The sequence below is a fragment of the Kitasatospora sp. NPDC048662 genome, assembly GCF_055587065.1.
This window is the reverse complement of the sequence record NZ_JBVJHA010000007.1, coordinates 1-57,073: the sequence shown is the minus strand read 5'-3', so window position 1 is coordinate 57,073 and position 57,073 is coordinate 1. Positions and strand designations below refer to the sequence as shown.

Here is a 57,073-nt window from a genome sequence, read left to right as displayed (position 1 = left end):
CTTGGCGACCACCTCGTCCGGCGCCTTGGCCAGGAAGGCCTCGTTGCCGAGCTTGCCGTTGCTCTGCGCCTTCTCCTTCTCGGCCGCCGCCAAGTCCTTCTGCAGGCGCTTGCGTTCGGCCGGGACGTCGATGGTGCCGGACAGGTCGAGCGAGACGGTGGTGCCGGCCACCGGCAGCGAGGCGGTGGCGTGGAAGCCCTCCTCCGGCGCCGTCAGCCGCAGCAGCGAGCGGATCGCCGCCTCGTGCACCTCCAGCCGGTGCCCGGCCAACTCCAGCTGCGCCGGGACCTTCTGGGTGTCGCGCAGGCCCTGGTCGTTGCGGAACCGGCGGACCTCGGTGACCAGCTGCTGGAGCTGGGCGATCTCCGACTCGGCGTCGGTGTCCCGGTAGCCGGAGTCCTTCGGCCACTCGGCGACCACCACCGACTCGGCGCCGGTGAGCGCCGTCCACAGCGCGTCGGTGACGAAGGGGACGATCGGGTGCAGCAGACGCAGCGTCACGTCCAGCACCTCGCCGAGGACGCGGCGGGCGTGGTCGGCCTGCGCGCCGCCCTTGCCCAGGGTGGTCTTGGACAGCTCGACGTACCAGTCGAAGACCTCGTCCCAGGCGAAGTGGAACAGCGCGTCGGAGACCTTCGCGAACTCGAAGTCCTCGTACAGCGCGTCCACTTCGGCCACGGTGGCGTTCAGCCGGGACAGGATCCAGCGGTCGGCCGCGGTCAGCTCCTCCGGGGCCGGCAGCGGGCCCTGGACGGTGGCGCCGTTCATCAGCGCGAAGCGGGTGGCGTTCCAGATCTTGTTGCAGAAGTTCCGGGCGCCCTTGACCCAGTCCTCACCGATCGGCACGTCCGCACCGGGGTTGGCGCCGCGGGCCAGCGTGAAGCGGACGGCGTCGGCACCGTAGGCGTCCATCCAGTCCAGCGGGTCGACGGCGGTGCCGGAGGACTTCGACATCTTCTTGCCGAACTGGTCGCGGACCAGTCCGGTCAGCGCGATGGTCTTGAACGGGATCTCGCCGTCCATCGCGTACAGGCCGAACATCATCATCCGGGCGACCCAGAAGAAGATGATGTCGTGGCCGGTCAGCAGCACGTCGGTCGGGTAGAACTTCTCCAGGTCGGCCGTCTTCTCCGGCCAGCCCAGCGTGGAGAACGGCCACAGGCCGGAGGAGAACCAGGTGTCCAGGACGTCCGGGTCCTGCACCCAGCCCTCGCCGGTGGGCGGCTGCTCGTTCGGGCCGACGCAGACGACCTCGCCGTTGGGGCCGTACCAGACCGGGATCCGGTGGCCCCACCACAGCTGGCGCGAGATGCACCAGTCGTACATGTTGTCGACCCAGTCGAAGTAGCGGCGCTCCAGCTCCTTCGGGTGGATCTCGACCCGGCCGTCGCGGACGGCGTCGCCCGCGGCCTTGGCCAGCGGCTCGACCTTGACCCACCACTGCAGCGACAGCCGCGGCTCGACCACGGTGTGGCAGCGCGAGCAGTGGCCCACGGCGTGCTCGTAGGGGCGCTTCTCGGCGACGATGCGCCCCTGCTCGCGCAGCGCGCCGACCACGGCGGAGCGGGCCTCCAGCCGGTCCAGGCCGAGGAACGGGCCGTGCACGGTGATCACACCGCGCTCGTCCATCACGCTCAGGTTCGGCAGGTTGTGCCGCTGGCCGATGGCGAAGTCGTTCGGGTCGTGGGCCGGCGTCACCTTGACGGCGCCGGTGCCGAACTCCGGGTCGACGTGCTCGTCGGCGACCACCGGGATCTCACGGTCCGTCAGCGGCAGCTTGATGGTCCGGCCGACCAGGTGCGCGTAGCGCTCGTCGGACGGGTGGACGGCCACCGCGGTGTCGCCCAGCAGGGTTTCGGCGCGGGTGGTGGCGACCACGATCGAGTCGTCGCCGTCGCCGTAGCGGATCGAGACCAGCTCGCCCGGGACGTTCTCGTGCTCGACCTCGATGTCGGACAGCGCGGTCAGGCAGCGCGGGCACCAGTTGATGATGCGCTCGGCGCGGTAGATCAGGCCGTCGTCGAAGAGCTTCTTGAAGATGGTCTGGACGGCCTGCGACAGGCCCTCGTCCATGGTGAAGCGCTCCCGCGACCAGTCCACGCCGTCGCCGAGGCGGCGCATCTGGCCGAGGATCCGGCCGCCGTAGTTCTCCTTCCACTCCCAGACCTTCTCGACGAAGGCCTCGCGGCCCAGGTCGTGCCGGGACAGGCCGGACTCGGCGAGCTGCTGCTCCACCTTGTTCTGGGTGGCGATGCCCGCGTGGTCCATGCCCGGGAGCCACAGCGCCTCGAAGCCCAGCATCCGCTTGCGGCGGGTCAGCGCGTCCATCAGCGTGTGCTGGAACGCGTGGCCCAGGTGCAGCGCACCGGTGACGTTCGGCGGCGGGATGACGATGGTGTACGCGGGCTTGTCGCTCTTCGCGTCGGCGGTGAAGTAGCCACGCTCTACCCAGCGCTCGTACAGCTCGCCCTCTACCTCGGCCGGGGCGTAGGTCGTCGGGAGGGTGGCTGCTTCGTCCCCGGGCTTGCTCGCGGGGCGCTGGTTCGTCGTGTCGGTCACGACGCACAGTTTACGGAAGCCGCGGCGGCAGTTGTGACCCGACAGTGCGGCGACCGGTCGGGCGCGCTGGGGGGGCTGTACGGTAGCGTGCCCGCATAGTCGACCGGACGGGGCCGCGCAACAGAGGCGGCGGGGGAGAAAAGACATATGTACGGCCAGGGCCAGGGACCGCAGCAGTATCCGCAGGGGCAGCCGCAGCAGCCGTACGGTGCTCCCCCGCCGCAGCCCGGCTACGGCGCTCCGCAGCAGCCGCCGGCCTATGGCGCCCCCCAGCCGCCCGCGTACGGCGCTCCGCAGCCGCCGGCCTACGGCGCTCCGCAGCCCCCCGCCGGGCAGCCCGGCTACGGAGCCCCCCAGCCGCCCGCCGGGCAGCCGGGGTACGGCTACCCGCAGCAGGCGCCGCCGCCCCAGCAGCAGTGGGGCGGCATGCCCCAGCAGCCGGGTCAGCCCGGCCAGCCCGGCTACGGCGGCTTCCCGCCGCCGGCCGCCCCGTCCAAGGGCAAGGGCGGGATCATCGCCCTGGTGGTGGTCCTGGTGCTGGCCGCCGGCGGCGGCGCCGCCTGGTGGGCGCTGAGCGGCACCAAGGGCTCGGACACCGAGGGCAAGTACAAGCTGTCCGCGCCGGAGAGCGCCGCCGGCTACACCAAGAAGAACGCCGACGAGAAGGGCGGGCTGAAGGGCCTGGAAGGCGTCGGCACCTTCGAGGGCACGCTCTCCGCGACCTACCAGAAGACCACCACCGATGCGGCCAGCCTCAGCGGTTCCTGGGGCAAGATCCCGGACCCGGCCAAGGCGCTCGACACGGTCACCAAGAAGATCAACGAGGGCGACAGCAGCGACGCCTCCGCGGGCAAGCTGGTCTGGAAGCAGGAACTGACGGACGTCGACGCCAGTGACCCGACGGACCCGGGCGCCAAGCTCCGCTGCGGTGTGGGCACCTCGGACACCGGCACCGGCAAGGCCTCGATGGGCATCCCGATGTGCCTGTTCGCCAGCCACTCCACCATCGGCGTGGTCGCGTTCGTCTCCCTGGACCCCTCCGGCAAGAGCATCAGCACCACCGAGGCCGCCACCCGCGCCCGCCAGCTGCGCGACGCCGCGACCGTCACCAAGTAGCCACCACAGCACCGCACTTCACGCTCGAACGGAGTATCGCCCCGTGTCCGACAACCAGTTCGGCCCGCCGCAGCCCGGCTTCGGACCCCCGCCTGCCCAGGACGGTTCGATACCCCCGCAGGACGCGCCCGCCGCGCCCCAGGGCGGCTACGGCCAGCCGACCGTGCCCGCAGCACCCCAGGGCGGCTACGGCCAGCCGGCCGCCCCGCAGCAGGCCTGGGGCGGTGGCGGCGTGCCGCCGCAGGCGTTCCCGCCCGGCACCCCCGGCGGTTACCCGCCCGGTTACCCGGTGGCGCCGAAGAAGTCCCGCAAGGGCCTGTGGATCGGTCTGTCCGTGGTGGCCGCGGTGGTTCTCGGCGGCGCGGGCGTGCTCGGCTACCTGATCTACGACACCGCGGCGGAGACCGGCAAGAACAAGGTCGTCCTGCCGCAGTCCTTCCACGACATGACCAACGACCCGAACGACGCGGACGCCAAGGACCTGGCCAGCGAGCTGCAGAGCGGCATGCAGGCGGAGAAGGACTCGTTCACCAACCCCGAGCCGGTCAGCGCCATCTACCGGTCCTCGGACGAGGAGAAGATGCTGCTGGTGTCCGGCCTGACCGGCCACGTGCTGCTGCCGTCCAAGCAGGTCGACGCGCTGTACAGCAGCCTGCCGGGCGGCGGCGCCACCAACCGCACCGACGTCGACGCGGGCCCGCTCGGCGGCCGGATGTCCTGCGGCAACCTGGAGTTGGGCGGCCAGAACGGCGGCATCTGCGTCTGGGCCGACAGCTCCTCCGTGGTGATGGTCCTGGAGCTCGACATGTCCGCCGAGGACGGCGTCACCAAGGAGAAGGTCATCGCGGACGCCCAGGAGCTGCGCAAGCTCGCTGAGGTCCCCAAGTAGCCTCCGCCGCACGGGACATGAAAGGGCCCCGCACCGTTCACCGGTGCGGGGCCCTTTCGCTGTCGCCGGGTTGACGCCGGGTCAGGCGCTCTTCTCGCGGCGCTCACGCTTGATCATGTCGCGCGGGACCAGGGTCGGGATGGCGTGCTTGGAGACCACGTCCCCGGTGACCACCACGCGGGCGACGTCCTGACGGGACGGCACCTCGTACATCACGGACATCAGCACCTCCTCCATGATGGCCCGCAGACCGCGCGCGCCGGTACCCCGCAGGATCGCCTGGTCGGCGATCGCCTCCAGCGCGTCCCGGGTGAACTCCAGCTCCACGCCGTCGAGTTCGAACAGCTTGCGGTACTGCTTCACCAGCGCGTTCTTCGGCTCGGTGAGGATCTGCAGCAGCGCCTCGCGGTCCAGGTTGTGCACGCTGGTGATGACGGGCAGGCGGCCGATGAACTCCGGGATCATCCCGAACTTCACCAAGTCCTCCGGCATCACCTGACGGAAGTGGTCCGAGGCGTCCAGCTCGCGCTTGGAGCGGATGGTGGCGCCGAAGCCGATGCCCTTGGCACCCGCCCGGCCCTCGATGATCCGCTCCAGGCCGGCGAACGCGCCACCCACGATGAACAGCACGTTGGTGGTGTCGATCTGGATGAACTCCTGGTGCGGGTGCTTGCGGCCCCCCTGCGGCGGCACCGAGGCGGTGGTGCCCTCCAGGATCTTCAGCAGCGCCTGCTGCACGCCCTCGCCGGAGACATCGCGGGTGATCGACGGGTTCTCGCTCTTGCGGGCGACCTTGTCGATCTCGTCGATGTAGATGATTCCGGTCTCGGCCTTCTTGACGTCGTAGTCGGCCGCCTGGATCAGCTTCAGCAGGATGTTCTCGACGTCCTCACCGACGTAGCCGGCCTCGGTCAGCGCGGTGGCGTCCGCGATCGCGAACGGCACGTTCAGCATCCGGGCCAGGGTCTGCGCCAGCAGCGTCTTGCCGGAGCCGGTCGGGCCCAGCAGCAGGATGTTCGACTTGGCCAGCTCGATCGCGTCGTCCCGGCCGGAGCCGGAACGGCCGGCCTCGCCCGCCTGGACGCGCTTGTAGTGGTTGTAGACCGCGACCGACAGCGCCTTCTTGGCGAGGTCCTGGCCGACCACGTACTGGTCCAGGAACTCGTAGATCTCGCGGGGCTTCGGCAGTTCCTCGAAGCGCACCTCGGAGCTCTCGGCGAGCTCCTCCTCGATGATCTCGTTGCACAGGTCGATGCACTCGTCGCAGATGTACACGCCTGGCCCGGCGATCAGCTTCTTCACCTGCTTCTGCGACTTGCCGCAGAACGAGCACTTGAGCAGGTCGCCACCGTCTCCGATGCGTGCCACGAGGTGCTTCCCCTTCGCCAGGGGCCCCGCGGGGGTCGGGGCCTGGTGCTGTGAGACCGGCTGCGCCGTCGGCGGTCGGTCTGGTATCCGACGGTACTCTGCCGAGCCGTTGTTTCCGCCGACTTCGGCCGCTCTGCCCTACGCCCTGGGCGAATTGATACCGAACAGATGCCGTCCCGGGTGCATGACCCGACAGCCATTGTGCCGGGGCGGCGGCCCCGACCGGAACGCCCCGGGGCGGGGCGTACATCACGTACGCGCCGCCCCGGGGCGAGGGTTCAGTCGGTGTACGAGTTCTTCCGGGTCGAGATGATCTGGTCGACCAGGCCGTACTCCAGCGCCTCTTCGGCGGTCAGGATCTTGTCGCGCTCGATGTCCTCGCGGACCTGCTCGACCTCCTTGTTGGAGTGCTTGGCCAGCATGCTCTCCAGCTGCTCGCGCATCCGGAAGATCTCCTTGGCCTGGATCTCCAGGTCCGACACCTGACCGCGGCCGGTCTCGGTGTACGGCTGGTGGATCAGCACCCGGGCGTTCGGCAGCGCCATCCGCTTGCCGGGGGTGCCGGCGGCCAGGATCACCGCGGCGGCCGAGGCGGCCTGGCCCATGCAGACCGTCTGGATGTCGGGCTTCACGAACTGCATGGTGTCGTAGATCGCGGTCAGCGCGGTGAACGAGCCGCCCGGGGAGTTGATGTAGACCGAGATGTCGCGGTCCGGGTCCATCGACTCCAGGCAGATCAGCTGCGCCATGATGTCGTTCGCGGAGACGTCGTCCACCTGCGAGCCGAGGAAGATGATGCGCTCCTCGAACAGCTTGGCGTACGGGTCGTACTCGCGAACGCCCTGCGAGGTGCGCTCGACGAACCGCGGGACGATGTAGCGGCCCTCGGCCCGCATGTCCTCCAGGCGGGCCTTGGCACCGGACAGGCTGGGGATGTTCATGTTCTAAGGTCCTCCGAAGCGTGCGGTCTGGTTTCCGAAACCGGTCAGCCGGCCTGGCCGGCGCCGGTGCCGCCGCCGCCCGGGACGTCCGCGGCGCTGTGCATGATGTCGTCGATCAGGCCGTACGCCTTGGCCTCCTCCGGGGTGAACCAGCGGTCGCGGTCGGAGTCTGCGGTGACCTGCTCGAAGGTCTGCCCACTGTGGTGGGCGATCATCTCCGACATCCGCTTCTTGGTGCGCAGCAGCTGCTCCGCCTGGATCCGGATGTCGGTGGCGGAGCCGCCGAGGCCCGCGGAGGGCTGGTGCATCAGGATGTTGGCGTTCGGCAGCGAGAAGCGCTTGCCCGGGGTGCCCGCGGTCAGCAGGAACTGGCCCATCGACGCGGCCATGCCCATGGCGATGGTCACGACGTCGTTCTTGATGTACTGCATGGTGTCGTAGATCGCCATGCCGGCCGAGATCGAGCCGCCCGGGGAGTTGATGTAGAGAAAGATGTCCTTCTCAGGGTCCGCCGCGAGCAGCAGGAGCTGGGCGGTGATCTTGTTGGCGATGTCGTCGTCGACCTGCTGGCCGAGGAAGATGATGCGCTCGTTGAGCAGCCGGTTGTAGACCTGGTCGCCCAGGCCGCCGCCCACGTCGCCGCCGGCGGCGTGCGGTGCCATCGGGCCAGGCATCTGCATCTGCGGGAACGTCACTTAGCCACCTGCTCAGTCGATCTGCGTGTGTGTCGCTGTCCACCGACCCTAACGCGCAGGCCCCGCCGCTGAATCCCCCACGCAGAACTGTTCGCTGTGAGCGCAGGGTGACTGGGCCCCACGCGAACGGGCCCGGGCACCATGCGGTGCCCGGGCCCGTCCCGGTGCTGCGATCCGCCGGATTCCCGGCGGTTACGAGGCTCAGGCCTCGGTGGTCTCCTCGGCGGCGGCCTCGGTGACAACCTCTTCCTCGTCGTCCTCGAACGAGACGACCTCACCGTTGGTGTCGGTGACCTTGGCGGCCTCGACCACCAGGGCCAGCGCCTTGCCGCGGGCGACCTCGCCGACCAGGAGCTGGACCTGGCCGCCCTGGACGACCTGCTGGGCAAACTGGTCCGGGGTCAGGCCGGAGCCGGCGGCGCGACGGATGAGGTGCTCGGTGAGCTCCTCCTGGTTGACGCCCAGCTCCTCGTTCTTGACGATCTGGTCCAGCACGAACTGGGTCTTGATGCCCTTCTTCGCCTGGTCCTCGGTCTCCTTGTCGAAGTCCTCGCGGGACTTGTCCTGGGAGGCCAGGTAGGTGTCGAGGGTCAGGCCCATCGGCTCCAGCTGGTGGTGCTCCAGGTTGTGCTTGCGGGTGCCGATCTCGTCCGCGAGCAGCTTCTCCGGGTAGTCCATCTCGACCCGGGTCAGCAGCTCGTCGAGGACCTTCTCCTGGGCCTGGGTGGCCTGGTCGAACTCCTTCATCCGCTCAAGGCGCTTGCGGGAGTCCCCACGCAGCTCCTCCAGGGTGTCGAACTCGCTCGCGAGCTGCGCGAACTCGTCGTCCAGCTCCGGGAGTTCCTTCTCCTGGACGGTGGTCACGGTGACGGTGACCTCGGAGTCCTTGCCGACCTGGGTGCCACCCTTGAGGGTGGTGGTGAAGGTCTTGGCCTCGCCGGCGGACAGGCCGATGACGGCCTCGTCGATGCCGTCCAGCAGGCGGCCGGAGCCGATCTCGTAGCTCACGCCGGTGGCGGTGCCGTCCTCCGGCACCTCACCGTCGACCTTGGCCTCCAGGTCGATGACCACGACGTCGCCCTCGGCGGCGGCGCGCTCGACATCCTTCACGGAGCTGAAGCGCTCGCGCAGCTGCTGCAGCGACTTCTCGATGTCCTCGTCGGTGACCTCGACCGGGTCCACCACGACGGCGATCTCGGCGAAGTCCGGCAGGGTGACCTCGGGACGGACGTCGACCTCGGCGGTGAACTTCAGGTCACCGCCGTCGACCAGGTTCTCGACACCGGCGATGTCGGTGATGTCCGGCTGGCCCAGCACGTCGATCTGGCCCTCGTCGACGGCCTGCGTGTAGAAGCGCGGAAGCGCGTCGTTGACGGCCTCCTCCAGCACCGCGCCACGGCCGAAGCGCTGGTCGATGACCCGGTTCGGGATCTTGCCCTTGCGGAAGCCCGGGACGGTGACCTGCTGGTTGATCTTCTTGTACGCCGCGTCGAGGCTGGGCTTGAGCTCCTCGAAGGGCACCTCGACGGTGAGTCGAACCCGGGTCGGGTTCAGAGTCTCGACGGCGCTCTTCACGGTTAGGTCTCCTAGGGGGCTTGCGGTCAGGGCGATAGGCGGTTGGGGCTGCAATGCTGTCCGTACTACCGCCAGCGGTCCATCCTACCGGTACCACGAAAGCGACTGTGCCCGGCACCGGGTGCACGCCGGAGCAGGCCCACCGGGCCCGCGCCCCACAACGACAACAGGGCCCCGCCCACGGACGAGACCCTGCCGCACGGTCGGGGTGACCGGATTCGAACCGACGGCCTTCCGCTCCCAAAGCGGACGCGCTACCAACCTGCGCCACACCCCGTGGTGCCGAGCAGAAGAGTACACGTCGGGCCGCCTCCGGCCGGGGCGATATTCGCGAGCCGACAACGCGGAAGGAGTGTGCAATCCACCGGCTCGACCAGGTACCCTGATCCAGTCCTCGCCACCACGACGCGGTGCGGGTACGCCTTTGCGGGTGTAGCTCAATGGTAGAGCCCCAGTCTTCCAAACTGGTCACGCGAGTTCGATTCTCGTCACCCGCTCCACGCGGCCAACGGCCCCGACTGCCAACGCAGTCGGGGCCGTTGCCGTTCCACGGCGCGGCCGCCGCTTCCTGGACAGCCCGAAGGCCCCGGGCAGCCTGGGTGGCTGCGCGGGGCCTTCGGGGGGTGAGGCGGGGATCAGACGTTGACGCCGTGGGCCGCCAGGTAGGCGACGGGGTCGATGTCGGAGCCGTAGTTCGGGGTGGTGCGGATCTCGAAGTGCAGGTGCGGGCCGGTCACGTTGCCGGTGGCGCCGGAGAGACCGATCTGCTGACCCGCCGTCACGGCCTGGCCGGCCGAGACGGAGATCGAGGACAGGTGGGCGTACTGGGCGTACTTGCCGTCGGCCAGCTTGATGATGACCTGGTTGCCGTAGGCGCCGCCGTTGCCTGCGGAGACCACGGTGCCCGCGGCGACGGCCTTGAGGCTGGTGCCGGTGGCGACCGGGAAGTCGATGCCGGTGTGGTAGCCGGAGGCCCAGTTGGAGCCGGCGACCTTGTAACCGGTGGTGACCTTGCCCGGCGCGGGGGCGACGTAGGTGGCGGACGCGCTGGTGCTCGCGGCGGCCGGGACGGCGGTGACCGCGGTGGCGGCCGGGGCCGGGGGCACGGGCTGGGCCTTGACGGTGCCGGTGGTGGCCGACTTGACGGTGCCGGTGGCGGCCGGCTTGGTGGTGTCGGCCGGCTTGACGGCGGCCTTCGGCGCGGCGGCGGTGTCCGTGGAGGTGGACTTGGCGGCCGGGGCCTTCGCGGGGGCGGCGGCCTGACCGTTGATCGCCAGCTTCTGGCCGGGGAAGATCAGGTCGGGGTTGCCGCCGACCACGGAACGGTTGTCCTGGTACAGCTTCTCCCAGCCGCCGTCGACGTGCTGCGCGGCAGCGATCTTGGACAGGGTGTCGCCGGAGGCGACCCGGTAGCTGTGCGGGGCGGCGGCGTCGGCGACGGGGGTGGCCTCCGCCGTGACCGTGGCCGGGCGGCTGCCGGCCTGGTCGGTGGAGGTGTGCGCGGAGGCGGCGGTGACCGGGAGGCCGATCGCGGCGCCGGCCACACCGGTGGCGATGGCGATCCGGGCGATGGTGGCCAGGCGCGGCTTGCGGTGCTTGCCCTGAGCGGACATGAAGGCGTTCCTCTCCGACGCCTGCGAGGTGAGCTGTCGGGTTCGGGCGAGAGTTGCCCGGCCGCGGAACTGCGGCTTCACCCCGAGCCGTTCCCGGTTGTTCCCGGGCCCGGCGACTTACCTGTGGTTCCCCCGCTCCTGCCGTGGCGTGGTATCTGGTCGGCACCGGACGACGGCAGGACTAGGCGTTCCGTCCGGTGGCCCGCCCGGTCACTGGCCGGGCTGCGGAGGAAGCAAATCCCACGGCCCGTGAGGCTGGCAAACGCCGATCGGCCCCGCTCCCGGGATCGGGAAGGGGCTGACGATCCACCAGGTCACGCTGTGCCGACACCGCCACTGCGGTGCGCGTACGGGATCATGACGGTGCGCGTACGAACCCCGCACGGTGGGCGACTTCGGCCACCGTGCGCGTTCGGGCGCGGACCTGGCGTGACGTCGCGGGTGAGCCTGGTCACCCGCGGGCAGGCCGAATGGACGGCGCGGGGGTGCATCCCGCCCGTCGTGGCGTGCCGCCGGGGAGCCGACAGGCCGTCAGCCCGCGATCGACGCGATGGCCTTGGAGACCGAGGTGAGGAACTGCTGGATCGGGCCGGCCATGGTCGACTGGCTGAGCATGAAGCCGAACAGGGCGGCGACGATGGCGTGCCCGGTCTTCAGCTGCTTGTTGCGAATGAAGATCGCGACGATGATGCCGAACAGGACAAGCGCGGAGACGGAGAAGGCCACCGGGACTCACTTCCTCGATTCATGGCGGGGGTTCGGTGGAAGCCGGCGTTGGCTCCCAGGCGGAAACCGGCCCCTGCCCCCCGTGTCCCCACCACTCCATCCGGACTCAGTGTGGTCTCTCGTGCTGAGTGCGTAAAGGACTTGCCCGGTCGCTCGGTGCCCGAACCCGCCTGGCAGGACTGATTTTCGCCGACCGCGACGATAGCGGACTGGTTCTGACAACCCGTCGGCGGGCGGCGGTCGGTGCTGGCCGGCGCGGCAAACCGGCAGGCAGATCCGGCATCGGCGCCCGGCCCGGGCGGCGTACCGGAATTGGCCGAAGATCATCGCCCGGGTTTGACACTCCGTGGACACTCCGCGCTCACCGAGTCTGCACCTGACGGGAGTTCAGCGGCGCCAGATCAGCAGCACCGCGCGGTCGTCGTTGACGTGCTTGGCGACGGTGTCGATCAGCCGGACCGCGGCGCCGGACCGGACCGCCCCGGGGGCGGTGGCGACCAGCCGGTCGGCCTCGCCCATCAGCCGGTCCATGCCCTCGGTGAGGTCGCGGCCGGGGATCTCCACCATGCCGTCGGTGCACAGCATCAGGAGGTCGCCGGGGCCGAGGGTGCCGCGCACCCCTTCGAACTTGGCCTCGTCGTAGATGCCGAGCAGCGGGCCCTCGGCCTCCTTGACCTCCCAGTACCCGGCCCCGGCGAGGCGGTGCATGCCGGGCAGGTGGCCGGCGGAGAGCAGTTCGTACTCGCCGGTGTCCAGGTCGACCACCAGGTGGACGGCGGTGGCGAAGCCCTCCGCCCAGTCCTGGCGCAGCAGGTAGCCGTTGGCGGCGGGCAGGAAGTCGTGGGCGGGCAGCGAACCGAGCAGGCCGCCGAAGGCGCCGGACAGCAGCAGGGCGCGGCTGCCGGCGTCCATGCCCTTGCCGGAGACGTCGGCGAGGACGGCTTCGAGCATCCGCCCGCCGGGGCCGGTGCGGGCGGCGACCATGAAGTCGCCGGAGAAGGACTGGCCGCCGGCCGGGCGCAGCGCGGTGTCGGTGTGCCAGCCGTCGGGCAGGTGCGGGAAGCGGCCCTGGATCCGGATCCGTTCACGCAGGTCGAACAGCATGGTGGAGCCGCCGCGCCAGGGCACGCCGATCCGGCGGCGGAACTGGGCGACCAGCAGTCCGGCGACGCCGACCGCGCCGACCACCAACGCGGAGCCGGGGGTGACGCCGTGGGTGTAGGCCTCGGGCCGCGCGCTGGCGACGCGTTCGCCGGTGTGCACCAGGGATTCGGTGATCAGTCCGGCGGCGGCGACGGCGTACAGCAGCACCAGGGTGCCGGGGCGCAGCAGCAGCGCGCCGGCCAGCACGGGCAGCACCAGGGCGGTGGGCGGGGCCCAGTCGGGGAGCAGGATGTTCAGGAGCACCAGGACGGGCACGGCGAGGGCGAGGGCGGCGAACGCCCACCAGTCGGCGCCGTCGCCGCGGAAGTAGTCGACGCCGGTGCGGCGCAGCCTGCGTCGGGCCCGGTACAGCGCAGCGCGCAGCCGGGCCGTCACGGGCTCGCGGGACGGTCCGCCGTCCCGGCCCGTCGCTCTGGGGCGCGCACTGCCGGCCATGGGGACCGACCTTATCCACCGCCGGTGCGCGCGTCGACGGCCCGGTGGCACCGAGTGCAACGGGGGTGGCACGCTCCGGCGGGTTTCGGCCGTGCGCCGGATATCGGGTGACGGCATGGGCGCGACAAATCGGTCGCGCGGTTCCGGATCGGGTGGTAGGCAGGGCCTCATGACGATTCGACACCCCGATCTGTCCGTACGGCCGCTGCGCGCCGAGGAGTGGGACACCTGGTACGACGTGCTGGACGTGGCCTTCGGCGGGGCCGGCGAGGCACCCGAGGAGCGGGCGCTGTGGCACGAGTTGACGGAGGTGGAGCGCTCGCTGGCGGTCTGCGAGGGCGAGCGGATCGTCGGCACCGCGTCCGCGTTCAGCTTCCGGCTGGTGGTGCCGGGCGGTGCGGTGGTCCCGGCGGCGGGTGTGACGATGGTGGGCGTGCTGCCCACCCACCGGCGGCGCGGCGCGCTGACCGCCATGATGCGCCGCCAGCTGGACGAGGTGCGCGCGGCCGGGGAGTCGCTGGCGGTGCTGACGGCGTCCGAGCCGGCGATCTACGGGCGGTTCGGCTACGGGCAGGCCACCCGCAAGGCGGTGGTGTCGATGGCCCGCGGCCGGGTGCGGGTGCACACCCCGGAGCGGCGTGGCGATGTGGTGCTGCGGCTGGTCGATCCGGCGGCCGAACTGGCGCGCTGCGAGGAGCTGTACGCCCGTCTCGCCACCGGCCGTCCGGGCATGCTGCTGCGCCGGCCCGGCTGGGAGAAGCTGCCGGTGCTGGACGCGCCTCAGTCCCGCGGGGGCTTTTCCGCGTTGCAGTCGGTGGTGGCGGAGGACCCGGCCACCGGTGAGCTGCTCGGCTACGCCAGGTACGCGGTGAAGAGCGAGTGGAACGAGCGCGGCGCGGCCGGGGTGGTCCGGGTCCGCACGGTGCAGGCGGAGCAGCCCTGGGTGTACGCCCGGCTGTGGGAGTTCCTGCTGGACCTGGACCTGACCGAGCGGGTGGAGGCGTTCAACCTGCCGGCCGACGACCCGCTGCTGCACCTGGTGTCGGACGTCCGGCATCTGACGCCCCGGCTGGTGGACGCCATGTTCGTGCGGCTGGTGGATCTGCCGAAGGCGCTCGAGGCGCGCGGCTGGGCGCAGCCGGTGGACGTGGTGCTGGAGGTCACCGACGCGTTCTGCCCGTGGAACGCGGGCCGTTGGCGGCTGACGGCCGCGCCGGGGAAGCCGGCCTCCTGCGTGCGGACCGACGAGCCGGCCGAACTGGAGCTGGACGTCCGCGAGTTGGGCTCGGCCTACCTGGGCGGCACCTCGCTGGTGGCGCTGGCCGCGGCGGGGCTGGTGCGGGAGCTGCGGCCGGGGGCGCTGGAGCCGGTGTCGGCGGCGTTCCGCTCGGGCCTGGAGCCCTGGCTGCCGCACAGCTTCTGATCAGCCCGCTGGAAGGCGCGCGCCCGCCCGGGACAACTCCCGGGCGGGCGCGGTGCGTTGTGGCCGGATCAGCCCTGCGGGTGGTGGGCCGGGACGGGCGGCAGTTCGCCGGTGGTCTCGTACTCGGAGAGCATCTCGATCCGGCGGGTGTGCCGGGGCTCGCCGCTGTACGGGGTGTTGAGGAAGATCTCGACGAACTTGGTGGCCTCGTCCAGGGTGTGCATCCGGCCGCCGACCGAGATCACGTTGGCGTTGTTGTGCTCGCGGCCGAGGGCGGCGGTCTGCTCGCTCCAGGCCAGCGCGGCGCGGACACCCTTGACCTTGTTGGCGGCGATCGCCTCGCCGTTGCCGGAGCCGCCGATCACCACGCCCAGCGCCTCGGGGTCGGCGGCGGTGCGCTCGGCCGCCCGCAGGCAGAACGGCGGGTAGTCGTCCTCGGCGTCGTAGATGTGCGGGCCGCAGTCGACCGGCTCGTGCCCGGCCTCCTTCAGCCACTCGACGAGGTGGTTCTTCAGTTCGTATCCGGCGTGGTCGGAGCCCAGGTAGACGCGCATGGACACGAGTGTGACATGCCACCGGGCCCGCACCCCGGCAGGGGCGGCGGGCCCGGTGGGGACGGGTTGTCAGCGGCGGCCGAGGAGCTTCCAGGTGAGCGGCAGGGCGCCCATCGCGAGCACCATCTTCAGCGCGTCGCCGATCAGGTACGGGTACATGCCGAGGCTCGCGGCCCTGGCCAGCGGGACGTCCAGGGCGTAAGCCAGGTACGGCACGCCGACCGCGTAGATCACCAGGCTGCCGAGCGCCATCGCACCCGCGGTGTACAACGGGCTGCGGTCGGCGCCGCGGCGGGCCAGCGCGCCGGTGAGGGCGGCGGCCAGCACGAAGCCGATCACGTAGCCGAAGGTGGCCATGCCCGCGCCGGAGGTGCCCTCGGCGAACCAGGGCAGGCCGGCCGCGCCGGCCACCAGGTACAGGCCGAGCGCGGCGGCGCCGCGGCGGGCGCCGAGCGCGGTGCCGACCAGCAGCGCGGCGAAGGTCTGTCCGGTCACCGGCACCGGCGAGCCCGGCACGGGAACGGACAGCTGGGCGGCGATGCCGGTCAGCGCGGCGCCACCGGCCACCAGGGCCAGGTCGCGGGCCCGCGCGCCGATCCGGGTGGACGCCTGCGGCAGCAGGTCGGCGAGGACGGCGGTGGACGGTATCGACGCGGCGATGGCCATGGCTGCTCCCGGGTTTCCGATGGATTGATCACCAGTGAACCTAGCCGCGCCGGAGCTCGGCCGCCGCGTCGGGGCACGACAAAGCCGACCGGGCCGGGCTTGTCGGGTCCGGCCTGTGACCAAGCCCTCACCGAGTGCACACGGTGGCGTGGTCGTCACGGTCCGTCGGAAAGGCGTCCGGATGCCGGTCCCGATTGGGGCGTCCACGCCATATGCCGAATAGTGGACAGATCCCGCCGAAATGGTCGGGCTGTCGCACAGTCTGGAAATCCCCCCGCATGACCCGTACTCCCACCTCAGCCCGCGCGTCCGCCAGGCCGGACGCCGTCGGCGCTGCCGAGGACGCCGGCCTGGCCCACGGACTCAAGCAGCGCCACCTGTCGATGATCGCGCTCGGTGGAGTGATCGGGGCCGGCCTCTTCGTCGGCTCCGGCGCAGGGATCGCCGCCGCCGGGCCCGCCGTGGTACTCGCCTTCGCCGCCTCCGGGCTGCTGGTGATGCTGGTCATGCGGATGCTCGGCGAGATGTCCGCCGCCCGCCCCGCCTCCGGCTCGTTCTCGGTGCACGCCGAGCGCGAGATCGGCCCGTGGGCCGGGTTCACCGCCGGCTGGCTGTTCTGGGTGCTGCTGTGTGTCGGTGTCGCCGTGGAGGCGATCGGCGCGGCCGGCATCGTCTCCGGCTGGCTGCCCGGCGTCCCGTCCTGGATCTGGGTCGCCGTCTTCATGTCCTTCTTCTGCGTCACCAACCTGGCCGCCGTCCGCAACTTCGGCGAGTTCGAGTTCTGGTTCGCCGCGGTCAAGGTGCTCGCGATCAGCGCCTTCCTGGTGATCGGCGTCCTGGCCGTGCTCGGCCTGCTGCCCGGCACCTCCTCCCCCGGCACCTCCAACCTGACCGGTCACCACGGCTTCCTGCCGCACGGCACCGCCGGACTGGTCACCGGACTGCTGGCCTCGGTCTTCGCGTACGGCGGGCTGGAGACCGTCACCATCGCCGCCGCCGAGTCGGAGAACCCCCGGCGCAGCGTGGCCCTCGCGGTGCGCACCGCGATGTGGCGGATCGCCCTGTTCTACGTCGGTTCGATGGCGGTGATCGTCACCCTGGTGCCGTGGGACGACCCGTCCGTGGTCCGGCCCGGCCCCTACGTCGCCGTGCTGCACACCCTCGGCATCCCGGGGGCCGCGGAGCTGATGAACGTGGTGGTGCTGATAGCGCTGCTCTCCGCGATGAACGCCAACATCTACGGCTCCTCCCGGATGGCGCACTCGCTGATCGCCCGCGGCCACGGCCCGCGCGCGCTGGCCCGCGTCTCCGGCGGCGTGCCGCGGCGCGCCGTGCTGGCGTCCTGCGGGTTCGGGTTCCTCGCCGTGCTGCTGTCCTACTGGTGGCCGGAGACGGTCTTCTCCTGGCTGCTGAACATGGTCGGCGCGGCCGTCCTGGTGGTGTGGGCCTTCATCGCCGTCGCCCAGCTGCGGATGCGCCGGAAGCTGCCGGCGGCGCAGCTCCCCGTCCGGATGTGGGCGTTCCCGTACCTGACGTACGCGGCGCTGGCCGCGATCGCGGTGGTCCTGGTGCTGATGACGCTGGACTCCGCGAACCGCATCCAGCTGTACTTCACCGCCGGCCTGACGGTCGTACTGGCCGTCGTCGGCCACCTGCGCAGCCGTCGGGCGGCACCGGCGGCCTGACGCGCACAGAAGCCCCCGCATCGGATGCGGGGGCTTCTGCGGGTGCGGGCTACTCGAACGACGGCCCCGCGGTGCGGGTGCGCTTGATCTCGTAGAAGCCGGGCGTGGAGGCGACCAGCAGCGTGCCGTCCCAGAGCCGGGCGGCCGCCTCGCCGCGCGGGGTCGGGGTGACGACGGGGCCGAAGAAGGCGATCCGGTCGCCGTCCGGGCCGTCCACGGCGATCACCGGGGTGCCGACGTCCTCGCCGACCAGGCCGATGCCCGCCGCGTGCGAGGCGCGCAGCTTCTCGTCGTAGGCGTCCGTGTCGGCGGCGTCCGCGAGCTCGGCGGGCAGCCCGGCGGCGGTGAGTGCGGCGACCACGGTCTCCCGGGTGTTGGGCAGGCCCTGGTTGTGGAAGCGGGTGCCGAGCTCGGTGTAGAGCCGGCCGAGCACCTCCTCGCCGTGCGCCTCAGCAGCGGCGATCAGTACCCGCACCGGGCCCCAGCCGGCGGCCAGCAGCTCGCGGTACTGCTCGGGCAGGTCCTCGCGGTTCTCGTTGAGGACGGACAGGCTCATCACGTGCCAGCGGGTGTCCACGGGGCGGAGCTGTTCGACCTCCAGCATCCAGCGGGACGTCATCCAGGCCCACGGGCAGATCGGGTCGAACCAGAAGTCGGCGGTCTTGCGAGTGTCAGCGGTGCTCACGGGCGGCGTCCTCGGTGTCGGCGATCGAGAAGGTGCGGGGGCGTCGCCCCCTCGGAACCCCAACCCGGGCCCGGGCGTGATGATTCCTCATCCAGTGCAATGGCACCGCGGGAACGGCGTGAAAGGATGCCCCCGAAGGGGTGCCATGAACACTCCCAAAGCCGTGTGTTCCATACAGAGGAGTACCGCCGTGCCGGGTAAAAACCTGAGCCGTGAGGAGGCCCGAGACCGGGCCGGGATCATCCGGGTGGAGAGCTACCGCGTCCACCTGGACGTGAGTGCGGCGGCCGACCCCGGCCGGCCCACCTTCCGTTCCACCACCCGGATTTCCTTCGACTGCGCCACCCCGGGCGCGTCCAGCTTCGCCGACCTGCTCGCCCCCGAGGTGGTCTCGGTCGAGCTGAACGGGCGCCGGCTCGACCCGGCCGAGGTGTTCGACGGCGCCCGGGTCGCGCTGCCGGAGCTCGCCGACCGCAACGAGCTGACGGTGGTCGCCGAGTGCGCCTACAGCCGCACCGGCGAGGGCCTGCACCGCTTCGTCGACCCGGCGGACGGCGAGACCTACCTGTACACCCACTACGAGCCGGCCGACGCCCGCCGGGTGTTCGCCAACTTCGAACAGCCCGACCTGAAGGCCCCGTTCAGCTTCACGGTGACCGCCCCGGCGGCCTGGGACGTGTACGCCAACGCGGTGCCCGCCCGGATCACCGAGGACGGCGACACCCGCACCTGGGAGTTCGCGCCGACCAAGCCGATCTCCACCTACCTGACCGCCGTGGTCGCCGGCCCGTACCACGTGGTGCGCGGCCACTACTCGCGCGAACTGCCCGACGGCACCGTGCTGGAGATCCCGCTCGCCACCACCTGCCGCCAGTCGCTGGCCCCGTACTTCGACGCCGACGAGATCCTCACCGTCACCAAGCAGGGCCTGGACTTCTTCCACGACGAGTTCGACTACCCGTACCCGTTCGGCAAGTACGACCAGTGCTTCGTCCCCGAGTACAACATCGGCGCCATGGAGAACCCGGGCTGCGTGACCTTCCGCGAGGAGTTCATCTACCGCTCGAAGGTCACCGAGGCCGCCTACGAGTCCCGCGCCAACGTGATCCTGCACGAGATGGCGCACATGTGGTTCGGCGACCTGGTCACCATGAAGTGGTGGGACGACCTGTGGCTGAAGGAGTCGTTCGCCGACTTCATGGGCTCGTTCGCGCAGATCGAGGCCACCAAGTACCGCTCCGCCTGGATCACCTTCGCCAACCGCCGCAAGGCCTGGGCGTACCGGCAGGACCAGTTCCCCACCACCCACCCGATCACCGCGGACATCCGCGACCTGGAAGACGCCAAGCTCAACTTCGACGGCATCACCTACGCCAAGGGCGCGTCCGTCCTCAAGCAGCTGGTCGCGTACGCCGGCCGGGACGCGTTCTTCGAGGGCGCCCGCCGCTACTTCAAGAAGCACGCGTTCGGCAACACCGTCCTCGGCGACCTGCTGGACGCCCTGGAGGAGACCAGCGGCCGCGACCTGCGCGCCTGGTCCGCCGCCTGGCTGCAGACCTCCGGCGTCAACACCCTCACCCCCGAGGTCGCACACGACGCCGAGGGCCGGATCACCGAACTGGCGATCCGCCAGGACGGCGAGGTGCTGCGCCCGCACCGGATCGCGGTCGGCCTGTACGACCGCGCCGAGGACGGCTCGCTGCGGCGCACCGACCGCTACGAGCTGGACGTCACCGGCGCCCGCACCGTGGTCGCCGAGGCGGCGGGCCGCTCGCTGCCCGCGCTGGTGCTGCTCAACGACGACGACCTGACGTACTGCAAGGTCCGCTTCGACGAGCGCTCGCTGGAGACCCTGCGCACCGGCCTCGGCGACCTCACCGGGGAGACCGGCCTGGCCCGGGCGCTGGCCTGGTCCGCGGTGTGGAACCTGACCCGGGACGGGCTGATGCCCACCCGCGACTACCTCGACCTGGTGCAGCGCTTCGCCGGCCGGGAGTCCGACATCGGCGTGCTGCAGTCCCTGCACCAGCAGGCCGGCACCGCCCTGGAGCTGTACGCCGACCCGGCCCGCCGCGCCGACTACGGCACCGCGCTCGCCGAGATCGCGCTGCGCGAACTCTCCCAGGCCGCCCCCGGCAGCGACCACCAACTCGCCTGGGCCCGCTTCCTGGCCGACACCGCCGAACGCGCCGACCACCTGCAGCTGCTGCGCGGCCTGCTGGAGGACACCACCCGGATCGACGGCCTGACGGTGGACCAGGAACTGCGCTGGAACCTCTGGCTGTCCCTCGCCACCAACGGCGCGGCCGACACCGAGGAGCTGGCCGCCGAACTGGCCCGCGACAACACCGCCAGCGGCCGCCGCCAGCACACCCAGTGCCTGGCCGCACTGCCCACCCCGGGCGCCAAGGCCGCCGCCTGGTCCTCGGTCGTCGACTCCGACGAACTGCCCAACGCCCTGGTCGAGGCGCAGATCGCCGGCTTCAACCAGGCCGGGCAGCGCGAGCTGACGGCCGCCTACGCCGAGCCGTACTTCGAGATGCTGGAGTCGATCTGGGCGGACCGCTCGATCGAGATCGCGATGCGGATCGTCGGCGGCTTCTACCCGCGTTACCAGACCACGCCCGAGACCCTGGCGGCCACCGACGCCTGGCTGACCGCCCACCAGGAGGCCGCGCCCGCGCTGCGCCGCCTGGTGCTGGAGTGCCGCGACGACCTGGCCCGCGCCCTGCGCGCCCAGGCCTGCGACGCCCAGTAGTAGCCCACCCGTGCACAACGGCCCGGCCCCCGATCCGAGTTGGAACGGGGGCCGGGCCTTCTGCCGTACGGCGGACGCTACTTGAGGGTGGCGGAGGTCAGACCCGCCTGGACCTGGCGCTGGAAGGACAGGTACACCACCAGCACCGGCAGCATCGCGATCGTCATACCGGCGAACAGCGCCGGGGCGTCGCTCTTGTAGCCGGACTGCAGGGCCAGGTTGACCAGGCCCTGGGCGAGCATCGAGTGGTCGGCCTCGCCGGCCGTGGTGGGCTGCATCAGGGTGACCGGCAGGATGTACTGGTTCCACTGGCCGAGCACGTTGAAGATGCCCACGCTGATCAGGCCGGGCTTGGCCATCGGCACCATGATCTGGAAGAACGTCCGGGTGTGCGAGCAGCCGTCCAGCATCGCGGCCTCGTGCACCGCGCTCGGCAGGGTGCGGAAGAACGAGTACATGAAGAACACGGTGAACGGCAGCGAGTACGCGACGTACACCAGGATCAGGCCGGCGTAGCTGTTCAGACCGAGGTACGGCGAGATCTCACCGAGGTTGCGGACCATGAAGAACAGCGGCACCAGGGCCAGGTACACCGGGAACATCGAACCCGCGACGAACAGGTAGTAGATGAACCGGTTGCCCTTGAACTCGTAGCGGGCCAGCACGTAGGCGGCCATCGAGCCGAGCAGCATCGTCAAGGTGACGGAGCCCAGCAGCACGATGACGGTGTTGGCGAAGAAGCCGCCGATGCCCTTGGACCAGGCGCGGGAGAAGGCGTCGAAGCCCCAGTGGGCCGGCCAGCTCCAGGCCGAGCCGTTGATCTGCGCGTCGGTCTTGAACGAGCCGAGCACGACCCAGAGCAGCGGCAGCAGGATCAGCACGGCCCAGATGGCCAGGAAGCCGTGCGAGAAGACGTTCAGTACGCCGCCGCTGTCGGCGAAGCGCTGGTCCTTGCCCGGCTTGGGCTTGCTGCCGCGCTGACCGGGGACGCTCGCGGTCTTGTCGAGAGTGCTCATGTCCGGTCCCCGCTCAGTACTCGATCTTGTCGCGCTTGGTGGCCCACAGCGAGACGATGGTCAGAATGAGGGTGAAGAAGAAGATCACCACACCCATCGCACAGGCGTAGCCCGCCTCACCGTTGCGCAGGAAGCTGCGCATCAGGTAGGTCGAGATGAGCTCGCTGTGGTGGTCGGGACCACCGCCGAAGTACGCGCCGGGGGTGATCGAGGAGACCAGCGCGAAGGCGTCCATGGCGACGATGGCCAGGTAGACCCAGGCGGTCTGGACGGTCTCCCAGAGCAGCGGCAGGGTGATCTTGAAGAAGGTCTGACCGCGCTTGGCGCCGTCCAGCAGGGCGGCCTCGTAGATGTCCTTCGGGATGCCCTGCATGGCGGCCGAGAACAGCACCAGGTAGAAGCCGACGCCGGACCAGACCAGCACCGCCAGCACGCACCACATGACCAGGTCAGGGTCGGACAGCCACTGCACCGGGTCGTTCACGGTGGCCAGGCCGAGCTTGATCAGAATGCCGTTGGCCAGGCCGGACTGGTCGGTGCGGTACACCGCGCCCCAGAGCACGGCGAGGATGGCGATCGACAGCACCTGCGGGAAGAAGAAGACGACCTTGTAGAACGGCGCGCCCTTGACGCCCTGCACGCCACCGGTGCCGCCCTTGCCGCCGACGTTCAGCATGAAGGCGAAGAACAGCGCGATCAGGATGGTGACGACCGGAAGCAGGATCAGCAGCAGCAGGTTGTGCCAGAGGGCACCGGCGAAGACCTCGTCATCGAGGAGTCTCGTGTAGTTGTCCAGGCCGATGAAATCCATCTCCTGGCTCGCCCCGGACCAGTTGGTCAGGGAGTATCCGAAGGTCTGCAGGTACGGCCAGAGCACCAGGCCGACGTACAGCACGATCGGAAGGAAGAGGAACCCCACGATGAAGGGGTACTTGCCGTGACGCATGGTCACTTTCTCCTGTCCGTCAGGAAGACGCACCGGGGGCGCCTCGGTGCCCCCGGTGCGCTGATCGAGTGACCGATCAGGCGGTCTTGTTCTTGGCGGCCGACTCCTTGGCGCGCTTGATCCACTCGTCGGGACCGATGCGCTTGGCCATCAGCTCGCCGGAGGCATTCTGCAGGTCCTCGTCGAACTTGGACGCGGTGTTGATGTACTGGAAGTTGAAGGTGTTGGCACCCGCGGCCTTCAGCGCCACCACGGTGGAGGCGGTGCCCGGCTTCAGCTGGACCTCCGGGCCGACACCGTCCTTCAGGCAGGTGAGGCTGTTGGCGGTCTGGGCGAACTTGCCCGAGGCCTCCTTGGTCAGCATCATCCGCAGGAACTCCAGGCCGCCGGCCACGTTCTTGGCCTTCGACGGGACGATGAACGGCTCACCGGCACCGGCGCGGATGGCCTCGAAGGGCAGCTTGTCACCGGGCAGCGACGGCATCGGCAGGAACTTCATGTCGAAGTCGGCCGGGGTGGTCGGCAGCTGCTCGTTCTCCAGCCAGGAGCCGGACGGGATGAACGCGGCCTTGTACTGGTTCCACGCCGTCTGCGACTCGGTGTGGGTCATGCCGTTGGTGCCGGGGAGCAGGAAGTCCTTGTCGACGATCTGGTAGAACGCGTCAAGCACGGTCTTCACGGCCGGGTCGTCCCACGCGGTGGCGTCGAGGGTGTCGATCCGCTTCATGAGGTCCAGGCCGCCCTGCTTGGCGATCATGTCCATCATGACGACGTTGATGTAGTACGGGTACTTGCCCTGGTGCGCGACCGGGGCGATGCCCTTGGCCTTGATCTGCTCGCACAGGGTGATGAACTCGGCCCAGGTCTTCGGCGCGGTCCAACCGTTGTCCTTGAACAGCTTGCCGGAGTACCACCAGCCCCAGACGGTGTACACGTAGGACAGGTTGTAGACCTTGCCCTTGACCGTGCCGGACTCGATCGTGCCGGGCATCAGCACCTCGCGGACCTTCTTCGACGGGTCGTCGATGTAGGGCGCGTCCAGCAGCGGGGCCAGGTCGGTGAGCTGGTTGGAGTCCGCGAGGACGTCCAGCTTCATCTGCTTGGCGCCCGAGTCGTCGATGACGTCCGGCGGGGAGCCGGCGTTGAAGCGCGGCTGGAGCTTGCCGGTGACGTCCTTGTCGGCCTGGTGGTTGACCTTCGCACCGGGGAACTGCTTCGAGTAGATCGCCTCGAACGCCTTGGCGTACTCGTTGCCGTAGCCGCCGTCGAAGATGAAGACCTCGAGGCCGTCGGAGTCCTTGACCCCGAACGGGTTCTTGGCGTCGCTCAGGTTGAAGCCACTCGCCGCCTTGGTGCCCTTGTCGGAGCTCCCGGTACCGCCGGCGCAGGCCGCGAGCAGCGAGCTGCTGCCGGCCGCCAGGACGGTGATCGCGGCCGCGCGCTTGAACAGGTCGCGGCGGTTGTACTCAGTTGCAGAGCCCATGCGTGCCCTAACCCCTCAGTTCCAGAAGATGTGAGCCGGAGTTGACGTCGCGTCAACTTCCTTGGCCCGAAAGGTGCCCAGCGGCGAATATGCCGGTCAGAGGCGGTGTGATGATGCGCAAAGGTATAGTCCACTGTTCATCTGACAGCAATAGGCCGCCGGTCTGATAACAAACCTGACAGTCAAAGCGTTGTCGGCGGTGCAGCATGTGCAATGTGCAGGGACCCTGCACATTACGTGTCCGCGCCAGACCTGATCGCGAATCTAGCGCGGTTATGTTCGTTTGAACATAGAAACGCGCAGCTTCGCGCATCACGTTAGGGAACTGTGACGGCAAAGCTGCGCGCGGTGATCGCCTGACGGACCCTCAGTCTCAGTCGTCCCGAAGCCCCTTGTCCAGAGCGACGATCATGCTGCCCTGAACGTAGCGGGCCTTACGGGTCGCCACCTCCGGGCTGTCGCTGCCGGCCCGGCCGCCCGGAAATGGCAAAGAGCCGCACCACTCCACGCGGGAGCGGTGCGGCTCTTCAGTGACGCTCTGTCAGCCGATCAGGCTGCGCAGCACGTACTGCAGGATGCCGCCGTTGCGGTAGTAGTCCGCCTCACCGGGGGTGTCGATGCGCACCACCGCGTCGAACTCGACCGCGCCAGCCTTGACCTTGACGGTCTTCGGGGTGCGGCCCTCGTTCAGCTCGGTGACACCGGTGATCTCGAAGGTCTCCTCGCCGGTCAGGCCCAGCGAGTCGGCGTTCTGGCCGGCCGGGAACTGCAGCGGCAGGACGCCCATGCCGATCAGGTTGGAGCGGTGGATGCGCTCGTAGGACTCGGCGATGACGGCCTTGACGCCGAGCAGCGCGGTGCCCTTGGCCGCCCAGTCGCGGGACGAGCCGGAGCCGTACTCCTTGCCGGCCAGGACCACCAGCGGGATGCCCGCGGCCTGGTAGTTCTGCGAGGCGTCGTAGATGAACGACACCGGCGCGTCAGCCTGGGTGAAGTCGCGGGTGTAGCCGCCCTCGGTGCCCGGCGCGATCTGGTTGCGCAGGCGGATGTTGGCGAAGGTGCCGCGGATCATGACCTCGTGGTTGCCACGGCGCGAGCCGTAGGAGTTGAAGTCACGCTTCTCCACACCGTGCTCGGTGAGGTACTGCGCCGCCGGGGTGCCCGGCTTGATGTTGCCGGCCGGGGAGATGTGGTCGGTGGTGACCGAGTCGCCCAGCTTGGCCAGCACGCGGGCGCCGGCGATGTCGGTCACTGGGCTCGGGGTCTTGGCCATGCCCTCGAAGTACGGGGGCTTGCGGACGTAGGTGGACTCGGCGTCCCACTCGAAGGTGTTGCCGGTCGGGACCGGGAGCGACTGCCAGCGGTGGTCGCCGGCGAAGACGTCCGAGTAGTCCTTGGTGAACATGTCCTGGTCGATGGAGCCGGCGACCACATCGGCCACCTCCTGCTCCGACGGCCAGATGTCGGCGAGGAAGACGTCGTTGCCGTCGGCGTCCTGGCCCAGCGCGTCCTTGGTCAGGTCGATGTTCATGTTGCCGGCGAGGGCGTAGGCGACCACCAGCGGCGGGGAGGCCAGGTAGTTCATCTTGACGTCCGGGTTGATCCGGCCCTCGAAGTTGCGGTTGCCGGAGAGCACCGAGACGACCGCCAGGTCGGACTCGTTCACCGCGGCGGAGACCTCCTCGGGCAGCGGGCCCGAGTTGCCGATGCAGGTGACGCAGCCGTAGCCGACCAGGTTGAAGCCCAGCTTCTCCATGTACGGGAGCAGGCCGGCCTTCTCGTAATAGTCCATGACGACCTTGGAGCCGGGCGCCAGGGTGGTCTTGACCCACGGCTTGACCGTGAGGCCCTTCTCCACGGCCTTCTTCGCCAGCAGGGCGGCGCCCAGCATGACGGAGGGGTTGGAGGTGTTGGTGCAGGAGGTGATCGAGGCGATCACGACCGCGCCGTTGTCGATCTCGTAGGACGAGCCGTCGGCGGCGGTGACGGCGGTCGGCTTCGAGGCCTCGGCGGAGTAGGTCGGCAGCGCCTCGGCGAACTTCTCGGCGGCCTCGGCCAGGATCACGCGGTCCTGCGGGCGCTTCGGGCCGGAGATCGACGGGACGACGGTGGAGACGTCCAGCTCCAGGTACTCGGAGTAGACCGGCTCGACCGACGGGTCGTGCCAGAGGCCCTGCTCCTTGGCGTACGCCTCGACCAGGGCGAGCTGCTGCGCGTCGCGGCCGGTGAGCTTCAGGTAGTTGATGGTCTCGGCGTCGATCGGGAAGATCGCGCAGGTCGAGCCGAACTCCGGCGACATGTTGCCGATGGTGGCGCGGTTCGCCAGCGGGATCGAGGTGACGCCCTCGCCGTAGAACTCGACGAACTTGCCGACCACACCGTGCTTGCGCAGCATCTCGGTGATGGTGAGCACCAGGTCGGTGGCGGTGGTGCCGGCCGGCAGCTGACCGTTCAGCTTGAAGCCCACCACGCGCGGGATCAGCATCGAGACCGGCTGGCCGAGCATCGCGGCCTCGGCCTCGATGCCGCCGACGCCCCAGCCCAGCACGCCCAGGCCGTTGACCATGGTGGTGTGCGAGTCGGTGCCGACGCAGGTGTCCGGGTACGCCTGGCCACCCCGGACCATGACAGTGCGGGCCAGGTGCTCGATGTTGACCTGGTGGACGATGCCGGTGCCGGGCGGGACGACCTTGAACTCGTCGAACGCGGTCTGGCCCCAGCGCAGGAACTGGTAACGCTCCTTGTTGCGGCCGTACTCGATCTCGACGTTCTGGACGAAGGCGTCCGGGGTGCCGAACTTGTCGGCGATGACGGAGTGGTCGATGACCAGCTCGGCCGGCGCCAGCGGGTTGATCTTGGACGGGTCGCCGCCCAGCTCCTTCACGGCCTCACGCATGGTGGCCAGGTCGACCACGCAGGGCACGCCGGTGAAGTCCTGCATGATCACGCGGGCCGGGGTGAACTGGATCTCCTCGGACGGCTCGGCCGTCGGGTCCCAGCCGCCCAGGGCGCGGATGTGGTCGGCGGTGATGTTGGCGCCGTCCTCGGTGCGGAGCAGGTTCTCCAGCAGGACCTTGAGGCTGTACGGCAGCCGCTCGGAACCCTCGACGGCGGAGAGCTTGAAGATCTCGTACGACTCGTCGCCCACCTGCAGCGAGCTGCGGGCGTCGAAGCTGTTCGCGGACACGACTGACTCCTTCTTGGTCCACCCGGTGATAAGGTAAGCCTTGGCTGACCTGACGGCCGCCGCCTACCGGGCCGAAGATGGAGGCCCGCCGAACGCGGGGCCTGCGCCTCTCGGCAAGTATCTTGACGTCAAGATAAAGTCTAACGCGGAATGTATCTCGATGTCGAGATAAACCATAGTGCATGGCTCCGTCCAAACTTCACCGGCACATCCTGTAACGCAACCGCAGCCCCGGGGCATCTGTCTTCATGTACCGAGCGGCGCCGCAAACGGCTGGCGGGCCGCCGGAACGCGGCACGTGGCAAGGGGTGCGGATGGCGATGGGGCGGCGACGGGCCGAGGAGCGGCGCGAGTTCGAGGAGTTCGCGCACGCCAGCGGCACCGCACTGTTCCGCACCGCCCTGCTGTTGTGCGGCGACTGGCACCTCGCCGAGGACCTCACCCAGACCGCGCTCGCCCGCATCTACGCCTCCTGGGGACGCGTCCGGCAGGCCGACAACCCGGTCGCCTACGCCCGCACCGTCCTGCTCCGCTGCTACCTATCGCACCGGCGGCTGCGCCGCAGCACCGAACTGCCCGGCCTCGACCACCTCCCGGAACAGGCCGCCCCCGACACCGACCCGGCACTGCGCGTCGCCCTGCTCGCCGCACTCGCCGAACTGCCGCCCAAGGACCGGGCCGTGCTGGTGCTGAGGTACTGGGAGGACCGCAGCGTCGAGGAGACCGCCGCCGAACTCCAGCTCGCCCCCGGCACCGTCCGGGTCCGCGCGCTGCGCGCCCTCACCCGGCTGCGCCGTCAACTCGCCCCGCAGCTGGACACCCTGGCGTCGTGACCGAGCCCGCGCCACTCCCCCGTCTCCGAACCGGCCGGTCGGCTGCCCCGCGACCCGACCGCCCGACCACCAGAAAGCGAGAGACCCCCATGCCCCAGCCCGAGGCCGAGCCGGAGCTGAGCGACGTCTTCGAATGGGCCGTCGGCGACGCCGTGCCCGACCTCGGCCTGCTCGTCGCCGGGGCCACCGCCGAGGGCAGCGCCATCCGGCGGCGACGGCGGGCCGCACTCGGCGGGGCCGTCGTCGCGGTCGCCGGTCTGGCGCTCGGCGGCGGACTGCTGCTGCGCCCCGGCACGCCCACCGCCGCCGTCTCCCCCGGCGCCGGCAACTCGGCACCATCCGCCCCCGCACCGGAGGCCACCCTGCCGCCGGACCCGGTGCCGTTGACCGGCGCCGCCGGCATGGTCGTGCTCGGCCGTCTGATCGGACCCGACCTGGTGGTCGACAGCTGGAGCAGCAACGCCAACCCCGTCAGCACCGACCGGCGCACCGTCATCGTCGCCCGGGTGCACGAGCGCGGCACCAAGCGGATCAGCACGATCGAGATCGAAGTGCTGGCCGCCGGCAACGGGCCGCTGCCGACCTCCGAACGTCTCGACTGCGCCGACCGCCCCGGCACCGTGCTCTGCGAACCCGTCAGGGGCCTCAACGGCGAGTACGGAGTGATGTACACCTTCCGAAGCGACAGCCAGCAGATCGGCTACGCGACGAAGCTCCGGCGGCCGCGCGACGGCGTCCAGATCTCCCTCTCCGTCACAGGTATGGCGGGGACGGAACCGGCGGTGCCCCTGAGCACCGTCTCGAAGTGGGCGCTCTCCACGGACTGGCAGCCCACCATCGACCGCCGGCAGGCCGAGCTCGCCGAGCAGCAGGTGAAGACCTTCACCCACCAGGTCCCGGCGGACCAGCCGAGCCCGTCGCTCAGGACGCCGGATTCGGGTACGGGCACCTGGCCGAGCCAGGGCCCGACGGGAGACGGGACCACGCCGTAGCGGGGCGCCCTGGTGCCCGGCGGGCACGGACCTGGGTGGTGGGAGCGGACCTGCGTGGCGGGGGCGGACCTGCGCGGTGGGCACGGACCTGCGCGGTGGGAGCGGACCTGTGCGGTGGGCACGCACCTGGGTGGTGGGAGCGGCGGTTGGGCCCCCGGTGCCGTGCTGCGACACGGGCGGGCTACCGTGGGCGGGTGATCGTGGTGGACGCTTCTGCGGTGGTTCTCTCGCTCGCCGACCAGGGGCCGCGCGGGGCCGCGGCCCGGGCCGCGCTGGCCGCCGACCCCGACTGGGTCGCGCCCGAGCATGTGCTGATCGAGGTGATGCAGTCCCTGCGCGGGCTCTACCTCGCCAAGGAGGTGACGGCCGCGCAGGCGGCCGACATCGCCCGCCGGCTGTCGGAGCTGACGATCCGCAAGGTGGAGATCGCCCCGCTGCTCGACCGGATCTGGGAACTCAAGGACAACCTGACCCCGGACGACGCCGCCTACGTCGCGGTCGCCGAGTACTGCGGTGCCCCGCTGATCACCGCCGACCTGCGGCTGATGCGCGCCAGCGGGCCGCGCTGCGAGATCCGCGGCATCACAGCCGCGGGCTGAGACCTCCGGCCGGTCCGGGGCCTGCCGCTTCGGGCCCGCGCTGGGCCGGGCGTTCTCGTACGGGTGGTTGCGGGTGGCGGTGCGGCACGGCGGCGTGCGGGGCGGGGCGGACGGCCGCCACGGTGGGCGGTGTTCCCTGACGGTCCGTCGGAAGGTTCGCGATGCCCCTGTCCTCTGCCGCCGGTGCACTGCTGGTGCCGCTCACTCTGCTGCCGATCGGGCCGCCCGGCGTCCCCGGCGCCGCCCCTCGCCCTGGTGGGACAACCGTGGCGGCCGTCCCCGACCAGGTGGTGGACGCCCAGTTCGACCGTGCGAACGGCATCGTCCCCGCCAAGGCGATCACCCACGCACCCGAGCTGGTGCCGTACGGCGCGCAGGTGCGGGTCACCGTCCACCGCGAGGAGGGCCGGACGACCGTCGCGGTGGAGATCGCCGGGGTGTCCGGCCCGCACGAATTCCCGGCCCACGTGCACACCGGCTACTGCGGCACCGACCCGGCGGCCTCCGGGCCGCACTACCAGCACGTGGCGGGCCTGGACGCCGAGGACAACGAGGTGCGGATGACGGTGCGCACCGACCCCAGCGGGGCCGGCGACGCCTCGGCGGCCGTCCCCTGGACGTTCCGGCACGACGAGGCGCACTCGCTGGTGCTGCACGCCGGCACCGACGCCGGATCGCACGCCCCCACCGACCGGGTGGGCTGTGTGGACGTCGACTTCTGACCGGCGTCCGGCCGACAGCCGGGAGCGGTGATCAGGAGCCGAGGGTCGCCACCATCACGGCCTTGATGGTGTGCAGCCGGTTCTCGGCCTGGTCGAAGACCACGGAGTGCGCCGACTCGAAGAGTTCGTCGGTGCACTCCAGCTCGGACATGCCGGTGAGTTCGAACATCTGCCGACCGATCTCGGTGCCGAGATCGTGGTACGCCGGCAGGCAGTGCAGGAACTTGACCGCCGGGTTTCCGGTGGCGCGCACCGTGTCCATCGAGACCTGGTAGGGCTTCAGCAGGGCGATCCGCTCGGCCCAGACCTCCTTGGGCTCGCCCATCGACACCCAGACGTCGGTGTACAGGAAGTCCGCCCCGGCCACGCCCGCCGCCACGTCCTCGGTCAGGGTGACCCGGGCGCCGCTGGCCTCGGCCAGCGTGTGAGCGGCCTTCTGGACATCCTCCGACGGCCACAGCTGCGCCGGAGCGACGATCCGGATGTCCATGCCCAACAGCGCACCGGTGACCAACAGCGAGTTGCCCATGTTGGAGCGGGCGTCGCCGAGGTAGACCAGGGTGATCTCGTTCAGCGGCTTGGTGGAGTGCTCCTGGATGGTGAGCACGTCGGCCAGCATCTGGGTGGGGTGCCACTCGTCGGTCAGACCGTTCCAGACCGGGACGCCCGCATGGGCCGCCAGTTCCTCGACGATCTCCTGGCCGTCGCCCCGGTACTCGATACCGTCGAACATCCGGCCCAGCACCCGGGCGGTGTCCTTGACCGACTCCTTGTGGCCCATCTGCGAGCCGGCCGGGTCCAGGTAGGTGGTGGACGCGCCCTGGTCGTGGGCCGCCACCTCGAACGCGCACCGGGTGCGGGTGGAGGTCTTGGCGAAGATCAGGGCGATGTTCTTGCCGCGCAGCCGGGGCTGCTCGGTACCGGCGTACTTGGCGGCCTTCAGCTGCGCAGCGAGGCCGACCAGGTGACGGAACTCCTGGGGAGTGAAGTCGGTCTCCTTGAGGAAGTGCCTGTTCCGGAGGTTGAACGCCATACCGGTCTCCTGGGTCGGTCAACGGACTGAGACGGGAAGTCTATACGAGTATTCGAATATTCATGCAACGTCGGGCCCACTCACGGCCGCCGGGGCCGGTGCGGACGGCGGAACCGTCCGCACCGAGCGCGACATGAGTGCCGGGTGTCAGAGGCGGGGGTCGACCGGCTCGGACTCCAGGGCCAGTACCGCGAACACCGCCTCGTGCACCCGCCAGAGCGGCTCACCGGCCGCCAGCCGGTCCAGCGCCTCCAGGCCGAGCGCGTACTCACGGAGGGCGAGCGAGCGCTTGTGGCCCAGCGAACGCTGCCGCAGCCGGTCCAACTGCCGGGTGTAGTCCGGGCCGTAGATGATCCGCAGGTACTCGCGGCCGCGGACCTTCAGGCCGGGCTGGACCAGCCGCCCGGTGCCGTCCCGGTGCAGTGCCTCGACCGGCTTGACCACCATGCCCTCGCCGCCCGCGCCCGTCAGCTCCTCCCACCAGGCGACTGCGGCGGCCACCGAGGACTCGTCCTCGGTGTCGACCAGCATCCGCCCGGTGCGGTGCAGCACCGGGGTGGTGCCGCTGGTCTCCGCCGCGAGCCGGTGGTCGGCGTCCACCAGGCGGTCGATCAGGTCGAGGTGCTCGGTGTGCGGGCGCAGCGCCAGGTTGGCGCCCTCGGCGGCGAGCAGCTGGAACGGCGCCAGCCGGATGCCGTCGAGCCCCTCGGTCGGCCAGCAGTAGCGCCGGTACGCCTCGGTGAAGGCCAGCGCGTCGGTGCTGCGCTGCTGCTGGCGTTCCGCCAGTTCCGTCACGTCCAGTCCGCGGGCGGCGGCCTTGGTGAGGGCGTCGAGCGCGGCGGGCAGGGCGGCGCCGGCGGCCGCGCCGACCGCGGCGTACTGACGGCGCAGCAGCTCGACGGCCTTCAGCGACCAGGGCATCAGCTCGGCGTCCAACAGCAGCCAGCCGGTGTCGAGTTCGTCGAACAGGCCGGACTGCTCGGCGGCGGCCCGCAGCCGGTCGAGTATCGCGCCGGTGAGCTGATCGTCGGACAGGAAGGCGCGGCCGGTCCTGGTCCAGATCGCGCCCGGACCGGGCAGGCCGAAGCGCTTGTCCAGCGCGGTGTCGTCGCGGGCGACCAGGACGACGGCGCGCGAGCCCATGTGCTTCTCCTCGCAGATCACCTGCCGCACCCCGTCGTGCCGGTAGGCGAGGAACGCCTCCTCGGGGTGTTCCAGGCAGCCTTCGCGACGGGAGGTCGGCGAGGGTGCCATGGTCGGCGGCAGGTAGGCGAGCAGCCGCGGGTCGAGCGCGAAGCGGCTCATCACCTCCAGCGCGGCGGCGGCGTTCTCCTCCCGGACGGCGACGTTGCCGAGCGTCCTGGTCTCCACCACGCGGCGGCCGGCCACGTCGGCGAGGTCGAGCGGACGGCCCTCCCGGCCGCCGGGCGCGTCGCCGCGCAGCGGGCGGACCGGCTCGTACCACTCCTGTTCGGCGGGCACGGCGACGATCTCCCGCTCCGGGTAGCGCAGCGCGGTGAGACTGCCGCCGAAGACGCAGCCGGTGTCCAGGCAGATGGTGTTGTTGAGGAAGCTCGCCACCGGCACCGGGGTGTGGCCGTAGACCACCAGGGCGCGGCCGCGGTACTCCTCGGCCCACGGGTAGCGCACCGGCAGGCCGAACTCGTCGGTCTCGCCGGTGGTTTCGCCGTACAGCGCGTGCGAGCGGACCCGGCCGGAGGCCCGGCCGTGGAGCTTCTCCGGCAGACCGGCGTGGCAGACCACCAGCGCACCGTCGTCCAGCAGGTAGTGGCTGACCAGGCCGCGCATGAACGACCGCACCTGGGCACGGAACTCTTCGCTCTCGCCGGACAGCTGGTCGATCGTCTCCTGCAGGCCGTGCGAGACGGTGACCTTGCGGCCGTCCATCCAGCGGCCGAGCTTGTTCTCGTGGTTGCCCGGCACGCAGAGGGCGTGGCCGGCCGCGACCATGCCCATCACCAGGCGCAGCACACCCGGGCTGTCGGGGCCGCGGTCGACCAGGTCGCCGACGAACACGGCGGTCCGGCCGTCCGGGTGCGCGGCATCGATCGGGCGGCCCTGCTCGTCGCGGACGATCGCGTAGCCGAGCCGGCCGAGCAGGGTCTCCAGCTCGGAGCGGCAGCCGTGGATGTCGCCGACGATGTCGAACGGGCCGGTCAGGTGCCGCAGGTCGTTGAACCGCTTCTCCGGGACGATCTCGGCGCGCTCGATCTCCTCGACCCCGCGCAGCACGTGCACCTTGCGGAAGCCCTCGCGCTCCAGGCCGCGCAACGAGCGCCGCAGGTCGCGCTGGTGGCGTGGGATCACGTGCGCGGGCAGCTGCCGGTCCGGCCGGGCCCGGTTGCGTTCGGCGCACACCTCGGCGGGCACGTCCAGCACGATCGCGATCGGCAGTACGTGGTGCTCCCGGGCGAGGGCGATCAGCGCGCGGCGGGCGTGCTGCTGGACGTTGGTGGCGTCGACCACGGTGAGCCGGCCGGCCGCGAGCCGCTTGCCGACGATGTAGTGCAGCAGGTCGAAGGCGTCGGTCGAGGCGGACTGGTCGTTCTCGTCGTCGGAGACCAGCCCCCGGCAGTAGTCCGAGGAGATCACCTGGGTGGGCAGGAAGTGCTTCCGGGCGAAGCTGGACTTGCCGGAGCCGGTGCTGCCGATCAGCACCACCAGCGAGACATCGGTGACGGGGAGGCGCCGGCCGGTCGGGGTGCCGGTCTCCGGGGTTTCGGCCTCCGGGGTTTCGCTGGTCATCGGTTCGCGCTCCCTTCCGGGGCGAGGTCGTTCGACGGGGCGTCGGTGCGGTCGGTGGTCGTTGTCGCGGCTGTTGTTGTGGTGCCGGCAGTGGATGCGGCCGGACGTCCAGGTGCCGTGGTGGGCTCGGCAAGGCGGAAGTGCGCGAGTTGGGTGGGTGCACCGACCTCGGGGTCGAGCGGGCCGACCGGCTCGAACGCGACCGTGTAGCCGTAGTTGTCGGCCACCCGCGCCGCCCAGGCGGTGAACTCGGCGCGGCTCCACTCGAACCGGTGGTCGCCGTGCCGCAGGTGCCCGGCGGGCAGGCTCTCCCAGCGCACGTTGTACTCGGCGTTCGGGGTGGTGACCACGACGGCGGCGGGCCGGGCCGCACCGAACACCGCGTACTCCAGCGCGGGCAGCCGGGGCAGGTCGAGGTGCTCGATCACCTCGCACAGCACCGCCGCGTCGTAGCCCTTCAGCCGGGCGTCGGTGTACGTCAGCGCGCCCTGGACCAGCCGCACCCGGCTCGCCTGACGCTCCGACATCCGGTCCAGCCGCAACCGGCGGGCGGCGATCGTCAGCGCCCGCGAGGACACGTCCACCCCCAGTACCTCGGTCACCCGCGACTCCTTGAGCAGCGCGCCCACCAACTCGCCCTGGCCGCAGCCCAGATCGAGCACCCGGGCGGCACCGGTGCGGGCCAGCGCGGCCAGGATCGCCGTCCGCCGCTGGGCGGCCAGCGACTCACTGCGCCCGGTCGCCTCGTCGGCGGCAGCGGGGTGCCCCGGCTCCGGCTCGGCAGTCGGCTCCGCCCGCACCGGAGTTGGCGCGGCGTCGGCAGGGAGGTCGGCCGCACGGTCGGCGGTCGGGGCCGTGGTCGGGTCGGCCTCACGGTCAACAATCGGGTCGGCGGCGGTCACCTCCTCCGGGGCGTCGGGTACAGCGTTGTCGATCTCCTCGGCCTCGCGGTCGTCGGCCTCGGCCAGCCGGGCCAGGGCGAGGCGTTCGGTGGCGAGCCTGGTCAACGACCAACGGCGGGACAGGTAGCGGCGGACGATCAGGGCGCGTTCGGGGTGGTCGGCGAGCCAGCCCTGGCCGGCCGCCAGCAGCTTGTCGACCTCGTCGGGCGCGACCCAGTAGTGCTTGGCACCGTCCAGCACCGGCAGCAGCACGTACAGGTGCTGCAGGGCGTCGGCCAGCCGCAGGGTGCCGGCGAGTTCGAGCCGCACGTACCGGGAGTCGCCCCACTCGGGGAAGGACTCGTCCAGCGGGACGGGCGTCGCCTCGACCTGCCAGCCCAGCGGGGCGAACAGCCGCTCCACCAGGGCCGGTCCGTCGCCTGCCACCGGGACGGCGGGCAGCGAGATCCGCAATGGCATGGCGCGGCCGGGCAGTTCGGGGCGGTGCGTGCACTCGCCCTTCATCGCGGACCGGAACACCGTGCGCAGCGCCACCGCGAGCAGCGAGGACGCGGCGTACGGCCGGTCGTTGACGTACTCGGCGAGCGCCAGGTCGGGCGAGCCGGAACGGCCCTTGCCACGGCCGTGCCGCAGCAGCGCCGCGGGGTCGACCTCCAGCAGCAGCGCGGCGGTGCACGTGTGCTCACCGGACTCGGGGTAGAAGACGTGCGCGGTGCCGTGCGCGGTGGTGAACCGCTGCACCTTGTCGGGGTGCTTGTGCAGGAGGAAGCCCAGGTCGGAGGCAGGATTCTCGGCAGTGCCGGTGGTGGAGATGGATACGAACACCCGGTCGAGTATGGCCCGTGGGCTTCTTCCAGGGCATCAGGTTTTGTCCGTGCGGTGAGCGTGTTGGTCAGCCCTTGCCCCAATTGGTTAACGTGCGGGATGTGACTGCTGAGACCTCCACTTCCGCAAACGGTGCGGTGGCTGTCGGCCTGGCGACCATCGCCGCCGACGGCACCGTTCTCGACACCTGGTTCCCCGCGCCCGAGCTGGCCGCCGCCCCCGGCCCGTCCGGCACCGTCCGGCTGAGCGCCGAGGAGGCCGAGCAGGCGCTCGGCCCGGGCGCCGCCGAGGCGCTGCGCGCCGATGCACGGCGCGGCGTCGAGGTGGTGGCGGTGCGCACCGTGATCTCCTCGCTGGACGAGAAGCCGCTGGACGCGCACGACGTCTACCTGCGCCTGCACCTGCTCTCCTCCCGTCTGGTGAAGCCGCACGGCCAGAACCTGGACGGCATCTTCGGCCTGCTGGCGAACGTCGCCTGGACGTCGATCGGCCCGGTGCCGGTGGGCAATGTGGAGCAGGCCCGGCTGGCGGTGCGCGCCCAGGGCGGGCAGCTCGCGGTGTACGGCATCGACAAGTTCCCGCGGATGACCGACTACGTGGCGCCGAGCGGGGTGCGCGTCGCCCACGCCGACCGGGTCCGCCTCGGCGCGCACCTGGCCGAGGGCACCACCGTGATGCACGAGGGCTTCGTCAACTTCAACGCCGGCACCCTGGGCACCTCGATGGTGGAGGGCCGGATCAGCGCGGGCGTGGTGGTCGGCGACCACAGCGACATCGGCGGCGGCGCCTCGATCATGGGCACCCTGTCCGGTGGCGGCAAGCAGGTCGTCTCGGTGGGCGAGCGCTGCCTGCTGGGCGCCAACGCGGGCATCGGTATCTCGCTGGGCAACGACTGCGTGGTGGAGGCGGGCCTGTACGTCACCGCCGGCACCCGGGTCACCGCCCCGGACGGCAGGGTGGCGAAGGCGGTGGAGCTGTCCGGCCAGGACAACCTGCTGTTCCGCCGCAACTCGCAGTCCGGTGCGGTCGAGGTGATCGCCCGCACCGGTTCGTGGGGCGGCCTGAACGCGGATCTGCACTCGCACAACTGACCTCCTTCCAGGTCATCTCCGTTCAGCAGCCGCGGTGCGGCTGTCCGGCAGCCGCCCGACGGCCGCCACGGCGTCCCGCTCCCCGCTCGGTGCTGTAGCCGAGCGGGGGCCGGGCTCGCAAACTCGGCTCACCCCTGGGGCTGACCGGGCCCGAGGGTTGGACCTCTACGGGTGGTCCGGGGTGACCGCGTGCGGCGGGGGCTCGTTGGACCGGCGGCGTCGACCCCCGGCGCTTCACACCGCACCACCGAGCTGAAGGGGCCCCCTCATGTCCGAGCCCTGGACCGAGCCGCCCACCCCGGGCACCCCCACGGGCGGCGCGCCCGTCACCAACAAGTCGCTGCTGGAGCAGATGCAGGAACTGCTCGCCTCGATCAACACCGACCTGGCCGGACTCGACTCCGAGCTGCGGGACACCGCGGCGCCCCGGAGCGAGCCGGACGACTCGGCCCGCGACTGAGCGCACGCCACCGGAACCGGCGGGCCCAGCGGGACCACGAGCCTCGGCTCCCCCTCCCGCCGGGCCCCGCCCGGCACCGTCTCCTCCTCCGACGATGCGGCGAATGCCGCCGATGACGCTCCCCCGGCCCCGGTGTCCTCCACATCGTCCGGGTCTTCCGGTGACGCCTCGTCGGCCGCCGTGACCCGCCGCTGCTCGCGCAGCAACTCGGCGACCAGATCTCGGCATTCGGAGCTCGCGTCGAGCCCGTCGATGCAGGTCCAGTACAGGCTTTCGGTCTCCGCGCCGCAGGCCAGCACCACCAGGTTCTCGCTGGTCTCCGACAGCAGCCCGGCCAGCTCCACCAGTACCGGTTCGAGCTCGCCGAGTTCGGTGAGCCGCTCGGCCGGCCCCGGCCCGGACCAGTCGCCGAGCCCGCCCACGAGCCCGCCGCCGAGCGTGCCACCGGGCCCGTCGAGGCCTGGATCGGGCGCTTGTCTCAGGCAGCTCGCGGTGTGCGCCCCGGCCTCCGAGAGCTGCTGCCCGAGGACGGCGAACTCCTCGCCGTCGTGGTCGGCGAGCCGTGCGCCGACGGCCTCGGTGAGCAGGACGGACTGCCAGGCCTGGTGCAGGATGTCCCCCGTCGCCCGGGCCTCGGCCAGGGCATGCCGGACGGTCTTGATCAGTCGCAGTGCCTCCACGGCGCGCTCCCCTCGTTCGCCGCCACCGCCGCCGGTCGGGCGGTAGGTCGGTCAGGGCTCAGCGTGCCGCCGACGGCCGGGTGCTCCCAGCGCATTCCTCGCACCTGTGGACAACCCGGCCCTGTGGAAAACTCCCGTCCCCCGCAGGAGGGAAATCCGGATGATTTCCCCACCCACCGGGAACCCGCCACGACCCTCGACGAAAGAACCGGAAACCCGCAGCGAACGGCGACGGCGCACCGAACTACGAGCCGCCTCCGGCCGCCGGAAACCGGCTCTCGTTGCGCTCGATCTTCTCCGCCAGCGCCCGCAGCGGATCCACCTCCAGCACGGTGCACAGCTGCAGCAGGTAGGCCAGCACATCGGCGACCTCGTCGCGGACGCGGTGCGCCGCGTCCGCGTCGGCCATCACCGCATCGGCCTGTTCGGGCGTCAACCACTGGAAGATCTCCAGTAGTTCGCCGGCCTCGACGGTCAGCGCCGAGGCCAGGTTCTTCGGGGTGTGGAACGGCTGCCAGTTCCGGGCGGCCGCGAACTCGGCCAGTCGCCGCTGGAGTTCGGGCACCGTCAGTTCGTCGCTCATTCCCCCAGGTCTACCACCGCGGCCTCGTCGGGCGCGGTGCCCTGGGCGGGCACCCGGGGGGTGGGTTCGGTGCGGCGCAGCAGGCTGTGCCCGGTGGCGGGATCGCGCCGGCATTCGACCAGTTCGACGCCGTCCAGGCCGAGCGCGGGCCCGGGTTCCTGGAGGGTGGCGAGCAGCCGGATGTCGCCCTTGCCGGTGACCTCGCGGGCCAGCCGCAGCAGCGCGCCGACCTGCTCGGCCGCCAGTCCGGCCCCGAGGTCCTCGGCGAGCAGCACCAACTGCCGGTGTGCGTCGGGAACTTCGCCGGCCGGGTCAACATCGATGACGTCGGCGCCGGTGAGCAGGACGGCGGCGAAGGCGAGCAGCCGCAGCATGCCGTCGGAGGCCTGGTCGGCGCCGGTGCGGCCGAGCACGCCCTCGTCGAAGACGGCGATCAGCCGTTGCTGCGCGCCCTCGCCGCGCCGGGCGATGTCCAGGCCGAGCAGCGGGTGCGGAGCGGCGGCCTGGACGGTGCGCAGCAGCCGGGCCCAGCGGCGCTGGCATTCGTGTTTGAGGCGGCCGAGGACGGCGGAGATGTTGGCGGCGGTGCCGAGCAGCCGGGCCTGCGGTTCGGGCCGGGCCCAGCCGCGCATGGCGGCGGGCACGGGGTGCAGGTTGAACACTTCGCGCAGGGCGGTGAGCAGTTGTTCGGAGGCGGCGAGCACCTTGCGTTCGCCCTTGGACGATCCGGCGACCCGCAGCGGCAGTTGGGCGGTGATCAGGCTGCTGCTGGACAGTGGGGCGCGAATGTCGCCCTGCCGGGAATCGTTGTGCCAGGTGACGTTGACCCGGCCGCGGGTGAGGTCCTGTTCGCCGGTCTCCATCAGGGTCTGGCCGTCGAGGGTGAGCAGTTCGCGGGCAATCCGGACGTGTTCGTCGGTGCGCACCACCACTTCGAGCCGGACCGGCCCGATGCTGGAGCGGACGGTGCAGCCCAGGATGATCGCGTTGCGTCCGTGCGGCACGCAGCCGATCAGTCCGCCGCGCACCGGGGTGGCGAGCGGCCCGCCGATACCGCCGATGCCGTCCAGCGAGGGTCTGATCTCCTCGCCGAGGGCGAGCCGGGAGAGCACGCAGAGGGCGTCCAGCGCATTGGACTTGCCCGCCCCGGACGGGCCGTGCAGGACGGTCAGCGGCGACAGCGGCAGGGTGGCGCGCCGGTAGGACTTGAAGGACGTCAGTCGCAGTTCCTCGACGGTCGGGCGCTTCACCAGGGGGGCGGGCGGGCGCCGGCCCGGCTGGACGGAGGAGCGGTCGGGCGGCCCGACCGGGGGCGGGGCCAAGGGGGCTTCGCTGGTCACCCGGAGCACTTTAGGCGCGCAGTGAGCTGGAGAAACGTCTCTCCTGACGCCCTTTCACCCCTTCGAGTCCCCACCTGTCCCCGGCCCGCGGGGTGTCACTCGTACGCGGTGATCCGCACCGAACCGGTGACCTCCACCGGCTCCGGCAGCGCGTCCAGTGCGGCGGCCAGCGCGGCCGGGTCGGTGTGCCAGGCGCTCGGCCCCATCCCGACCACCGCGGCGGCGTCCGCCCGCGACAGCCGCAGGGTGAACTCCACCTCGGTGCGCCCCACCGGCGCGAACCACGGGCCGAGCTTCTCCTCGATCCGCCGGTCCTTGTCCTCGTCCACCGACAACAGACCCAGCGCGCCCACCAGCTCCCGCAGGTGGCGGGAGGTCGGCGCGGCCACCAGCAGCCGCCCGCCCGGGCGCAGCACCCGCCGCATCTCCGACCCGTTGCGCGGCGCGAACACGTTCAGCAGCACGTCCGCCGCACCGTCCCGCAACGGGAGCGGGCGCCAGGCGTCGCACACCACCGCACCGATCCTCGGGTGCGCCTTCGCGGCGCGCCGCAGCGCGTACTTCGACAGGTCGAGGGCCGCGCCCGCCGCGCCGGGCCGCGCCTGGAGCACCCGCGCCAGGTAGTGGCCGGTGCCCGCGCCCAGGTCGGCCACCAGGCCGGTGTCCGCCGCGACGCCGGCCGCGGCCTCGGCCAGCGCCTGCTCCAGCGGACGGTAGTGGCCGGCCGCCAGGAACTCGCTGCGGGCGGCGACCATCTCCGCGGTGTCGGCGGTGCCCGCCTTCGCGTCACCGGCCAGCAGGCTGACGTAGCCCTGCCGGGCCTGGTCGAAGCTGTGGCCCTGCGGGCAGCGCAGGGTGCGGCCGTCCAGGGTCAGTGGGTGGGCACAGTGCGGGCAGACCAGATAGGGCTCGATGTCCTGCAGCAACTCGGTCGCATCCTCGCGGGATCGTCAGGGGCCGGGGGAACGTCGAGGGTATCCCGGCTGCGGACGCCTCGTCGCTCTCCCTGCCCCTGACCCCACCGGCTCCGGCGTGCCGACGGCTCACTCCTCGCCGTCGTCGCCGACCTCTTCCTCCTCCGACTCGTCGACCACCCACATCGCCAGCCGCTCCGCCACGCCCGTGATGCCGAGCTTGCCCTCCCGGATCGCCCGGGCCAGGCTGCGCACCTCCCGCGCGGTGGTCGCCACCCGGCAGCCGCTGGCCACCAGGTACGCGTAGGCCACGGCGGTGGCGAACAGCTCGTTGTTGCGCTCCAGCGCGGGGACCCGGATCAGCTGGTGCATCAGCGCGGCCGCACGGTCCTGCGGCTCCGGGTAGACGGCGATGTCGAAGATCTCGGCCTGGTGCCTGGTGACCGCCGCGAGCAGCGATCCGTAGTCGGTGACCTGCGGGTCACCGGGCGTGTACTGCTCCGCGGTCATGAGCAGCCACGAGAGGTCGACCTCAAGTTTCAACGGCGCACGTCCTGGAGTTCGCTCGGCGACCCGAACTCGGCGAGGAACGCCGCCTCGTGCTCCTTCATGAACTGCGCCGCGGCGTCCACGAAATTGCGCCCCGCCTCGCCCATGTCCTGCTGCACCAGACGCTCGATGTACTGGTTCATGCTGATCCCCTGCTGTTCGGCCCGCTCGCGGGCCATCTCGGCGGTGGTCGCATCCACCCTGACGTTCAGCTGCTTCTTGGCCATACCTCAAGCTAGCGCCGAGGTGCTAGCACAACAAGGGCGCAAACCGGCCGCACGCCCACTCCCCCAACCCTGTCCGCCCGCGCCCCCACGAAAACCGGCCACGCCCCAAAACGCCGCACGGGCGCGGGAGAGGCTCCCGCGCCCGTGCTGACGGTGGTTCGGCTACTGCCGACCGGCGATCGGCTCCAGGATGGCCACGCACTCGAAGTGGTGGGTCATCGGGAACAGGTCGAAGGCCCGCAGCGAGACCGGCCGGTAGCCGCCCTCGCGGAAGAAGGCCAGGTCGCGCGCGAGGGCGGCGGGGTCGCAGGCGACGTAGGCGATGCGGCGGGCGGAGAGCGAGCAGAGGTGGGCGACGGTGTCGCGGCCGGCGCCGGCCCGGGGCGGGTCGAGGACGATCAGGTCGGTCGAGGTGATGCCGGTGCGGGGCAGCAGGGTCTCGACCTTGTCGCACTCGATCCGGACGTTCTCCAGCGCGGCAAGGTTGTGCCGGGCGTCCAGGACGGCCTGCTTGCCGGACTCGATGCCGAGCACCGCGCCGTCCTCGCCGACCCGCTCGGCGAGCGCCCCGGCGAACAGGCCGACGCCGCAGTACAGGTCGAGGGCCATCTCGCCCCACTGCGGGTCGAGGCCGGTGAGGACGGCGTCGACCAGGGTGTCCGGGGCCTCGGGGTGGATCTGCCAGAAGCCGCCGTTGGAGACCCGCCAGGTGCGGCCGGCGGCGCGCTCGCGGACGAAGGCGCGGCCGTGCACGCGGTGGAACAGGTCCTGCTCGTCGATCCGGGCGATCGAGGCCTCACGGTCGAGTTCGACCAGCGGCAGCTGCTCGCCGGGCTGCGGCCGCAGGATCACCTGCCGGTCGGAGGAGCCGGATGCCGCGATCGCCTCGACGGAGGCGATGCCGGTCCAGTCGCGGGACTCGATGCCGAGCTCCGTGACGCCGGGCGCGGCGATCAGGCAGCGGTCGATCGGCTGGATGTCGTGCGAGCGGTGCTTGCGCAGCCCGATCGCGCCGTCCTCGCCGACGGCGTACTGCACCCGGGTGCGCCAGGCCGGGACCTCGCCGGGCTGGAGCTTGCCACCGACCGGCTCGACCGAGCCGTCCCAGCGGGCCTCCTCGGGGGTGAGGCCAGCCAGCTTGGCGAGCTGCTCGGTGAGCACCGCGCCCTTGAGCTTGCGCTGCCCGCCGGGGGTGACGTGCTGCCAGTCGCAGCCGCCGCACTTGCCGGGGCCGGCGAACGGGCAGGGCGCCTCGATCCGCTCCTTGGCGGCCTCCAGCACCTCCACCGCGTCGGCCCGCAGGAAGCGCGAGGTGGTGGTGCCGTCGGTGACCTGCACGATCACCCGCTCACCGGGCAGCGCGTGCCGGACGAACAGCACCCGGCCCTCGTGCCGGGCCACACAGTGCCCGCCGTGCGCGACCGGCCCGACCTCGACCTCGTAGCGCTCGCCGACCAGCGGGTCGCCGGACGGCTGCCGCAGCACCGGCTGGGCGGACCGCAGCGCCTTCGGCGCCCGCACCGCACCGGGCTTGCGCCCCTGCCGCTCGGCCTTCTTCGCCTGCCCGCCCTGGCCACCCTGCCCGCCCTTGCCGCCGGACGCGCCCTTCCCGCCCGGCGCGCCCTTCCCCTGCGCTGGCCGTTCCGCCGCGGGCCGCTGCTCGCCGGGCACCGGCGGCAGGCTGCGGGCAGTGTTGCCTTCCCGGTCGGTGGCCTCGGGCCGCGAGGGCCGGCTGCTCCAGCGCGGGTGCGCCACCTGCCCGGGCTTGGCGCCGGACGTGCGGCCGGGGCGGCCCTGGCGACCGGAGGAGCGGGGCGGGTTGTTGCGGGTCACGGGGCGCTTCCTTACGCGATACGGAACGACGAAACGACGGACTGACGAACATACGGACGGACGGACGGGACGGACGGTGGAGAACAACGGCGGCCCGTGGCAGACCGGGAACGATCCGCCACGGGCCCATTGAAGGCCATCAGGAGGCCGGACGGGCTGCGCCGCTCAGTCGCGCGGCGCGGCTTCGTCCTTGCCGCCCGAGGACTCCCCGGTGGCCCGCCCGGCCTGCGGGCGGGGCTCGCCGCGGCGCACCGCGCCGGGCGCGGACCACGCCTTGGGCGCCTTGCGCCGTTCCGAGGACTCCAACTGCCAGGGTACGGACGTCACCATCACACCGGGCTTGAACAGCAGACGTCCCTTGAGCCGCAGCGCGCTCTGGTTGTGCAGCAGGTGCTCGTACCAGTGGCCGACCACGTACTCGGGGATGTAGACCGCGACCACGTCGCGCGGGCTGTCGCGGCGCAGGTTCTTGACGTAGTCCAGCACCGGGCCGGTGATCTCCCGGTACGGCGAGTCGAGGACCTTCAGCGGCACGTCGATGCCGCGTTCGTCCCATTCCTGGCGCAGCGCCACGGTGTCGGCCGGGTCCACGTTGACGGTGACGGCCTCCAGGATGTGTGCCCGGGACAGCTGGGCGTACGCGAGGGCGCGCAGCGCCGGCTTGTGCAGCTTGGAGACCAGGACGACGGCGTGCACCCGGGTCGGCGGGGCGACGTCCTCGGGCTCCTCGGCGGCCTTCAGCTCGGAGTTGACGCTGTCGTAGTGGCGGCGGATCGCCTTCATCATCACGAACAGCACCACCATCAGCGCGATCGCGATCCAGGCGTGGCCGATCTTGGTGGCGAGCACCACGATCAGCACGGCCATGGTCATCACCAGGCCGAAGGTGTTGATCGCCCGGCTGCGCTGCATGCGGGCGCGCTTCTTCGGGTCGGTCTCGGTCTTCAGCAGCCGGGTCCAGTGCCGGATCATGCCCGACTGGCTCATGTTGAACGCCACGAACACGCCGACGATGTACAGCTGGATCAGCCGGTTCGGGTCGGCGCCGAACGCCACGATGAACAGGATGGCCGCACCGGCGAGCAGCACGATGCCGTTGGAGAACGCCAGCCGGTCGCCGCGGGTGTGCAGCTGCCGCGGCAGGTAGCGGTCCTGGGCGAGGATCGAGCCGAGCACCGGGAAGCCGTTGAACGCGGTGTTCGCGGCCAGCACCAGGATCAGGCCGGTGGTGCCGGCGACGAAGTAGAAGCCCGGGGTGAAGTTGGAGAACACCGCCTCGGAGATCTGCGCCAGCACGGTCTTCTGGTGGTAGTTCTCCGGCGCGCCGATCAGCTGCTCGGCCGGGTTCTCGGCCATCTGCGTCCCGGTCAGGTGCGCCAGGTAGATGATGCCCATGAACATCGTCACAGCGATGCTGGCCATCATCAGCAGCGTGGTCGCCGCGTTCTTGCTCTTCGGCTTGCGGAAGGCCGGCACGCCGTTGGAGATCGCCTCCACACCGGTCAGCGCCGCACAGCCCGAGGAGAACGCCTTCAGCAGCAGGAACACCAGCGCGAACCCGCCCAGCGCCCCGTTCCCGGGCGTCGCCTCCAGGTGGAACGCCGAGCTCTCCGCGGGCAGCGCCGCGTCGAACCCGAAGTGCCGCACCATGCCGTAGACCACCATGCCGAGCACGCCCACCATGAACGCGTACGTCGGGATCGCGAAGGCGGACCCGGACTCGCGGACACCGCGCAGGTTCATGCCCATCAGCAGGATGACCAGGGTGACCGACAGCGCCATCTCGTGCCCGCGCAACGCCGGCACCGCCGACACCACGTTGGCCACGCCCGAGGTGGTGGACACCGCCACGGTCAGGATGTAGTCGACCATCAGCGCACTCGCCACCACCAGGCCGGAGTTCGGCCCGTGGTTGACGGTGGCGACCTCGTAGTCGCCGCCGCCGCTGGGGTACGCGTGGACGTTCTGCCGGTACGAGGCGACCACCGCGAGCATCACGATGGCGACCACGACACCGATCTGCCAGGAGAAGTGGATCGCCCCGGCGCCGGCCAGCGACAGCGTGAGCAGGATCTCCTCGGGCGCGTACGCCACGGAGGACAGGGCGTCCGAGGCGAACACCGGCAGCGCGATGCGCTTGGGGAGCAGCGTCTCCCCCAGCTTGTCGCTGCGCAGCGCACGCCCGATCAGGATGCGTTTCGGTAGGTCAGCAGGCATAGGCACAGCAAGGAATCGTAAAGGCTCGCACTGGCAGCCGACGCCGCACGGGGGCCACCTTGGTCGCGACTGTGTTCGGCGGACCGGCTAGCGTGTCGGATTAAGGGTTAGCGGGCAACACCTCGTTGCCCCTCGCGTCGGATCACAGGCGCGGCCGACAATTGGCCCCCTCAATCGGGGGCACGGAAGGACGATGAGCGGTGTTTACGCAGGTCATGACCCCAACGGATCGGGTGAGGTAGTCGCGTGCACATCGTCATCATGGGTTGCGGGCGCGTGGGCTCCGCCCTCGCCAGAACGCTTGAGAAACAAGGCCACTCGGTCGCGGTGATCGACCAGGACCCGACCGCCTTCCGTCGGCTCGGCGCGGGCTTCAACGGCCGCCGGGTCACCGGTGTCGGCTTCGACCAGGACACCCTGAGGGAAGCCGGCATCGAGGAGGCGGGCGCCTTCGCCGCCGTCTCCAGCGGTGACAACTCGAACATCATCGCGGCCCGGGTGGCCCGCGAGAACTTCGGCGTCGAGCACGTCGCGGCCCGCATCTACGACCCGCGCCGCGCCGAGGTCTACCAGCGCCTGGGCATCCCGACCGTCGCGACCGTCCGCTGGACGGCCGACCAGATGCTGCGCCGGCTGCTGCCCAGCGGCGCCGAGCCGGTCTGGCAGGACCCGTCGGGCGCCGTGCAGCTCGCCGAGGTGGCGTTCGCCCCCGCCTGGATAGGCCACCGCCTGTCCGAGCTGGAGGCCTCCGCCGGTGTCCGGGTGGCGTTCGTCACCCGGGTCGGCGAGGGCGTGCTGCCCACCCCGCAGATGGTGGTGCAGGAAGGCGACCTGGTGCACGTGATGCTGCGCCGCAACGAACTGACCGCGGTCGAGGCGGCCTTCGCCAAGGGCCCCGAGGAGGCTGGTCACTGATGCGCGTCGCAATCGCCGGAGCCGGTGCCGTCGGCCGTTCCATCGCCGGAGAGCTGTTGGAGAACGGCCACGAGGTCCTGCTGATCGACAAGAACCCGAACTCCATCTCGGTGGAGCGGGTCCCGCTGGCGGAGTGGCTGCTCGCCGACGCCTGCGAGATCACCTCGCTGGACGAGGCCGCCCTGCAGCGCTGCCACGTGGTGATCGCCGCCACCGGTGACGACAAGGTCAACCTGGTCGTCTCGCTGCTCGCCAAGACCGAGTACGGGGTGCCCCGGGTGGTCGCCCGGGTGAACAACCCGAAGAACGAGTGGCTGTACAACGAGTCCTGGGGCGTGGACGTCGCCGTCTCCACCCCGCGCCTGATGTCGGCACTGGTCGAGGAGGCCGTCAGCGTCGGCGACCTGGTCCGGCTGATGCGCTTCTCGCAGGGCAACGCCAACCTGGTCGAGCTCACCCTGGCCGCCGACGCCGGCCTGGTCGGGACGCGGGTCTCGGACGTGGCCTGGCCGGTGGACACCGCGCTGGTCACCATCATCCGGGGCGGCCGGGTGCTGGTCCCCGGTGGCAGCGACACCCTGGAGGCCGGTGACGAGCTGCTGTTCGTCGCCGCCCAGGAGCGCGAGGAGGAGCTGGAGACGCTGCTCGCCGGCTGATCCGTCCCGCCGTACGGCGAAGGGCCCGCGCATCGCGCGGGCCCTTCGCTCACTTCCGGGGTTCCTCTTCGTCCTCGGGCAGCTCGGCCTTGATCGGCGGCGGCGCCTTCAGCAGGATCTGCCAGGTCACGTACATCGCCAGCAGCATCGGCGGAATGCCGAGGGCGACCTTCAGCCAGCCCAGCAGGTTGACGTTGTGGGTGAAGTACAGCGGGAACAGGATCGCCGGCTTCAGGCCCATGATCAGCACCCAGGCCCAGGTCGCCCGGGTGTAGGCGGCCAGCCGGCCCGGGTTCTGCTTGCGCCAGGTGAACATCTCGCCGGTGATCGGGCCCAGCATCAGTCCGATCATCGGCCAGCGCACCAGCGCGGAGACCGCCAGCGCCACGCAGTAGCCGACGTTCCACAGCAGGCCCGGCAGGTAGAAGTCCTCGGCCTTGCCGGTCTTCATCGAGATCCAGGCGCCGATCGCCACGCCGAACACGCCGGAGAAGGCGTGCTGGATGGTCTCCCGGCGGGCCAGCCGGACCACCACGAACACCGCGCACAGGGCCAGCGCCGACCAGGCGGCCACCGGCACCTTGTGGGTGATGTTGAAGGCGATGATGAACACCAGGCCGGGCAGCGTCATGTCGACCATGCCGCGGATCCCGCCGAACGCCTTCAGCACCGTCTCGGCCGCCTCCTTGGAGGCGTCCCGCTCATGCACGCTGCCCTGCTCGTCGCCCTGCGGGTCGTGGGTGGTCACCCGGACCGCCTCGGCCTCGTTGCTCACGCGGACTCGCTCCCGTGTCCCACCGGACGCAGCTCGTAGCGGGGGTTGAAGAGCACGCGGCGCCCGCGTGCATGGCCGATCCGGCCGCTGGCGATCAGTCGGCGGCCCGGCTCGATTCCCACGATCGAGCGACGGCCCAGCCACACCACGTCCAGCGCCTCCGTGCCGTCGAACAGCTCGGCCTCCAGCGCGGGCACACCCGCGCGGGGGCGCAGCGTGACGGTCCGCAGCGTTCCGGCCACGGTGACGATCTCACGGTCGCCGCAGGCGGCGATCGGGGTGCAGCCCGCCTCGGCGGTGTCCTGCCGCAGTTCCTGGGCGGCCAACTCCTCCGAGGAGGACGTCAGCCGACTCAGCATGCGGCGGAAACGGCCCTGCGGCTGGTCGCCGATGTTGTCACCACTCATGCCGGAAGGGTACCGGTTCACCCCTGCCCGATGGCAGAGCCACAGGTGGGCCCGGTCACGGCTCGAAGCGGTAGCCCATGCCCGGTTCGGTGATGAAGTGCCGGGGGTGCGACGGGTCGGCCTCCAGCTTGCGGCGCAGCTGTGCCAGGTAGACCCGCAGGTAGTTGGTCTCCTTGCGGTAGGCCGGGCCCCACACCTCCTGCAGCAGCTGGGTCTGGCTGACCAGCCGCCCGGAGTTGCGCACCAGCACCTCCAGCAGGTGCCACTCGGTGGGGGTGAGCCGGACGTCGGCGCCCTGACGGTTGACCTTCTTGGCGGCCAGGTCGACGGTGAACGACTCGGTGGCGACCACCGGCTCGCCCTCGGCGGTGACCGGCTCGGCACGGCGCACCGCGGCCCGCATCCGGGCCAGCAGCTCGTCCATGCCGAACGGCTTGGTGACGTAGTCGTCGGCGCCGGCGTCCAGCGCCTCGACCTTCTCGTCGGAGGCGTGCCGGGCGGACAGCACGATGATCGGCACCCGGGTCCAGCCACGCAGGCCGCGGATCACCTCGACGCCGTCCATGTCGGGCAGGCCGAGGTCGAGCACCACCACGTCGGGGTGGCGGGCGGCGGCCAGTTCCAGGGCGCTCGCGCCGTCGTGCGCGGAATCGACCTCGTACTTGCGGGCCTTGAGGTTGATCACCAGGGCGCGGACGATCTGGGGTTCGTCGTCCACCACGAGGACCCGGGTCATGCGGGACCGGCCTTTCCGTTGTCAGGATGGTCGTGCAGATCGACGGCGGGCAGCGAGACCACCATGGTCAGCCCGCCGCCGGGAGTGTCCTCGGCGATGACGGAGCCGCCCATCGCCTCGGTGAAGCCGCGCGCCACCGCCAGGCCGAGGCCGACCCCGGTGCCGCGCGGGGCGTCGCCGTAGCGCTGGAACGGGGCGAAGATCCGCTCCCGGGCCTCCTCCGGGACGCCCGGGCCGCGGTCGACGACGCGCAGCTCGACCCGGCCGTCGCGCGGCAGCAGGTCCGCCTTGACCAGCACCGGGCTGCCGGACGGGCCGTACTTGACGGCGTTCTCCACCAGGTTGGCCAGCACCCGCTCCAGCAGCCCGGCGTCGGCGCGCACCATCGGCAGCGACTCCGCCACGTCCAGCCGGACGCTGCCCGGCGGGACGCCGCCGAGCGCGAACGGCACCACCTCGTCCAGATCGGTGGGCTGCACCAGCGGGGTGACGGTGCCGGTCTGCAGGCGGCTCATGTCGAGCAGGTTGTTGATCAGGTGGTCGAGGCGGTCCGCGCCGGACTCGATGCCGGCCAGCAGTTCGGCCTCGTCCTCCGGGTCCCATTCGACGTCCTCGGCGCGCAGTGAGGTGACGGCGGCCTTGATCCCGGCCAGCGGGGTGCGCAGGTCGTGCGAGACGGCGGCGAGCAGCGCGGTGCGGATCCGGTTGCCCTCGGCCTCGCGGCGGGCGGCGGCGGCCTCGCCGGCCAGTCGGCGGCGCTCCAGCAGGACGGCGGCCTGGTTGGCGAAGGCGCCGAGCATCCGCCGGTCCGCGGCGGGCAGCACCCGGCCGCGCAGCACCAGGGCGAGGCGTTCGCCGACCGGCACGTCCACGTCCGCCTGCTCGGGCCCGGCCGGCGGGCGCGGGCCGACCGAGGCGGCGGCGTGCCAGGCGGAGTGCGGGTCGGCACGTTCGACCAGCGCCACGGCGTCCTGCTGGAAGGTCTCCCGGACCTGTTCCAGCAGCGCCGTCAGTACCCCCTCGCCGGTGGGGGCTCCGCGCAGCACGGTGCCGGCCAGCGCGGACAGGGTCTGTGCCTCGGCCTGGGCGCGGGCCGCCTGGTGGCTGCGCCGGGCGGCCAGGTCGACCACGGTGGCGACCGCGATGCCGACCGTGGTGAAGATCGCCACCGCCAGGATGTTCTGCGGCTCGGCGATGGTGAAGGTGTGAATGGGGGGCGCGAAGTAGTAGTTGAGCGCCGTCGATCCGACCAGCGCCGAGGCGATCGCCGGGTACAGCCCGCCGACCAGCGCCGCGCACACCGTCAGCGACAGGAACAGCAGCATGTCGGTGGAGAGTCCCTGCCCGTGGAACCGGCTCAGCACCAGCGCCAGCAGCGGCGGCCCGGCCACGCCGATCAGCCAGCCCGCGATCGTCCGGGTCCGGCCCAGGTCGGTGACCTTGCGGATCGGGATCCGGCCCCGGCCGCGCGCCGCGTGCTCGTGGTTGACCATGTGGACGTCGATGTCGCCGGAGTCCCGGGTCACCGTGAGGCCGACGCCCGGCCCGTAGATGTACTGCCAGACCTTGCGGCGGCTGGTGCCGATCACGATCTGGGTGGCGTTGACGCCGCGCGCGAAGTCCAGCAGCCCGGCCGCCGGGTCGTCGCCGAGCACCGAGTGGAAGCTGCCGCCGAGGCTCTCCACCAGCGCGCGCTGCTCGATCAGCGTCTGCGGCGAGGACCCCGACAGTCCGTCGGAGCGCGAGATGTGCACCGCCAGCAGTTCGCCGGCGCTGGCCCGGGCCGCGATCCTGGCGGCTCGGCGGATCAGGGTGGCGCCCTCCGGGCCGCCGGTCAGGCCGACCACGATCCGCTCCCGGGCCTGCCAGGTGCCCTGGATGCCCTGCTCGGCCCGGTACCGCTGCAGGTACTCGTCGACCCGGTCCGCCGTCCACAGCAGCGCCAGTTCGCGCAGCGCCGTCAGGTTGCCGAGCCGGAAGTAGTGGGCGAGCGCCGCGTCCACCTTCTCCGGCGCGTACACGTTGCCGTGCGCCAGGCGGCGGCGCAGTGCCTGCGGTGCCATGTCGACCAGCTCGATCTGGTCGGCGCGCCGCACCACCTCGTCCGGGACGGTCTCCCGCTGGCGGATGCCCGTGATGCCCTCGACCACGTCGCCGAGCGACTCCAGGTGCTGGATGTTGACGGTGGAGATGACGTCGATCCCGGCCGCCAGCAGCTCCTCGACGTCCTGCCAGCGCTTGGTGTACCGCGAGCCGGGGACATTGGTGTGGGCGAGCTCGTCGATCAGCACCACCGCCGGGTCGCGGGCCAGCACCGCGTCCAGGTCGAGTTCGGTGAACTCGGCGCCGCGGTGGGTCAGGGTGCGGCGCGGGACGGTCTCCAGTCCGTCCAGCAGTTCGGCGGTGTGCACCCGTCCGTGGGTCTCCACGAAGCCGATCACCACGTCCGCGCCGCGCCCCAGGCGCCGGTGCGCCTCGGCGAGCATGGCGTACGTCTTGCCGACACCCGGGGCCGCCCCGAGGTAGATCCGCAGCCGGCCGCGGCCTGTGTGCACCATGCCCTTGAGGTTAAGCCCTGCAATCTGAATATCCGCTGATCAGAGTGGTTTGACTGAAGAATTGTCAATTTCTTGACGGTCGTTGCGCCAAAATGTCGAACGGAAAGATCGACCCGAAGGAAACCACCATGCGCGGACTCGTACTCGGCGGCGGCGGACTCGCCGGCATCTCCTGGACCACCGGACTGCTCCACGGCCTCGCCGAAGCCGGCCTCGACCTCCCCGGCACCGCCGACCACATCCTCGGCACCTCCGCCGGTGCCACCGTCGCCGGCCAACTCGCCTCCGGCTTACCGCTCGCCGAACTCCACCTGCGACAGACCGACCCCGCGCGGCAGAACCACGAGATCGTCCCGCCCCTCGAAACCCTCGGCACGCTCCTCGAAGCCCTCGCCGTGCTGCAGGCCGAAATCACCGACCCCGCCGAACTGCGCCGCCGCATCGGCCGCCTCGCCCTGGACACCGACACCGTCCCCGCCGCCGACCGGCGCGCCGTCATCGCCGACCGCCTCCCCGTCCACGACTGGCCCAGCCGGCCGCTCACCCTCACCGCCGTGGACGCCGACACCGGCGGACCCCGCACCTTCGACCGCCACAGCGGCGTCCCCCTGGTCGACGCCGTCGCCGCCAGCTGTGCCATCCCCGGCATCTGGCCCACCGTCGAAATCGACGGCCACCGCTACATGGACGGCGGCATCCGCACCTGCACCAACGCCGACCTGATGACCGGCCAGCAGACCGTCCTGGTCATCGCCCCGATGCCCGACCCCAACCTCCCCGTCGAACTGGAGACCCTCCGGGCCGGCGGCACTGCCCTCGCCATCACCCCCGACGAGGACGCGCTCGCCTCCTTCGGCGTCAACCCGCTCGACACCACCGTCCGCGCACCCGCCGCCGAAGCCGGCCGGGCCCAGGCCCGGCAGGTCGCCGACCAGGTCCGCAAGCTCTGGACCTGAGGTTCCCGGCGGCTATTCGACGATCTTGCCGTCCCGCAGCTCCAGCACCCGGTCCGCCAGGTCCATGAGCTGCGGGTCGTGCGTCGCCACCAGCGCCGTCACGCCCTCGCTGCGCACCACCGCCCGCAGCAGCTCCATGATCGCCAGACCGGTGTCCGAATCCAGCTGCCCGGTCGGCTCGTCCGCGATCAACAGCGCCGGCTCGTTCGCCAACGCCCGTGCCACCGCCACCCGCTGCTGCTGACCACCCGACAGCTCCGTCGGCCGCTGCGCCGCGTGGTCGGCCAGGCCCACCAGCGCCAGCAGCGTCCGCACCCGCTCCTCGCGCTCCTTCACCGCCACCCGGCGCAACCGCATCGGCACCCCGACGTTCTCCGCCGCCGTCAGCACCGAGATCAGCCCGAACGACTGGAACACGAAACCGATCCGGTCCCGACGCAGCGCCAACCGGCCCGACTCGTCCAGACCCGACAGGTCCATCCCCGCGATGCTGATCCGCCCCGCCGACGGCGTGTCCAGACCACCCACCAGGTTCAACAGCGTCGTCTTCCCCGACCCCGACCGGCCCCGCAGCGCCGTCAACTCCCCGGCCCTCACCGTGAACGACACCCCGCGCACCGCATGCACCGCCCGGTCGCCCGCACCGAACGTCCGGTGCACGTCCTCCACGACCACCATCGCGCCACTCACCCGCGTACCTCCGAACCCTCCGCGCGCCACACCCTGATGTGGTCCTCCTCCAACGCCAGCCGCACCCGACGGCTCAGCCCCAACGCCTCCGTGAAATCCTGCGGCAACTGCAACCGGCCCACCCGGTCCAGCACCGCGTACTCCACCCCAGGCTCACCCCGCTCCGGACGCAGCACCTCCGTCGATGTCCGACCGTTGCGGATCCGCACAGTACGCCGCACCTCCTGCGCCACCATCCGATCGTGAGTGACGATCAGCACCGTCACCCCCAACTCCTCGTTCACCGACCGCAGCGCCGCGAAGATCTCCTCGCTGGTCGCACTGTCCAGCTCACCCGTCGGCTCGTCCGCCAGCAGCAGCGCCGGCGAGTTCGCGTTCGCCACCGCGATCGCCACCCGCTGCTGCTCACCACCCGACATCTCCGCCGGCCGACGCCCCGCCAGATGCCCGATCCCCAACATCCCCAACAAGTCCGCCGCCAGCCGCTGCCGCTCGCGCCGCGGCACCCCCGCGTACCCCATCGGCAGCATCACGTTCTCCACCGCCGTCAGATACGGCAGCAGATTCCGCGCCGTCTGCTGCCAGACGAACCCCACCGTGCGGCGCCGGAACGCCAACCGCTCCTTCTTGTCCATCGCCAGCAGATCGTTCCCCGCCACCCGGGCACTGCCCGCCGTCGGCACGTCCAGCCCCGCGAGGATCCCCAGCAACGTCGACTTCCCCGAACCCGACGCGCCCACCACCGCGATCAACTCGCCGTCCTCGACCGTCAGATCGAGCCCCTGCAGGGCCTGCACCTCGACGCCCTCGGAACGGTGGATCCGCACCAGGTTCTCGCACACCACCATGCCCTCGGCCGGCGGCGGCCCCGCCGCGGCCGCGCGCCTGCGCAGCTCCGCCAGCCCCTCGGGCTCCGCCACGACCGGCACCCCCACCGCCTCAGCCCCCACCGCGTTCCCCTCCGACCGTCGAACCCGCGGCTCACCACGGCCTGCGCTCCGGGCCGACACCCGGCCGGACAGCCGGGGCAGTCCCCTGTTCTGCCCCGACCGCCCAACCGGGCGTACCCCCGCGGGCCACCACCCCGATCGGCAGCGGCCTCACCACACCAACGCGGCCCGGAGCGGACCGGTTGCACCGGTGCGCGGACTTTCTTCAAAACCCTTCGGGCACCGCCTGATTGAGCTCCGACGCGGGCCTCAGCCCTCCCCCGGCCCGGGCGCGCGCAACCGCAGGAACTCCAGCGCCGACTCCCGGAACGGATCCGACAACCCCGCCGCCGGCACCACCCCCCGCCCACCGCGACGCACCGTCAACACCGCCACCATCGTCCCGCTGATGTGCACCGCCACCTCCTCCGCGTACGCCACCGGCTGCCGCACACCCAACGCCACCACCGCACCGACCTGCTGCTCCACCGCCCAGCCCGCCCCCGAGCTCACGCACTCCCCGCCCACCAACAGCCGGGACGCCTGGTGCTCCGCCTCCAGCGGCGAACCGAACCGCATCACGATCTGCTGCGCCGACGCCTCCGGGTGGCCGGCATCCACATACCGCTGGCCCCACAACTGCTCGGCGCCCGACGTACCGACCACCCGCGACACGCACCCGTCCGCGTACGCGTCCAGACCGCCCGATCGCGACGGGCTGCTTGACGGGCTGTCTGATGAACTGCCTGATGGACTGCTTGATGGGCTTCCGCTCGGGGAGGCGCTGTTGGTGGCGGTCGGATCGGCGCTCGTGGTCGGACCGGTTGTCGTGGGCCCGCTCGTGGTGGGACCGGGCGTGGTCGGACCACTCGGGGACGCGCCCCCGGACGGACCGGCTGCCGCCGGGTCCACAGCCGGCAGTGCCGTCCACGGGCCGTACCCGCCCAACACACTCGGCAGCCTCGACACGTCCAGCACCAGCGCCCGCGCCATCGGGTCGGCCGACTCCAGCGATGCCCACTCCAGCACCCAGTTCGGCGACGGCAGCAACGGCAACTGCGGCTCCGGCAACGGCACTTCGACCTTCGGGGCAGGCGCCGCAGCCGTCGGAGGCACCGGATGCGCCGCCACCCCGTGCCCCACCGGCCCGGGCACCATCGCCGCCGCGGACCACAGCACCGCGACGCCCAGCACCCCCGCACCTGCCATCGCTCCCACCCGACGCCGACGCCGCCTCACCCCACGACGCACCACCTCCGCACTCGGCGGCACGGGCACGGCAAGCACCACCTCCCGCCGCAGCCCGTCGAACATGGTCTCCAGCCGAGCCGCCCCGATCGCCGGACGGTCCTCCGCCCCCACAACCCCCGTGGCCCTCGCCGTCTCCGCCTCGGGCCTAGACATGCGAACCGCAGTCTTCCGCCACCCGCACCTGAGTCCCCTGAGTTTCCGTCACCTGCACCGGCTCCCCGCCACCGCCGCCGCCCGTCAACTCCGCTTCCCCTGCTGCCCGTTCACCCGTGGCAGGCGCCGGAGCCGATCGCAGCGGCGCGACCGTCGGCTCCTCCACGACCGCCGCCGGCTCTTCCCCCAACAACGCCGCCAACGCCTGCCGCCCCCGATGCAACCGCGCTTTGACCGTCCCCACCGGCACCCCCTCGTCCGCGGCAATCTCCGCCACCGAACGACCCCCCATGTGATGCCACACCAACGCCGACCGCCGCGCTTTGACCGTCCCCACCGGCACCCCCTCGTCCGCGGCAATCTCCGCCACCGAACGACCCCCCATGTGATGCCACACCAACGCCGACCGCTGCGCCTCCGGCAACTGCCGCAACGCCTCCACCAGCGCCACGGTCTCCGGCCCAGGCCCCGGAACCGGCAGATTCGCGTCCCCGTGCCGAATCCAGCTCTGCAACGCCGTCCGCGCCCGCCGCCACCGACTGATCGCGATCCGCTGCCCCGTCAGCCGCACCCACGCCACCGGATTCTCGTGCGACACCAGCCGCCCCCAGTGGTTCCACGCCCGGACGAACGCCTCCTGGGCGGCGTCCTGCGCCTCACCCAGATCGCCCGTCAGCGCATACAAGTGCGCCACCAGCTGACCGTACGCGGCCTCGTAGAACACCCGAAAGTCGTCGCCGCCCCGGCCGGCTCTGCCACCGGCCCCCTCGCCCTGCTCCACGACCATGACGCCACAGTGTGCCGTGCACCGAACCACCCGGCAACAGGCCATGCAGTCTTCGGGAATCCTCCCGGAAATGCAGAAAGGGCCCCAGCCAAATGGCTGGAGCCCTTTCCAGAATAATTGTTCGGCGGCGTCCTACTCTCCCACAGGGTCCCCCCTGCAGTACCATCGGCGCTGTGAGGCTTAGCTTCCGGGTTCGGAATGTAACCGGGC

General features: G+C 71.3%; 47 protein-coding genes, 2 tRNA genes, 1 rRNA gene and 1 riboswitch (1 of these 51 cut by a window edge). Of the genes, 14 read left to right on the top strand and 36 right to left on the bottom strand.

Annotated elements, in window-relative coordinates:
• Window positions 1-2,559: the 5' portion of a valine--tRNA ligase gene (locus ACZ6R9_RS20530; protein WP_380483391.1), read on the bottom strand. 78 nt of this gene lie to the left of the window's left edge; 2,559 of the gene's 2,637 nt are visible here — the first part of the coding sequence; the start codon lies at window positions 2,557-2,559; its stop codon lies off the left edge, out of view.
• 147 nt (window positions 2,560-2,706) lie between these two features.
• On the opposite strand from ACZ6R9_RS20530, the gene ACZ6R9_RS20525 reads away from it, so the two are divergent.
• Both ACZ6R9_RS20525 and ACZ6R9_RS20520 read left to right on the top strand, forming a co-directional pair.
• The gene (locus ACZ6R9_RS20525) at window positions 2,707-3,675 is read left to right on the top strand and encodes a hypothetical protein (RefSeq protein WP_465539454.1); all 969 of its coding nucleotides are present in this window, start codon (window positions 2,707-2,709) and stop codon (window positions 3,673-3,675) included.
• Window positions 3,676-3,718: 43 nt separating this feature from the next.
• Window positions 3,719-4,564 carry a hypothetical protein gene (locus tag ACZ6R9_RS20520; RefSeq protein WP_380483395.1) on the top strand — a complete coding sequence of 282 codons (846 nt, stop codon included), beginning with the start codon at window positions 3,719-3,721 and terminating at the stop codon, window positions 4,562-4,564.
• 81 nt (window positions 4,565-4,645) lie between these two features.
• Here ACZ6R9_RS20520 and clpX read toward each other — a convergent pair whose 3' ends face one another.
• The 5 genes from clpX to ACZ6R9_RS20495 form a co-directional block, all read right to left on the bottom strand.
• Window positions 4,646-5,932, bottom strand: a complete 1,287-nt coding sequence (clpX, locus tag ACZ6R9_RS20515) for an ATP-dependent Clp protease ATP-binding subunit ClpX (RefSeq protein WP_073812376.1) — start codon at window positions 5,930-5,932, stop codon at window positions 4,646-4,648.
• A 278-nt stretch (window positions 5,933-6,210) separates the two neighbouring features.
• Window positions 6,211-6,873: an ATP-dependent Clp protease proteolytic subunit gene (locus tag ACZ6R9_RS20510; protein WP_380483397.1), complete on the bottom strand. Its 663-nt coding sequence runs from the start codon at window positions 6,871-6,873 to the stop codon at window positions 6,211-6,213.
• Window positions 6,874-6,917: 44 nt separating this feature from the next.
• Complete coding sequence (locus tag ACZ6R9_RS20505) at window positions 6,918-7,547, bottom strand: ATP-dependent Clp protease proteolytic subunit (protein ID WP_465539759.1); 630 nt, start codon at window positions 7,545-7,547, stop codon at window positions 6,918-6,920.
• A gap of 222 nt (window positions 7,548-7,769) precedes the next feature.
• Entirely contained in the window at window positions 7,770-9,143 is a 1,374-nt protein-coding gene (gene tig, locus ACZ6R9_RS20500) for a trigger factor (protein WP_380483399.1), read from the bottom strand.
• Between the two features lie 203 nt (window positions 9,144-9,346).
• A tRNA-Pro gene (locus tag ACZ6R9_RS20495) sits at window positions 9,347-9,420 on the bottom strand.
• 149 nt (window positions 9,421-9,569) lie between these two features.
• Between ACZ6R9_RS20495 and ACZ6R9_RS20490 the strand changes: the two genes are divergently transcribed.
• Window positions 9,570-9,643, top strand: a tRNA-Gly gene (locus ACZ6R9_RS20490).
• Window positions 9,644-9,778: 135 nt separating this feature from the next.
• Here ACZ6R9_RS20490 and ACZ6R9_RS20485 read toward each other — a convergent pair.
• The 3 genes from ACZ6R9_RS20485 to ACZ6R9_RS20475 form a co-directional block, all read right to left on the bottom strand.
• Window positions 9,779-10,756, bottom strand: coding sequence for a M23 family metallopeptidase (locus ACZ6R9_RS20485; RefSeq protein ID WP_465539449.1), 978 nt, complete (start codon window positions 10,754-10,756; stop codon window positions 9,779-9,781).
• A gap of 5 nt (window positions 10,757-10,761) precedes the next feature.
• Window positions 10,762-10,915, bottom strand: a riboswitch (cyclic di-AMP (ydaO/yuaA leader).
• A 372-nt stretch (window positions 10,916-11,287) separates the two neighbouring features.
• Window positions 11,288-11,482, bottom strand: coding sequence for a hypothetical protein (locus tag ACZ6R9_RS20480; protein WP_035862776.1), 195 nt, complete (start codon window positions 11,480-11,482; stop codon window positions 11,288-11,290).
• 387 nt (window positions 11,483-11,869) lie between these two features.
• Complete coding sequence (locus ACZ6R9_RS20475; protein WP_380483403.1) at window positions 11,870-13,081, bottom strand: PP2C family protein-serine/threonine phosphatase; 1,212 nt, start codon at window positions 13,079-13,081, stop codon at window positions 11,870-11,872.
• Window positions 13,082-13,250: 169 nt separating this feature from the next.
• Between ACZ6R9_RS20475 and ACZ6R9_RS20470 the strand changes: the two genes are divergently transcribed.
• Complete coding sequence (locus ACZ6R9_RS20470; protein WP_465539446.1) at window positions 13,251-14,504, top strand: GNAT family N-acetyltransferase; 1,254 nt, start codon at window positions 13,251-13,253, stop codon at window positions 14,502-14,504.
• A gap of 68 nt (window positions 14,505-14,572) precedes the next feature.
• On the opposite strand, the gene ACZ6R9_RS20465 is transcribed toward ACZ6R9_RS20470, so the two are convergent.
• On the bottom strand, window positions 14,573-15,058 hold the full coding sequence (locus ACZ6R9_RS20465; protein ID WP_043913997.1) for a ribose-5-phosphate isomerase: 486 nt from the start codon (window positions 15,056-15,058) through the stop codon (window positions 14,573-14,575).
• Window positions 15,059-15,127: 69 nt separating this feature from the next.
• Window positions 15,128-15,724, bottom strand: a complete 597-nt coding sequence (locus ACZ6R9_RS20460) for a biotin transporter BioY (RefSeq protein ID WP_465539444.1) — start codon at window positions 15,722-15,724, stop codon at window positions 15,128-15,130.
• A gap of 278 nt (window positions 15,725-16,002) precedes the next feature.
• Here ACZ6R9_RS20460 and ACZ6R9_RS20455 point away from each other — a divergent pair, with 278 nt between their 5' ends.
• Entirely contained in the window at window positions 16,003-17,409 is a 1,407-nt protein-coding gene (locus ACZ6R9_RS20455) for an amino acid permease (protein WP_465539442.1), read from the top strand.
• Window positions 17,410-17,458: 49 nt separating this feature from the next.
• Here the strand turns inward: ACZ6R9_RS20455 and ACZ6R9_RS20450 are convergent, their stop codons facing one another.
• Window positions 17,459-18,094, bottom strand: a complete 636-nt coding sequence (locus tag ACZ6R9_RS20450; RefSeq protein WP_465539440.1) for a mycothiol-dependent nitroreductase Rv2466c family protein — start codon at window positions 18,092-18,094, stop codon at window positions 17,459-17,461.
• 190 nt (window positions 18,095-18,284) lie between these two features.
• Between ACZ6R9_RS20450 and pepN the strand changes: the two genes are divergently transcribed.
• Window positions 18,285-20,852, top strand: a complete 2,568-nt coding sequence (pepN, locus tag ACZ6R9_RS20445; protein WP_465539438.1) for an aminopeptidase N — start codon at window positions 18,285-18,287, stop codon at window positions 20,850-20,852.
• A 77-nt stretch (window positions 20,853-20,929) separates the two neighbouring features.
• Here the strand turns inward: pepN and ACZ6R9_RS20440 are convergent, their stop codons facing one another.
• From ACZ6R9_RS20440 to acnA, 4 genes are all read right to left on the bottom strand, one after another.
• Window positions 20,930-21,868: a carbohydrate ABC transporter permease gene (locus ACZ6R9_RS20440; RefSeq protein WP_380483416.1), complete on the bottom strand. Its 939-nt coding sequence runs from the start codon at window positions 21,866-21,868 to the stop codon at window positions 20,930-20,932.
• Between the two features lie 13 nt (window positions 21,869-21,881).
• A complete protein-coding gene (locus ACZ6R9_RS20435; RefSeq protein ID WP_043914005.1) occupies window positions 21,882-22,814 on the bottom strand; it encodes a carbohydrate ABC transporter permease in 933 nt (310 codons plus the stop codon).
• Between the two features lie 76 nt (window positions 22,815-22,890).
• Window positions 22,891-24,297, bottom strand: a complete 1,407-nt coding sequence (gene ngcE, locus ACZ6R9_RS20430) for an N-acetylglucosamine/diacetylchitobiose ABC transporter substrate-binding protein (protein ID WP_465539435.1) — start codon at window positions 24,295-24,297, stop codon at window positions 22,891-22,893.
• A gap of 541 nt (window positions 24,298-24,838) precedes the next feature.
• The gene (gene acnA, locus ACZ6R9_RS20425; RefSeq protein WP_380483421.1) at window positions 24,839-27,484 is read right to left on the bottom strand and encodes an aconitate hydratase AcnA; all 2,646 of its coding nucleotides are present in this window, start codon (window positions 27,482-27,484) and stop codon (window positions 24,839-24,841) included.
• A gap of 314 nt (window positions 27,485-27,798) precedes the next feature.
• On the opposite strand from acnA, the gene ACZ6R9_RS20420 reads away from it, so the two are divergent.
• From ACZ6R9_RS20420 to ACZ6R9_RS20405, 4 genes are all read left to right on the top strand, one after another.
• Window positions 27,799-28,317, top strand: a complete 519-nt coding sequence (locus tag ACZ6R9_RS20420; protein ID WP_380483423.1) for a SigE family RNA polymerase sigma factor — start codon at window positions 27,799-27,801, stop codon at window positions 28,315-28,317.
• Window positions 28,318-28,406: 89 nt separating this feature from the next.
• Window positions 28,407-29,309, top strand: a complete 903-nt coding sequence (locus ACZ6R9_RS20415; RefSeq protein WP_465539433.1) for a hypothetical protein — start codon at window positions 28,407-28,409, stop codon at window positions 29,307-29,309.
• 194 nt (window positions 29,310-29,503) lie between these two features.
• Window positions 29,504-29,908: a type II toxin-antitoxin system VapC family toxin gene (locus ACZ6R9_RS20410; RefSeq protein ID WP_380483427.1), complete on the top strand. Its 405-nt coding sequence runs from the start codon at window positions 29,504-29,506 to the stop codon at window positions 29,906-29,908.
• A gap of 161 nt (window positions 29,909-30,069) precedes the next feature.
• Complete coding sequence (locus ACZ6R9_RS20405; RefSeq protein WP_465539431.1) at window positions 30,070-30,630, top strand: hypothetical protein; 561 nt, start codon at window positions 30,070-30,072, stop codon at window positions 30,628-30,630.
• Between the two features lie 31 nt (window positions 30,631-30,661).
• Here the strand turns inward: ACZ6R9_RS20405 and argF are convergent, their stop codons facing one another.
• The 3 genes from argF to ACZ6R9_RS20390 form a co-directional block, all read right to left on the bottom strand.
• A complete protein-coding gene (gene argF, locus ACZ6R9_RS20400) occupies window positions 30,662-31,663 on the bottom strand; it encodes an ornithine carbamoyltransferase (RefSeq protein ID WP_380483431.1) in 1,002 nt (333 codons plus the stop codon).
• Between the two features lie 147 nt (window positions 31,664-31,810).
• On the bottom strand, window positions 31,811-34,429 hold the full coding sequence (locus tag ACZ6R9_RS20395) for a polynucleotide kinase-phosphatase (protein WP_465539429.1): 2,619 nt from the start codon (window positions 34,427-34,429) through the stop codon (window positions 31,811-31,813).
• Window positions 34,426-36,156, bottom strand: coding sequence for a 3' terminal RNA ribose 2'-O-methyltransferase Hen1 (locus ACZ6R9_RS20390; RefSeq protein WP_465539427.1), 1,731 nt, complete (start codon window positions 36,154-36,156; stop codon window positions 34,426-34,428). The genes ACZ6R9_RS20395 and ACZ6R9_RS20390 overlap by 4 nt, the downstream gene beginning before the upstream one ends.
• Window positions 36,157-36,257: 101 nt before the next feature.
• Between ACZ6R9_RS20390 and dapD the strand changes: the two genes are divergently transcribed.
• A complete protein-coding gene (gene dapD / locus ACZ6R9_RS20385; protein WP_465539425.1) occupies window positions 36,258-37,247 on the top strand; it encodes a 2,3,4,5-tetrahydropyridine-2,6-dicarboxylate N-succinyltransferase in 990 nt (329 codons plus the stop codon).
• Between the two features lie 234 nt (window positions 37,248-37,481).
• On the opposite strand, the gene ACZ6R9_RS20380 is transcribed toward dapD, so the two are convergent.
• From ACZ6R9_RS20380 to ACZ6R9_RS20345, 8 genes are all read right to left on the bottom strand, one after another.
• A complete protein-coding gene (locus ACZ6R9_RS20380; protein ID WP_465539423.1) occupies window positions 37,482-38,387 on the bottom strand; it encodes a DUF6099 family protein in 906 nt (301 codons plus the stop codon).
• Window positions 38,388-38,631: 244 nt separating this feature from the next.
• Complete coding sequence (locus ACZ6R9_RS20375) at window positions 38,632-38,970, bottom strand: nucleotide pyrophosphohydrolase (RefSeq protein ID WP_380483441.1); 339 nt, start codon at window positions 38,968-38,970, stop codon at window positions 38,632-38,634.
• Complete coding sequence (locus ACZ6R9_RS20370) at window positions 38,967-40,310, bottom strand: AAA family ATPase (RefSeq protein WP_465539420.1); 1,344 nt, start codon at window positions 40,308-40,310, stop codon at window positions 38,967-38,969. Before ACZ6R9_RS20370 ends, ACZ6R9_RS20375 begins: the two co-directional genes overlap by 4 nt.
• A 95-nt stretch (window positions 40,311-40,405) precedes the next feature.
• Window positions 40,406-41,236, bottom strand: a complete 831-nt coding sequence (locus ACZ6R9_RS20365) for a putative RNA methyltransferase (protein ID WP_465539418.1) — start codon at window positions 41,234-41,236, stop codon at window positions 40,406-40,408.
• 117 nt (window positions 41,237-41,353) lie between these two features.
• Window positions 41,354-41,767 carry a hypothetical protein gene (locus tag ACZ6R9_RS20360; protein WP_043914018.1) on the bottom strand — a complete coding sequence of 138 codons (414 nt, stop codon included), beginning with the start codon at window positions 41,765-41,767 and terminating at the stop codon, window positions 41,354-41,356.
• A complete protein-coding gene (locus ACZ6R9_RS20355; RefSeq protein WP_035862820.1) occupies window positions 41,764-42,000 on the bottom strand; it encodes a toxin-antitoxin system HicB family antitoxin in 237 nt (78 codons plus the stop codon). Before ACZ6R9_RS20355 ends, ACZ6R9_RS20360 begins: the two co-directional genes overlap by 4 nt.
• 162 nt (window positions 42,001-42,162) lie before the next feature.
• Window positions 42,163-43,503 (bottom strand): class I SAM-dependent RNA methyltransferase, encoded by a 1,341-nt coding sequence (locus ACZ6R9_RS20350; RefSeq protein ID WP_465539757.1) that lies wholly within the window; start codon window positions 43,501-43,503, stop codon window positions 42,163-42,165.
• A gap of 495 nt (window positions 43,504-43,998) precedes the next feature.
• On the bottom strand, window positions 43,999-46,050 hold the full coding sequence (locus ACZ6R9_RS20345) for an APC family permease (protein ID WP_380483475.1): 2,052 nt from the start codon (window positions 46,048-46,050) through the stop codon (window positions 43,999-44,001).
• A gap of 246 nt (window positions 46,051-46,296) precedes the next feature.
• Between ACZ6R9_RS20345 and ACZ6R9_RS20340 the strand changes: the two genes are divergently transcribed.
• Both ACZ6R9_RS20340 and ACZ6R9_RS20335 read left to right on the top strand, forming a co-directional pair.
• On the top strand, window positions 46,297-46,965 hold the full coding sequence (locus ACZ6R9_RS20340; RefSeq protein ID WP_380483447.1) for a potassium channel family protein: 669 nt from the start codon (window positions 46,297-46,299) through the stop codon (window positions 46,963-46,965).
• The gene (locus tag ACZ6R9_RS20335; protein WP_380483449.1) at window positions 46,965-47,621 is read left to right on the top strand and encodes a potassium channel family protein; all 657 of its coding nucleotides are present in this window, start codon (window positions 46,965-46,967) and stop codon (window positions 47,619-47,621) included. Before ACZ6R9_RS20340 ends, ACZ6R9_RS20335 begins: the two co-directional genes overlap by 1 nt.
• A 49-nt stretch (window positions 47,622-47,670) precedes the next feature.
• Here the strand turns inward: ACZ6R9_RS20335 and ACZ6R9_RS20330 are convergent, their stop codons facing one another.
• Genes ACZ6R9_RS20330 through ACZ6R9_RS20315 form a run of 4 tightly spaced genes read right to left on the bottom strand, consistent with a single transcriptional unit; the run spans window position 47,671 to window position 52,097 of the window.
• A complete protein-coding gene (locus tag ACZ6R9_RS20330; protein WP_380483451.1) occupies window positions 47,671-48,396 on the bottom strand; it encodes a DUF3159 domain-containing protein in 726 nt (241 codons plus the stop codon).
• Complete coding sequence (locus ACZ6R9_RS20325; protein WP_073812423.1) at window positions 48,393-48,803, bottom strand: OB-fold nucleic acid binding domain-containing protein; 411 nt, start codon at window positions 48,801-48,803, stop codon at window positions 48,393-48,395. The genes ACZ6R9_RS20330 and ACZ6R9_RS20325 overlap by 4 nt, the downstream gene beginning before the upstream one ends.
• Window positions 48,804-48,858: 55 nt before the next feature.
• A complete protein-coding gene (locus tag ACZ6R9_RS20320) occupies window positions 48,859-49,539 on the bottom strand; it encodes a response regulator (protein ID WP_380483453.1) in 681 nt (226 codons plus the stop codon).
• Window positions 49,536-52,097 (bottom strand): ATP-binding protein, encoded by a 2,562-nt coding sequence (locus ACZ6R9_RS20315; protein ID WP_465539413.1) that lies wholly within the window; start codon window positions 52,095-52,097, stop codon window positions 49,536-49,538. The genes ACZ6R9_RS20320 and ACZ6R9_RS20315 overlap by 4 nt, the downstream gene beginning before the upstream one ends.
• Window positions 52,098-52,225: 128 nt before the next feature.
• Here ACZ6R9_RS20315 and ACZ6R9_RS20310 point away from each other — a divergent pair, with 128 nt between their 5' ends.
• Window positions 52,226-53,053 (top strand): patatin-like phospholipase family protein, encoded by an 828-nt coding sequence (locus ACZ6R9_RS20310; RefSeq protein WP_465539411.1) that lies wholly within the window; start codon window positions 52,226-52,228, stop codon window positions 53,051-53,053.
• Window positions 53,054-53,065: 12 nt separating this feature from the next.
• Here ACZ6R9_RS20310 and ACZ6R9_RS20305 read toward each other — a convergent pair whose 3' ends face one another.
• The 5 genes from ACZ6R9_RS20305 to rrf all read right to left on the bottom strand — a co-directional run.
• Entirely contained in the window at window positions 53,066-53,731 is a 666-nt protein-coding gene (locus ACZ6R9_RS20305) for an ABC transporter ATP-binding protein (RefSeq protein ID WP_380483477.1), read from the bottom strand.
• Window positions 53,732-53,739: 8 nt separating this feature from the next.
• On the bottom strand, window positions 53,740-54,591 hold the full coding sequence (locus ACZ6R9_RS20300; RefSeq protein WP_465539755.1) for an ABC transporter ATP-binding protein: 852 nt from the start codon (window positions 54,589-54,591) through the stop codon (window positions 53,740-53,742).
• A 351-nt stretch (window positions 54,592-54,942) separates the two neighbouring features.
• A complete protein-coding gene (locus ACZ6R9_RS20295; protein ID WP_465539409.1) occupies window positions 54,943-55,338 on the bottom strand; it encodes a hypothetical protein in 396 nt (131 codons plus the stop codon).
• A gap of 730 nt (window positions 55,339-56,068) precedes the next feature.
• Window positions 56,069-56,863: a SigE family RNA polymerase sigma factor gene (locus ACZ6R9_RS20290; RefSeq protein WP_465539407.1), complete on the bottom strand. Its 795-nt coding sequence runs from the start codon at window positions 56,861-56,863 to the stop codon at window positions 56,069-56,071.
• Window positions 56,864-56,982: 119 nt separating this feature from the next.
• A 5S ribosomal RNA gene (gene rrf / locus ACZ6R9_RS20285) occupies window positions 56,983-57,073 on the bottom strand; the annotation flags it as partial.

What these genes read in the sequence shown, in the direction of transcription:
- ACZ6R9_RS20525 (WP_465539454.1), top strand. Translation starts at nt 2,707, where the DNA reads ATGTACGGCCAGGGCCAGGGACCGCAGCAGTATCCGCAGGGGCAGCCG.
- ACZ6R9_RS20510 (WP_380483397.1), bottom strand. Translation starts at nt 6,873, where the DNA reads ATGAACATCCCCAGCCTGTCCGGTGCCAAGGCCCGCCTGGAGGACATG.
- ACZ6R9_RS20505 (WP_465539759.1), bottom strand. Translation starts at nt 7,547, where the DNA reads ATGCCTGGCCCGATGGCACCGCACGCCGCCGGCGGCGACGTGGGCGGC.
- ACZ6R9_RS20485 (WP_465539449.1), bottom strand. Translation starts at nt 10,756, where the DNA reads ATGTCCGCTCAGGGCAAGCACCGCAAGCCGCGCCTGGCCACCATCGCC.
- ACZ6R9_RS20475 (WP_380483403.1), bottom strand. Translation starts at nt 13,081, where the DNA reads ATGGCCGGCAGTGCGCGCCCCAGAGCGACGGGCCGGGACGGCGGACCG.
- ACZ6R9_RS20470 (WP_465539446.1), top strand. Translation starts at nt 13,251, where the DNA reads ATGACGATTCGACACCCCGATCTGTCCGTACGGCCGCTGCGCGCCGAG.
- ACZ6R9_RS20465 (WP_043913997.1), bottom strand. Translation starts at nt 15,058, where the DNA reads ATGCGCGTCTACCTGGGCTCCGACCACGCCGGATACGAACTGAAGAAC.
- ACZ6R9_RS20460 (WP_465539444.1), bottom strand. Translation starts at nt 15,724, where the DNA reads ATGGCCATCGCCGCGTCGATACCGTCCACCGCCGTCCTCGCCGACCTG.
- ACZ6R9_RS20455 (WP_465539442.1), top strand. Translation starts at nt 16,003, where the DNA reads ATGACCCGTACTCCCACCTCAGCCCGCGCGTCCGCCAGGCCGGACGCC.
- ACZ6R9_RS20440 (WP_380483416.1), bottom strand. Translation starts at nt 21,868, where the DNA reads ATGAGCACTCTCGACAAGACCGCGAGCGTCCCCGGTCAGCGCGGCAGC.
- ACZ6R9_RS20435 (WP_043914005.1), bottom strand. Translation starts at nt 22,814, where the DNA reads ATGCGTCACGGCAAGTACCCCTTCATCGTGGGGTTCCTCTTCCTTCCG.
- ngcE (WP_465539435.1), bottom strand. Translation starts at nt 24,297, where the DNA reads ATGGGCTCTGCAACTGAGTACAACCGCCGCGACCTGTTCAAGCGCGCG.
- ACZ6R9_RS20420 (WP_380483423.1), top strand. Translation starts at nt 27,799, where the DNA reads ATGGCGATGGGGCGGCGACGGGCCGAGGAGCGGCGCGAGTTCGAGGAG.
- ACZ6R9_RS20415 (WP_465539433.1), top strand. Translation starts at nt 28,407, where the DNA reads ATGCCCCAGCCCGAGGCCGAGCCGGAGCTGAGCGACGTCTTCGAATGG.
- ACZ6R9_RS20405 (WP_465539431.1), top strand. Translation starts at nt 30,070, where the DNA reads ATGCCCCTGTCCTCTGCCGCCGGTGCACTGCTGGTGCCGCTCACTCTG.
- argF (WP_380483431.1), bottom strand. Translation starts at nt 31,663, where the DNA reads ATGGCGTTCAACCTCCGGAACAGGCACTTCCTCAAGGAGACCGACTTC.
- ACZ6R9_RS20395 (WP_465539429.1), bottom strand. Translation starts at nt 34,429, where the DNA reads ATGACCAGCGAAACCCCGGAGGCCGAAACCCCGGAGACCGGCACCCCG.
- ACZ6R9_RS20375 (WP_380483441.1), bottom strand. Translation starts at nt 38,970, where the DNA reads ATGAGCGACGAACTGACGGTGCCCGAACTCCAGCGGCGACTGGCCGAG.
- ACZ6R9_RS20355 (WP_035862820.1), bottom strand. Translation starts at nt 42,000, where the DNA reads ATGGCCAAGAAGCAGCTGAACGTCAGGGTGGATGCGACCACCGCCGAG.
- ACZ6R9_RS20345 (WP_380483475.1), bottom strand. Translation starts at nt 46,050, where the DNA reads ATGCCTGCTGACCTACCGAAACGCATCCTGATCGGGCGTGCGCTGCGC.
- ACZ6R9_RS20335 (WP_380483449.1), top strand. Translation starts at nt 46,965, where the DNA reads ATGCGCGTCGCAATCGCCGGAGCCGGTGCCGTCGGCCGTTCCATCGCC.
- ACZ6R9_RS20325 (WP_073812423.1), bottom strand. Translation starts at nt 48,803, where the DNA reads ATGAGTGGTGACAACATCGGCGACCAGCCGCAGGGCCGTTTCCGCCGC.
- ACZ6R9_RS20320 (WP_380483453.1), bottom strand. Translation starts at nt 49,539, where the DNA reads ATGACCCGGGTCCTCGTGGTGGACGACGAACCCCAGATCGTCCGCGCC.
- ACZ6R9_RS20315 (WP_465539413.1), bottom strand. Translation starts at nt 52,097, where the DNA reads ATGGTGCACACAGGCCGCGGCCGGCTGCGGATCTACCTCGGGGCGGCC.
- ACZ6R9_RS20310 (WP_465539411.1), top strand. Translation starts at nt 52,226, where the DNA reads ATGCGCGGACTCGTACTCGGCGGCGGCGGACTCGCCGGCATCTCCTGG.
- ACZ6R9_RS20305 (WP_380483477.1), bottom strand. Translation starts at nt 53,731, where the DNA reads ATGGTGGTCGTGGAGGACGTGCACCGGACGTTCGGTGCGGGCGACCGG.
- ACZ6R9_RS20300 (WP_465539755.1), bottom strand. Translation starts at nt 54,591, where the DNA reads ATGGTGGTGTGCGAGAACCTGGTGCGGATCCACCGTTCCGAGGGCGTC.
- ACZ6R9_RS20290 (WP_465539407.1), bottom strand. Translation starts at nt 56,863, where the DNA reads ATGGTCGTGGAGCAGGGCGAGGGGGCCGGTGGCAGAGCCGGCCGGGGC.